This window comes from Burkholderia plantarii (assembly GCF_001411805.1).
Taxonomy (GTDB): Bacteria; Pseudomonadota; Gammaproteobacteria; order Burkholderiales; family Burkholderiaceae; genus Burkholderia; species Burkholderia plantarii.
On sequence record NZ_CP007213.1, the window covers coordinates 1,317,825 to 1,373,757 of the forward strand.

At 69.0% G+C, this 55,933-nt stretch carries 51 protein-coding genes and 1 pseudogene (1 of these 52 running past the window's edge); 14 read left to right on the forward strand and 38 right to left on the reverse strand.

What is annotated here, in order from left to right:
* A protein-coding gene (locus bpln_RS22920) for an NADP-dependent malic enzyme (protein ID WP_055140092.1) crosses the window boundary here: on the forward strand, window positions 1-341 show its end. It extends 1,945 nt beyond the left edge of the window; 341 of the gene's 2,286 nt are visible here — the last part of the coding sequence; the start codon falls outside the window, past its left edge; the stop codon is at window positions 339-341.
* 133 nt (window positions 342-474) lie between these two features.
* On the opposite strand, the gene bpln_RS22925 is transcribed toward bpln_RS22920, so the two are convergent.
* A complete protein-coding gene (locus bpln_RS22925; protein ID WP_055140093.1) occupies window positions 475-1,392 on the reverse strand; it encodes a LysR substrate-binding domain-containing protein in 918 nt (305 codons plus the stop codon).
* Between the two features lie 112 nt (window positions 1,393-1,504).
* Here bpln_RS22925 and bpln_RS22930 point away from each other — a divergent pair, with 112 nt between their 5' ends.
* Window positions 1,505-2,674, forward strand: a complete 1,170-nt coding sequence (locus bpln_RS22930) for a mandelate racemase/muconate lactonizing enzyme family protein (protein ID WP_042627554.1) — start codon at window positions 1,505-1,507, stop codon at window positions 2,672-2,674.
* Window positions 2,675-2,808: 134 nt separating this feature from the next.
* Here bpln_RS22930 and bpln_RS22935 read toward each other — a convergent pair whose 3' ends face one another.
* The gene (locus tag bpln_RS22935; RefSeq protein ID WP_055140094.1) at window positions 2,809-4,164 is read right to left on the reverse strand and encodes a carotenoid oxygenase family protein; all 1,356 of its coding nucleotides are present in this window, start codon (window positions 4,162-4,164) and stop codon (window positions 2,809-2,811) included.
* A 482-nt stretch (window positions 4,165-4,646) separates the two neighbouring features.
* Between bpln_RS22935 and bpln_RS36815 the strand changes: the two genes are divergently transcribed.
* Window positions 4,647-5,195 carry an ABC transporter transmembrane domain-containing protein gene (locus tag bpln_RS36815; protein WP_158512063.1) on the forward strand — a complete coding sequence of 183 codons (549 nt, stop codon included), beginning with the start codon at window positions 4,647-4,649 and terminating at the stop codon, window positions 5,193-5,195.
* Between the two features lie 283 nt (window positions 5,196-5,478).
* Window positions 5,479-5,865: pseudogene (locus bpln_RS37910) on the forward strand (ATP-binding cassette domain-containing protein); the annotation flags it as partial.
* A 167-nt stretch (window positions 5,866-6,032) separates the two neighbouring features.
* On the opposite strand, the gene bpln_RS22950 reads toward bpln_RS37910, so the two are convergent.
* From bpln_RS22950 to bpln_RS38305, 4 genes are all read right to left on the reverse strand, one after another.
* Window positions 6,033-7,094 carry an alkene reductase gene (locus bpln_RS22950; RefSeq protein WP_042627558.1) on the reverse strand — a complete coding sequence of 354 codons (1,062 nt, stop codon included), beginning with the start codon at window positions 7,092-7,094 and terminating at the stop codon, window positions 6,033-6,035.
* A gap of 77 nt (window positions 7,095-7,171) precedes the next feature.
* Complete coding sequence (locus tag bpln_RS22955; protein WP_042627559.1) at window positions 7,172-7,477, reverse strand: ArsR/SmtB family transcription factor; 306 nt, start codon at window positions 7,475-7,477, stop codon at window positions 7,172-7,174.
* Window positions 7,478-7,800: 323 nt separating this feature from the next.
* Window positions 7,801-10,173, reverse strand: coding sequence for a tetratricopeptide repeat protein (locus bpln_RS22960; RefSeq protein ID WP_055140097.1), 2,373 nt, complete (start codon window positions 10,171-10,173; stop codon window positions 7,801-7,803).
* Between the two features lie 833 nt (window positions 10,174-11,006).
* Window positions 11,007-11,144, reverse strand: a complete 138-nt coding sequence (locus bpln_RS38305) for a twin-arginine translocation signal domain-containing protein (RefSeq protein WP_338025999.1) — start codon at window positions 11,142-11,144, stop codon at window positions 11,007-11,009.
* A gap of 79 nt (window positions 11,145-11,223) precedes the next feature.
* Here bpln_RS38305 and bpln_RS35995 point away from each other — a divergent pair, with 79 nt between their 5' ends.
* From bpln_RS35995 to bpln_RS22970, 3 genes are all read left to right on the forward strand, one after another.
* A complete protein-coding gene (locus bpln_RS35995) occupies window positions 11,224-11,499 on the forward strand; it encodes a hypothetical protein (protein WP_148654137.1) in 276 nt (91 codons plus the stop codon).
* A gap of 219 nt (window positions 11,500-11,718) precedes the next feature.
* Window positions 11,719-12,807: a porin gene (locus bpln_RS22965; protein ID WP_055140098.1), complete on the forward strand. Its 1,089-nt coding sequence runs from the start codon at window positions 11,719-11,721 to the stop codon at window positions 12,805-12,807.
* 492 nt (window positions 12,808-13,299) lie between these two features.
* Window positions 13,300-13,629 carry a DUF4148 domain-containing protein gene (locus bpln_RS22970; RefSeq protein WP_055140099.1) on the forward strand — a complete coding sequence of 110 codons (330 nt, stop codon included), beginning with the start codon at window positions 13,300-13,302 and terminating at the stop codon, window positions 13,627-13,629.
* Window positions 13,630-13,934: 305 nt separating this feature from the next.
* Here the strand turns inward: bpln_RS22970 and bpln_RS22975 are convergent, their stop codons facing one another.
* On the reverse strand, window positions 13,935-14,399 hold the full coding sequence (locus bpln_RS22975) for a CBS domain-containing protein (RefSeq protein WP_042627563.1): 465 nt from the start codon (window positions 14,397-14,399) through the stop codon (window positions 13,935-13,937).
* Window positions 14,400-14,550: 151 nt separating this feature from the next.
* Here bpln_RS22975 and ribA point away from each other — a divergent pair, with 151 nt between their 5' ends.
* Complete coding sequence (gene ribA, locus bpln_RS22980) at window positions 14,551-15,207, forward strand: GTP cyclohydrolase II (protein ID WP_171907281.1); 657 nt, start codon at window positions 14,551-14,553, stop codon at window positions 15,205-15,207.
* An 82-nt stretch (window positions 15,208-15,289) separates the two neighbouring features.
* Here the strand turns inward: ribA and bpln_RS22985 are convergent, their stop codons facing one another.
* Together bpln_RS22985 and bpln_RS22990 are read right to left on the reverse strand one after the other, a co-directional pair.
* A complete protein-coding gene (locus bpln_RS22985) occupies window positions 15,290-16,843 on the reverse strand; it encodes a methyl-accepting chemotaxis protein (RefSeq protein WP_042627564.1) in 1,554 nt (517 codons plus the stop codon).
* A gap of 626 nt (window positions 16,844-17,469) precedes the next feature.
* On the reverse strand, window positions 17,470-18,504 hold the full coding sequence (locus bpln_RS22990) for an AraC family transcriptional regulator (RefSeq protein WP_226993765.1): 1,035 nt from the start codon (window positions 18,502-18,504) through the stop codon (window positions 17,470-17,472).
* Between bpln_RS22990 and bpln_RS22995 the strand changes: the two genes are divergently transcribed.
* Window positions 18,458-19,189 (forward strand): SDR family oxidoreductase, encoded by a 732-nt coding sequence (locus bpln_RS22995; RefSeq protein WP_055140100.1) that lies wholly within the window; start codon window positions 18,458-18,460, stop codon window positions 19,187-19,189. The two genes, bpln_RS22990 and bpln_RS22995, sit on opposite strands and share 47 nt — an antisense overlap.
* Window positions 19,190-19,237: 48 nt before the next feature.
* Here bpln_RS22995 and bpln_RS23000 read toward each other — a convergent pair whose 3' ends face one another.
* From bpln_RS23000 to bpln_RS23075, 16 genes are read right to left on the reverse strand one after another with little or no spacing between them, the layout of a single operon-like run.
* A complete protein-coding gene (locus bpln_RS23000) occupies window positions 19,238-20,035 on the reverse strand; it encodes a phosphodiesterase (RefSeq protein ID WP_055140101.1) in 798 nt (265 codons plus the stop codon).
* A gap of 37 nt (window positions 20,036-20,072) precedes the next feature.
* Complete coding sequence (locus bpln_RS23005; RefSeq protein ID WP_055140102.1) at window positions 20,073-20,855, reverse strand: TIGR01458 family HAD-type hydrolase; 783 nt, start codon at window positions 20,853-20,855, stop codon at window positions 20,073-20,075.
* Between the two features lie 49 nt (window positions 20,856-20,904).
* Window positions 20,905-22,545, reverse strand: a complete 1,641-nt coding sequence (locus bpln_RS23010; RefSeq protein ID WP_055140103.1) for an alkaline phosphatase family protein — start codon at window positions 22,543-22,545, stop codon at window positions 20,905-20,907.
* Window positions 22,542-23,126: a dephospho-CoA kinase gene (locus tag bpln_RS23015; RefSeq protein WP_055140104.1), complete on the reverse strand. Its 585-nt coding sequence runs from the start codon at window positions 23,124-23,126 to the stop codon at window positions 22,542-22,544. Before bpln_RS23015 ends, bpln_RS23010 begins: the two co-directional genes overlap by 4 nt.
* Before the next feature lie 15 nt (window positions 23,127-23,141).
* Window positions 23,142-24,200 carry a hypothetical protein gene (locus bpln_RS23020; RefSeq protein ID WP_055140105.1) on the reverse strand — a complete coding sequence of 353 codons (1,059 nt, stop codon included), beginning with the start codon at window positions 24,198-24,200 and terminating at the stop codon, window positions 23,142-23,144.
* 8 nt (window positions 24,201-24,208) lie between these two features.
* Window positions 24,209-25,351, reverse strand: coding sequence for a hypothetical protein (locus tag bpln_RS23025; protein WP_055140106.1), 1,143 nt, complete (start codon window positions 25,349-25,351; stop codon window positions 24,209-24,211).
* Window positions 25,352-25,370: 19 nt separating this feature from the next.
* Complete coding sequence (locus tag bpln_RS23030) at window positions 25,371-26,549, reverse strand: hypothetical protein (RefSeq protein WP_055140107.1); 1,179 nt, start codon at window positions 26,547-26,549, stop codon at window positions 25,371-25,373.
* 15 nt (window positions 26,550-26,564) lie between these two features.
* On the reverse strand, window positions 26,565-28,424 hold the full coding sequence (locus bpln_RS23035; RefSeq protein WP_055140108.1) for a PEP/pyruvate-binding domain-containing protein: 1,860 nt from the start codon (window positions 28,422-28,424) through the stop codon (window positions 26,565-26,567).
* A 38-nt stretch (window positions 28,425-28,462) separates the two neighbouring features.
* The gene (locus tag bpln_RS23040) at window positions 28,463-29,080 is read right to left on the reverse strand and encodes a dCTP deaminase (RefSeq protein WP_042627574.1); all 618 of its coding nucleotides are present in this window, start codon (window positions 29,078-29,080) and stop codon (window positions 28,463-28,465) included.
* Window positions 29,077-29,595 (reverse strand): dCTP deaminase, encoded by a 519-nt coding sequence (locus tag bpln_RS23045; protein ID WP_042627575.1) that lies wholly within the window; start codon window positions 29,593-29,595, stop codon window positions 29,077-29,079. The genes bpln_RS23040 and bpln_RS23045 overlap by 4 nt, the downstream gene beginning before the upstream one ends.
* 18 nt (window positions 29,596-29,613) lie before the next feature.
* A complete protein-coding gene (locus bpln_RS23050; RefSeq protein ID WP_042627576.1) occupies window positions 29,614-30,621 on the reverse strand; it encodes a fatty acid desaturase family protein in 1,008 nt (335 codons plus the stop codon).
* Between the two features lie 34 nt (window positions 30,622-30,655).
* On the reverse strand, window positions 30,656-31,753 hold the full coding sequence (locus bpln_RS23055; RefSeq protein ID WP_208459446.1) for an SDR family oxidoreductase: 1,098 nt from the start codon (window positions 31,751-31,753) through the stop codon (window positions 30,656-30,658).
* Window position 31,754: 1 nt separating this feature from the next.
* Entirely contained in the window at window positions 31,755-32,219 is a 465-nt protein-coding gene (locus bpln_RS23060) for a type II toxin-antitoxin system RatA family toxin (protein WP_042627578.1), read from the reverse strand.
* Between the two features lie 11 nt (window positions 32,220-32,230).
* On the reverse strand, window positions 32,231-33,490 hold the full coding sequence (locus bpln_RS23065) for an aspartate aminotransferase family protein (RefSeq protein ID WP_055140110.1): 1,260 nt from the start codon (window positions 33,488-33,490) through the stop codon (window positions 32,231-32,233).
* Complete coding sequence (locus tag bpln_RS23070; RefSeq protein ID WP_208459445.1) at window positions 33,487-34,044, reverse strand: DUF6031 family protein; 558 nt, start codon at window positions 34,042-34,044, stop codon at window positions 33,487-33,489. Before bpln_RS23070 ends, bpln_RS23065 begins: the two co-directional genes overlap by 4 nt.
* 10 nt (window positions 34,045-34,054) lie before the next feature.
* Window positions 34,055-35,107 (reverse strand): DUF6001 family protein, encoded by a 1,053-nt coding sequence (locus bpln_RS23075; protein ID WP_063891321.1) that lies wholly within the window; start codon window positions 35,105-35,107, stop codon window positions 34,055-34,057.
* A 511-nt stretch (window positions 35,108-35,618) separates the two neighbouring features.
* Here bpln_RS23075 and bpln_RS36000 point away from each other — a divergent pair.
* Genes bpln_RS36000 through bpln_RS23085 form a run of 3 tightly spaced genes read left to right on the forward strand, consistent with a single transcriptional unit; the run spans window position 35,619 to window position 37,293 of the window.
* A complete protein-coding gene (locus bpln_RS36000; protein WP_141755035.1) occupies window positions 35,619-35,819 on the forward strand; it encodes a hypothetical protein in 201 nt (66 codons plus the stop codon).
* Window positions 35,816-36,928, forward strand: a complete 1,113-nt coding sequence (locus bpln_RS23080) for an alanine racemase (protein ID WP_055140112.1) — start codon at window positions 35,816-35,818, stop codon at window positions 36,926-36,928. Before bpln_RS36000 ends, bpln_RS23080 begins: the two co-directional genes overlap by 4 nt.
* Before the next feature lie 32 nt (window positions 36,929-36,960).
* Window positions 36,961-37,293, forward strand: a complete 333-nt coding sequence (locus bpln_RS23085; RefSeq protein ID WP_042627583.1) for a DMT family transporter — start codon at window positions 36,961-36,963, stop codon at window positions 37,291-37,293.
* A 52-nt stretch (window positions 37,294-37,345) separates the two neighbouring features.
* On the opposite strand, the gene urtE is transcribed toward bpln_RS23085, so the two are convergent.
* From urtE to bpln_RS23130, 9 genes are all read right to left on the reverse strand, one after another.
* Window positions 37,346-38,038, reverse strand: coding sequence for an urea ABC transporter ATP-binding subunit UrtE (urtE, locus tag bpln_RS23090; RefSeq protein ID WP_055140113.1), 693 nt, complete (start codon window positions 38,036-38,038; stop codon window positions 37,346-37,348).
* 10 nt (window positions 38,039-38,048) lie between these two features.
* Window positions 38,049-38,879 (reverse strand): urea ABC transporter ATP-binding protein UrtD, encoded by an 831-nt coding sequence (urtD, locus tag bpln_RS23095; protein WP_042624043.1) that lies wholly within the window; start codon window positions 38,877-38,879, stop codon window positions 38,049-38,051.
* Entirely contained in the window at window positions 38,876-40,054 is a 1,179-nt protein-coding gene (urtC, locus tag bpln_RS23100; protein ID WP_055138121.1) for an urea ABC transporter permease subunit UrtC, read from the reverse strand. The genes urtD and urtC overlap by 4 nt, the downstream gene beginning before the upstream one ends.
* A 4-nt stretch (window positions 40,055-40,058) precedes the next feature.
* Complete coding sequence (gene urtB, locus bpln_RS23105; protein ID WP_080937074.1) at window positions 40,059-41,672, reverse strand: urea ABC transporter permease subunit UrtB; 1,614 nt, start codon at window positions 41,670-41,672, stop codon at window positions 40,059-40,061.
* An 87-nt stretch (window positions 41,673-41,759) separates the two neighbouring features.
* Window positions 41,760-43,070 carry an urea ABC transporter substrate-binding protein gene (gene urtA, locus bpln_RS23110; RefSeq protein ID WP_055140114.1) on the reverse strand — a complete coding sequence of 437 codons (1,311 nt, stop codon included), beginning with the start codon at window positions 43,068-43,070 and terminating at the stop codon, window positions 41,760-41,762.
* 199 nt (window positions 43,071-43,269) lie between these two features.
* On the reverse strand, window positions 43,270-43,986 hold the full coding sequence (locus bpln_RS23115; RefSeq protein ID WP_055140115.1) for a GntR family transcriptional regulator: 717 nt from the start codon (window positions 43,984-43,986) through the stop codon (window positions 43,270-43,272).
* Window positions 43,987-44,020: 34 nt separating this feature from the next.
* The gene (gene uca, locus bpln_RS23120; RefSeq protein WP_055140116.1) at window positions 44,021-47,656 is read right to left on the reverse strand and encodes an urea carboxylase; all 3,636 of its coding nucleotides are present in this window, start codon (window positions 47,654-47,656) and stop codon (window positions 44,021-44,023) included.
* A gap of 12 nt (window positions 47,657-47,668) precedes the next feature.
* Window positions 47,669-49,498, reverse strand: coding sequence for an allophanate hydrolase (gene atzF, locus bpln_RS23125; protein WP_055140117.1), 1,830 nt, complete (start codon window positions 49,496-49,498; stop codon window positions 47,669-47,671).
* Window positions 49,499-49,878: 380 nt separating this feature from the next.
* A complete protein-coding gene (locus tag bpln_RS23130; protein WP_042627590.1) occupies window positions 49,879-50,763 on the reverse strand; it encodes a LysR family transcriptional regulator in 885 nt (294 codons plus the stop codon).
* A 131-nt stretch (window positions 50,764-50,894) separates the two neighbouring features.
* On the opposite strand from bpln_RS23130, the gene argC reads away from it, so the two are divergent.
* Window positions 50,895-51,824 carry an N-acetyl-gamma-glutamyl-phosphate reductase gene (argC, locus tag bpln_RS23135; protein ID WP_055140118.1) on the forward strand — a complete coding sequence of 310 codons (930 nt, stop codon included), beginning with the start codon at window positions 50,895-50,897 and terminating at the stop codon, window positions 51,822-51,824.
* A gap of 69 nt (window positions 51,825-51,893) precedes the next feature.
* On the opposite strand, the gene bpln_RS23140 is transcribed toward argC, so the two are convergent.
* Both bpln_RS23140 and bpln_RS23145 read right to left on the reverse strand, forming a co-directional pair.
* Entirely contained in the window at window positions 51,894-52,505 is a 612-nt protein-coding gene (locus tag bpln_RS23140; protein WP_055140119.1) for an acyl-homoserine-lactone synthase, read from the reverse strand.
* Between the two features lie 273 nt (window positions 52,506-52,778).
* Entirely contained in the window at window positions 52,779-53,231 is a 453-nt protein-coding gene (locus bpln_RS23145) for a DUF4902 domain-containing protein (protein WP_042627593.1), read from the reverse strand.
* Between the two features lie 75 nt (window positions 53,232-53,306).
* On the opposite strand from bpln_RS23145, the gene bpln_RS23150 reads away from it, so the two are divergent.
* A complete protein-coding gene (locus tag bpln_RS23150; protein ID WP_042629348.1) occupies window positions 53,307-54,026 on the forward strand; it encodes an autoinducer binding domain-containing protein in 720 nt (239 codons plus the stop codon).
* A gap of 88 nt (window positions 54,027-54,114) precedes the next feature.
* Here bpln_RS23150 and bpln_RS23155 read toward each other — a convergent pair whose 3' ends face one another.
* Together bpln_RS23155 and bpln_RS23160 are read right to left on the reverse strand one after the other, a co-directional pair.
* On the reverse strand, window positions 54,115-54,828 hold the full coding sequence (locus bpln_RS23155) for an MgtC/SapB family protein (RefSeq protein ID WP_042627594.1): 714 nt from the start codon (window positions 54,826-54,828) through the stop codon (window positions 54,115-54,117).
* Between the two features lie 394 nt (window positions 54,829-55,222).
* Complete coding sequence (locus tag bpln_RS23160) at window positions 55,223-55,714, reverse strand: RNA polymerase sigma factor (protein ID WP_055140120.1); 492 nt, start codon at window positions 55,712-55,714, stop codon at window positions 55,223-55,225.
* Window positions 55,715-55,933: the final 219 nt, after the last annotated feature.

Genomic DNA, 55,933 nt, shown 5'->3' on the forward strand with positions numbered 1-55,933 from the left:
GCGCGAAGATGCGCGAGGTGCTCGAACTCGTGAAGGAGCGTGCGCCGGACCTCGAGATCGAGGGCGAGATGCACGGCGACTGCGCGCTCGACGAGACGCTGCGCCAGCGCTTCCTGCCGCATTCGCGGCTCAAGGGCGCGGCCAACCTGCTGGTGTGCCCGAACGTCGACGCCGGCAACATCGCCTACAACCTGCTGAAGACGAGCGCGGGCAGCAACGTGGCGGTGGGGCCGTTCCTGCTCGGCGTGAACGCGCCCGTCAACATCATGACGGCCAGCTCGACGGTGCGCCGCATCATCAACATGACCGCGCTGACGGTGCTGCAGGCCAATCGCGACTGACCATCACGGATTGATCCGCGGTTGATCCGCCGGCCGTTGGCCGGCGCGCGCGATTCACGAGATTCACGACGCCCTCCCGGTTCGCCGGGAGGGCGTCGTCATTGGCGCCGTGGTCCCGGCCGCCGCCGCGCCCTCAGCCGAGCGGCAGCGCCGCCGCGCCGCGCCGGAACCGCTCGACGAGGAAGTCGATGAACGCGCGCGCGCGCGCCGACTGGTTGCGCTTGTTCGCGTAGTAGACGAACAGGTCGGCCGACGGCTGCACGTATTCCGGCAGCACCACGCGCAGCCGCCCGCTCTCCAGGTACCTGGAGAGATCCCACTCCGAGCGCAGCAGGATGCCGTGGCCGTCCAGCGCCCAGCCGAGCACGATGTCGCCGTCGTTGCTCGACAGCATCCCGGTCACCTTGATGCTCTCCGCGTGGCCGTCGCGCATCAGCTTCCAGACGCCGTGCGCGTCGTCGTTCTGGCGATGCAGGATGCAGTGGTGCGCGGCGAGGTCGGTCAGCGCGAGCGGTGTGCCGTGCCGTTCCAGATAGCGCGGCGAGGCGCACAGGAAGCGCCGGTTCGACATCACGCGCCGCGCGTTCAGGCGCCGGTCCGGCAGCTCGCCGAAGCGCACCGCCAGATCGACGCCGCTGTCCACGAGATCGATCGGCCGGTCGGTCAGGTCGAGCTGCACCTCCACGTGCGGATAACGCCGCGCGAACTCGGAGACGAGCGGCGCGATGGTGGTGCGGCCGAAGCCGAGCGTGGCGTTCACGCGCAGCAGCCCGCGCGGCGCCGAGCGGCTCGACGCCACCGCTTCCTCCATCTCGCGCACATCGGCGAGGATCCGCGTCGCGTAGTGCAGGTAGGTTTCCCCCTCGGTGGTCAGGCTGATGCTGCGCGTGGTGCGGTTCACGAGCCGCACGCCGAGCCGCGCCTCCAGCTGCATCAGCCGCTTGGTGGCCGCGGGCGGCGTCAGGTTCATGTCGCGCGCGGCCGCCGACAGGTTGCCGTGGCGCGCGAGCAGCACGAAGAATTCGAGTTGGGAGGCGAGTTCGGTTTTCACTCAAAGTGAATAAAGAAGTGAGTTTCAGTGAATCATAAGGCCTGGGTCCGCGCCTAACCTAGCGTCTCGTGCAGCCGCCGGCCGTCGGCGGGCCAGAACTTCGGACCCCTCCATGAGAATCGTTGAAATCCGCGAACAGACCCTCCCGATCAGCTCCCCGATCCGCAACGCGTACATCGACTTCAGCAAGATGACGCTGAGCCTCGTCGCGGTGATCACGGACGTGATCCGCGACGGCAAGCCCGTCGTGGGCTACGGCTTCAATTCGAACGGACGCTACGGCCAGGGCATGCTGATGCGCGAGCGCTTCATCCCGCGCGTGATGGAGGCCGATCCGGCCTCGCTCGTCGACGACAGCGGCGAGAACCTCGACGCGCACCGCATCTGGGCCACCCTGTTCCAGAACGAGAAGCCGGGCGGCCATGGCGAGCGCTCGGTGGCGATCGGCACGATCGACATGGCCGTGTGGGACGCGGTCGCGAAGATCGCCGGCAAGCCGCTGTTCCAGCTGCTCGCCGAGCGCTACGGCACGGGTACGCCCGACCGCAAGGTGTTCGTCTACGCGGCGGGCGGCTACTACTACCCGGGCCAGGACCACGGCAAGCTCAAGGACGAGATGCGCAGCTACCTCGACCGCGGCTACACGGTGGTCAAGAAGAAGATCGGCGGCGCCTCGCTCGACGAGGACCTGCGCCGCATCGACTCGATCCTGAGCGTGCTCGGCGACGGCCAGCGCCTGGCCGTGGACGCGAACGGCCGCTTCGACCTGGACACCGCGATCCAGTACGCGAAGGCGCTTTCGAAATACGACCTGTTCTGGTACGAGGAAGCGGGCGATCCGCTCGACTACGAACTGCAGGCCACGCTGCGCAATTACTACGACAAGCCGATGGCGACCGGCGAGAACCTGTTCTCGATGCAGGACGCGCGCAACCTGATTCGCCACGGCGGCATGCGTGCCGACCGCGACTGGCTGCAGTTCGACTGCGCGCTCAGCTACGGGCTGGTCGAATACCTGCGCACGCTCGACATGCTGCACCAGCACGGCTGGTCGCGTTCGCGCTGCATCCCGCACGGCGGCCACCAGATGTCGCTGAACATCGCGGCGGGGCTCGGGCTCGGCGGCAACGAATCGTACCCGGACCTGTTCCAGCCGTTCGGCGGCTTCCCCGACGGCGTGAAGGTCGAGAACGGCTACATTACGATGCCGGACCTGCCGGGCATCGGCTTCGAGGGCAAGGCGGACCTGTATCGGGTGATGCGGGAGCTGTCGTCGAACTGAGGTCGAACCGGGCGGATCGGGGCGGCCGGAAGCGGCGGTGTCGATGATGCCGCCGCCGAGGTTCGCTTGATGATCCGATCGATGCGGCCCGGCCGCTCGAGTGCCTGCGGGTGCTCGTGCGGCCGGGCCGTTTCTCATTCATGGCACGGCAGCCACGCGCCGTGGAAGCCGGCCGGAATCCGCACCGGCAGGTGGACGGTGGCCAGCGGCGCGGCGTCGATCGCGGCCGCGTCGAGCACGATCACGTCGCTCGTATCGGTGGCCGCGCGCCAGACGCAGGCCAGCACCCAGCCGTCGTCCTCGTCGCTCCCGGTGGCGCCCGGGCGCGGCACGAACACCGGCTCGCCGTTCTGGTCGCCGGGCGCGATCGCATGGCGCACGATCTCGCCGCGGCGCACGTCGACGCGGACGATGCCGCGCATCTCGTCGAGGCGCGGCTGCTCGGCCGCGTGGAAGAAGCGGTAGACGCGGCCGGTGCGCCGTTCGTCGATGCGCGGCAGTTCCAGCGCGGCGTCCAGCAGCGGCGCCTCCTGGACGGTGCCGCGCGCCAGATCGAACGTGTAGCGCCACGGCTGGCCGGGCGGGTTCGCTTCGAACGCGCCGCCGTCCGGCGCGAGCCGCAGGAACCACGGATAGCGGATCGCATCGAGCACGATCCGCGATGGTGCCGCGCCCATGCCGTCCTCCACGTCGTAGGCGTTGATCACGTGCTGGATGAAGCACGGCGCCACCTCGAACCAGCGCACCGCGCCGCCATGGCGTGGCAGCACGCCGATGCGCGCCGGCCGGCCGTCGTCCCAGCGCAGCGGCATGCGATGGCCGCGCGCGAGCATCGTGAAGTCGTAGACCACGTTCAGGTCCAGCAGCAGGCTGTGCGTCGCGGTGATCGCGAGGTCGTGCATCATCGCGGCGCGCGGCAGCTCGATCTCGAGGTCCACGCGCGTCGCGCCGTCCGGCGCGGCCACCTGATACCGCAGACACGGCGCGGCCCGTTGCGCGCGAAAGCCGATCAGCTCGTCGCTGAACGGATCGCGTTTCGGATGCGCGGTCATGCCGTCGACGAACGCGGGGTGGCGATCGGCCGGGCCGAGCGTCTCCAGCGCGGGCGAGATCGCGAGCGGCATGCCGCCTTCGGCCAGCGCGAGCGTCGTGCCGGCGTGGCGGATCACGTTGACGTTCGGATTCGTGTCGGGCATCGCGTCGACGAGCGCCGGCGCATGATGCTCGGCCCAGCGCCGCGTGCGCAGCCAGCGGTTGCGGTAGGCGGTGGCGCGGCCGTCGGCGAAATCGATCGCGTGCAGCATCGCGGCCTCGGGCCACCACGACAGCAGGTCGTGGCCCGCGAAGCGGCCGGTGAGCGGGTTCGGCCCGTTGCGCACGAGCTGGCCGCGCAGTTCGCGCGGGATCGTGCCGGTGACGCGCAGCGCGGTGTGCCCGGTTTCGGCGGCGACAGGGGCGAGGGCGCCGGCGTTCAGGTCGATGGGGAACATGGTTGGAATAGGGGGATCGAGGCGATTCTTGATTTATATCCGGGTATAAATAAACGGTCAATAATATCCGGATAAAAATATGAAGGCACGGACGGCTTGCCGGTGAGGGCGTGGTGTGAGTTCCCGGGCGTGAAGCGGGCGGGCGCCATCCGCCCGTGGCCGGCGGACCGCCGGCGCGCAGCGCGAAACCATGTCTCGCGTCGATGAGTGTCATCGCCGGCCGCTGCCCGTTGCCGTTTCCACCTCGCGATCGATCACGTCGATATGCGCACTTTGCGACGCGAAACCGCTTCGATATCGTCAGGATGCCGAATCCTGTCGCACCGGCCCGTCTCACGCCTTCCGCCTGGCTCGCTATCCCTCTCCTGCGGTTCCATCCATCGGCAACGACCCTGTCAAATCCGCCGGATCCGTCGTCATCCCGCGTCGTCCAGCGGCGCGCGAGCCGCCGCCGCCGTCCGGCGCCAGGCGCCAGGCGCGTCATGGGCCCGGTGCGCGGCCAGATTCGTTTCGCGATGGCGCCGTCGTCGCTCGCCGCCCTGCCGGGCGTGGGCTTCCTGCTGTCGCCGGCCCGGGCCATCCGGCGCGTCGGCGAGGCGCCCCGGGCCTGGCCGCTCGACGCCGTGCCGGCCGCCTGCCGGTGCCGTGCCGGCGCTTGTTGCGCGCGGCTCGCCAGCTTCGGCCAGTCGCATCGCGCGGCGTTCCGGCTCGAAACCGTCCTGCGTCGCGAGCTGGTCGACCACGTGGCCCGCGTCTCGCTCGGCACGCTGCAGCAGACGGGCGCCGCCGCGCTCGCCGAGGTCGTCCGCGACGACGTGAAGGCGCTGCACGTGTTCGTCGCCGACAGCAGGCCGTTCTACGCACGCGCGCTCGTCGCGCCGCTCGCGATGCTGGCGGCGCTGTCCTGGCTCGACTGGCGTCTCGCGCGCTGCGTGATCGCGATGATCGTGGTGGGGGCGGCGTGCTGTCGTTGGCGATGCGCTGTTCGATCGAGATCGGGCGCGCCTGCAACGCGGCGCGCGAACGCGTGAGCGCGACCGTTGCGAGTTCGTGCGGGCGATGCCGGTGGTGCGGACCTTCGACATCGGCTACGCCACGCTCGGCCTATCGGCAGGCGCTCGACACCTATCTCGAACTGCTGACGGGCTGATACCGCCGCGCCGGCGCTGCTCAATCCGCTGCCGAGCCTGTTCGTACCGGGGTGGCACGGCGCCGTGCCGTGCCTGCGCGGGTCGCTCGACTTCGCGACCTGGATCGGCGCGCTGCTGATCGGGACCGACGCGGGCCAGTGCCTCGATGCCGACCTGCTGGCGGTCGCGCGCGGTGCGCTGCGAGGAATTCGTGGCGCGGCTGCCGCAGGGCTGGCCGACCCGGCTCGGCGAGATCGGCGGGCGCCTGTCAGGCCGCGAGCGGCAGCGCATCTCGATCGCGCGGGCGCCGCTGAAGAACGCGTCGATCGTCTGTCTCGACGAACCGACCGCCGCGCTCGACGTGGAAGGCGAGCTGGCGGTCCAGCAGGCGGTCGGCGTGCCGGTGCGCGAGCGCACCGTGATCGTGATCGCGCACCGGCTGCCGACGAGCGTCGGCGCCGACCGGATTCTCGTCATCGATGGCGGGCGGCTCGTGCAGCAGGGCCGGCACGAGGCGCCGCCGCGTGCCGGAGGGCGTCATCGCGCGATGTGGATGGCGCAGCGGCACGCGTCGGCGCATGCGTCGCGGCTCGGCGGCGGGGCGGTGCAGGGCGGGGGATCGGAGCAACGCGCGGGCGGATGCCGCGACGACAGGGCCATGCCGGCGGCGGCACGGCCACGCCGCCGCCGCGTGCGTGCAGCTGCACGCGCGGCGGGGGCGGCGGGCACGATACCGCGTCAGGCGATGTTTTCGAGCGACGGGTAGTCGGTGTAGCCGGTCGCGCCATCCGCGTAGAACGTCGACGGCACCGGCGCGTTGAGCGTCGCGTCGAGTTCGAAGCGGCGCGGCAGGTCCGGGTTCGCGATGAACAGCTTGCCCCAGGCCACCGCGTCGGCCTCGCCGGCGGCGACCACGGCCTTGCCGGTGTCGAGCGTGAAGCCGTCGTTGGCGATCACGGGGCCGCCGAACTCGGCCTTCAGGCGCGGCGCGAGACGATCGTCGCTGAGCGGCTCGCGCACGCAGAGGAACGCGACCTTGCGGCGGCCCAGTTCGCGCGCGACGTAACCGAAGGTCGCGGCCGGGTCCGAATCGCTGATCGTATGCGCGGTGCCGCGCGGCGACAAATGGACGCCCACCCGTTGCGCGCCCCACACCTCGATCGCGGCGTCGGTGGCTTCGAGCAGGAAGCGCGCGCGGTTCTCGATCGAGCCGCCGTAGGCGTCGGTGCGGTGGTTGGTGCCGTCCTGCAGGAACTGGTCGGGCAGGTAGCCGTTCGCGCCGTGGATTTCCACGCCGTCGAAGCCGGCCAGCTTCGCGTTCTCGGCGCCCTTGCGGTAGGCGGCGATGATGCCGGGGATTTCGTCGAGTTCGAGCGCGCGTGGCGTCACGAACGGGCGTTCCGGGCGCAGCAGGCTCACGTGGCCGCCCGCCGCGATCGCGCTCGGCGCCACCGGCAGGTCGCCGTTGAGGAACACCGGGTCCGAGATGCGGCCGACGTGCCACAGCTGCATGAAGATCCGGCCGCCCGCGTCGTGGACCGCCTTCGTCACGAGCTTCCAGCCCTCGACCTGCTCGTCCGACCAGATGCCGGGCGTGTTCGCGTAGCCGACGCCCTGCGGCGTGACGGCCGTGGCCTCGGTGAGGATCAGGCCGGCTGTGGCGCGCTCCGCGTAGTAATGCGCCATCAGCGCGTTCGGCACGCGGGCTTCGTTGGCGCGGGCGCGCGTGAGCGGCGCCATCACGACGCGGTTGCGCAGCGTCAGATCGCCGATGACGAGCGGATCGAACAGGGTAGGCATGAGGAATTCCTTATCTATCGAAAATGAGGATGCCGGACGAACCGTTCCGCGGACGCGGTCCTGGCTCGGCAACGCCGTTACAGGTTGGTTTGCAACTGATCGAGAAACGCGCGGATCACCGTTTCGTTGCGCCGGAAAAACACCCATTGGCCGAACCGCGAGGATTGCACCAGCCCCGCGCGCTGCAGCGTCGCGAGGTGGGCCGACACGGTCGATTGCGACAGGCCGCAGCGCGCGTCGATCTGGCCCGCGCACACGCCTTCCTGCAACGGCATGTGAACCTGCTCCGGGAAATGCCGGTGCGGCTCCTTGAGCCAGAGCAGGATGTCGCGGCGGACCGGATTGGCCAGCGCCTTGTGAATCGCGTCGATGTCGAGCGTCATGGATGAAAGTCGGTGGAGCAACGGGCTCCGCTTGTATCGTCGTCGAACGAAGCATATATCGGAATATCGCGATATATGAAAATGACCATGGCGGGTGGCTGGGTATCGGTGGTCCGCAGGTGGGGTGGCAGGCGCTTTTCCGCGGCGGGCGGGACGCCGGTCGTGATCGTGTGGCTGCTGTTTCCGTGCTGATGCGGCACCGTGTCGGCGGGATCGTCGTGCCTTGCCGAGCGCTTCCGCCTCGGGTCGTCACCGCATGCGTGGCTTGATCGGTGTTCGCGCTTGGCGAGTGGGATCGCCGCCCCGACGCGCGGTAAGGCACGTCATCCGGCGTTGCGCGCCCCGTCGCACCAATGCCGCCACGCCTCGCGATACGCCGCCTCGATATGCGTCGCGAAGCGCGGGCCGTTCATCAGCGGCGAGGCCGCGAGCCGCTCGCGCAGGCTCGCCCGCATCGCGCCGAGCCGCGGCAGGTCGCCCGCCAGTTCGACGGCGATCTCGACGAAGCGCGCGTCGCTGTCGGCTACCACCTCGCCCAGCCCCAGGTTCGTCGACTGGCTCAGGCCGGCGCGTCCCACCACCGTGTCGCCGATTCGCGTGACGACCGGCACCCCCATCCAGTACGAATCGAGGCTCGTGGTGTGGCCGTTGTACGGAATCGTGTCGAGCCCGATGTCGATCTGGTGATACGTCTGCAGATAGTCGGCGCGCGGCCGGAACGGCGTGAACGCGACCCGCCCGGCCGCGATGCCGTGCCGGGCCAGCTTGTCGAGCAGGCGCGCGCGAGCGGAGCCGTCGGGCGCCATCAGGATCAGCCGGGCGTCCGGCAGCGAGCGCATCACGGCGCCCCATAGCCGGAACGAGGCGTCGCCGAGCTTGCACGGATTGTTCAGGCAGCCGAAGGTCGGATAGCCGTTGGCGAGCGCGGGCAGCGCGTTGACGGCCGGCGTGTCCGCCAGCGGGTCGTAGCACCAGAACGAATCGGGCAGGCGGATCGAGCGCTCGGTGTACCAGGCGTCGGCGCCGGCCGGATCGAGCCACGGGTCGGTCAGCCGGTAGTCGATCGCGTCGATGCCGGTGGTGCCGGGATAGGCCAGCCACGCGATCTGCACCGGCGCCGGGCGCCGCGCGAACAGCAGCGGCCGGCTGTCGGCCATGTGCATGCTCAGGTCGATCAGGATGTCGATCCGGTCGTCGCGAATCGTGCGGGCGAGCCGTTCGTCGTCGAGCCGGCTCACGTCGCGCCAGACGTCGGCGTGGGCGGCGAGGCGCCGGGTCAGGTCGTCGGGCCGCGCGACGCTCGCGTAGCAGAAGACCTCGAAATGCCGGTGATCGTGATGCGCGAGCAGCGGCAGCGTGAACAGCGTCTGGCAGTGGTTGCGGAAGTCCGGCGATACGTAGCCGACGCGCAGCCGGCGCGCAGGCGTCGCGTCGTTCCGATGCGGCTGGCGCGCGGCGCGCAGCGGCGCTTCATGTCGCGCCGACCAGCGGCGGCATTCCTCGAGGATCGGCCCGGGCTGGTCGGCCTGGAACGACAGCGCGTAGACCAGATTGCCGTGCGCGAGGACGTTGTCGGGATCGCTGGCGAGCGCGCGGCGATAGCTGTCGATGCCCTCGTCGAGGCGCCCCTGGTCCTTCAGCACGTTGCCGAGATTGTTGTGCGTGACGGCATGGTGCGGATCGACCGCGAGCGCGCGGCGCAGATGCGCCTCGGCCTCGTCCATCGCGCCGAGCGTGCGCAGCACCACGGCGAGGTTGTTGAGCGCGGCGAGAAAGTCGGGCCGCAGGCCGATCGCGGCGCGAAACGCGTCGGCCGCCTCGTGCAGCTGCCCCGATTCGCGATGGACGACGCCGAGATTGTTGCAGGCATCGGCATGCGCGGGCACCTGCCCGATCGCGCGCCGGTAGTGGACCAGCGCCTCGGGCCGCCGGCCGAGCGCGTGCAGCGCGTTGGCCAGGTTGTAGTCGGCTTCGGGGAAGGCCGGGTCCAGTTCCAGGGCACGCGCGAGCCGGGCCGCGCTGCCCGCGAAGTCGCCGCCGCGATGCAGCGCGACGCCCAGGTTCGCGAGGCCGCATGGCCAGTCGGGCGCGGCCTGTACCGCGGCTTCGAGCAGCGTCACGGCCTCGTCGGTCCGGCCGGCCGCCAGCACCAGCGTGGCGAGATTCGTCAGCGCGTTGGCGTCGCCCGGATGCAGTGCGACGGCCTGCCGGTAGACGGCCTCGGCCGCGGGCGCGTCGCCTTGCTGGCGGTGGCAGTTGCCAAGATTGTTGAGGGCGTCGGCGTGCGCCGGGTCGATGGCCAGCAGCGCGGCGTAGACCTCGACGGCGGCGGCGGTCTCCGCCACGGCCTGCAAGGTCGTGGCCAGCGCGAACAATGCATCGACCGAGCGGGCGTCGAGCGCCAGCGCCCGCTGGTAGGCATCGATCGCCTCGGCGAAGCATTGCGCGGCGGTGAATACGTGCCCGCGCGCGAGGTGGTAGCGGACGTTGTCGGGCGCATGGGCCAGCGCGCGGTCGAGCCAGCCGAGCGCCGTCTCGTGGGCGCCGCGTTGCAGGTTCAGCACGCCGAGACGGAACATCACGTTCGCCTCGTCCACGGCGCCTGTCAGCGCGCGTTCGTACAACTCGCGCGCTTCGTCGAGCCGGCCCGCGCCATGGTGCGCCATCGCGAGTGCCAGCATCTGGTTGCTTTCCATCGTTTGCCTGCCGGGGAAACTGTTGCGTCGACGGCGCCGTCGCGGCGCGGTCCGCCGTTCGATCAAGCGATCCGGGGCGGCAAGCCGCGGCCGCGTCGAGACGGGCGGATTCCGCCGGACCATAGCAAGCCGGATCTCGGCGTTGGTTACCGCCGTTAATACGTGGTCATATCGCGCCCGTCCTGGTGTTGCGGCGTGCGGGCCATGGGCGGCGAGATATTGGCGCGTGACGGCGGCGGGTCGGCCGGCGTCCGGCGGCATGAAAGCGTGGTCGAGGCCGAGTCAGCCGTCGATCCGGGGTCGTCGTCGACACGGCGGTCTGTCTGGAAAATGGCTGCCTGTCGGCTACGGCGCACCGACGAAGCTTTCCGATGGCAGGAAATGCGCGGTAACCCGTAAGTAACATGCGGCCCGGATGAATGGTGGGCAGCGTGGCCGGGCGGCCGGACGTGAGGTGGTTCCGGGGAAACGAAGGGGGCTGCTTCGACAGTCCGGCCCGCCGTCGGTTCCAACACACTATATATATAGTGTGTTGCGCGGCCGGCATCGATCCTCGGTCGGGGCACCGGCCGCAGCCTCGGTCTGGCCGTGCGGGGTTTTCCTGGCTGATTGCCGTCACCTCGCCGCCACCCGCCCGGCACGAGAACCCAGCCCGGGCCTTCCCGCCGCCACGAGCCGGGCACCCAGCCCCGGCCCGGACGTGCGACCACCCAATGCCCCGGCACCCACACGTATCGGCCGCCGCGCCAGTCCCGCTGGCCGTCGGCCCAGACATAGCGGCGTCCACGCGGCGGCGGCGGGCGGCGGTCATGACAACGCGGCGGCGCGCTCGCCTAACGGCGGTGCGGGCTGCCCGCTGGCGAGCGACGCGGCTCCGGCGGCGCGGGCTGCGCGTTCGCGGCGAACGGCAGGCCCCTGGCGCAGGCGGCGCCGGCCATGGCGACGGCTCGAAGGAAATCGCGACGATGCATCGACAGACTCCGGAAGGACCGGGTTCGCCGCCCGACAGGGCAAGCGTTGCCACGTTAGCGCGGCGGTTACGCGAGAAGCATGACAGCCGTTGCAATGGACGTGACGTTTGATGGCGGTCCGTCTCGATGGATGGCGCGTACGCGTGCGCGAAAACGTTTTCTCGCGGCGTCGGTACCGAAAATGCACCAGATTGGGGATAAAAAGGTATTTATTACCGTTTCGGCATTTCTTGCTGATCGCCTGATGTTGTTTCTTTGCAACCGTCAAGACGGTGACATGAAGGAATGCCAGCCGCGAGCGTGCCAAAAAAGCGCCGTCAAGCATCCAAAAAAACAAGTCAAAACAAAGGCTTAACGAAGGCTACCATTTTCATTATTTCTGGTTTCGGAAAAAGTTATTTCTTTATTCGCGCGTGGCGACCCTAGGGTCCACCCCTAAACTCACGATTCCCAGAACGGCCAACCATCCGGGCGCGCCACGAGAGAAGTGAGGTGGCGCTTCCGGGCGGTTGCAGACCGTTTATGAAACAAGGTCGCAAGGCCTGCCTCTTTTTAAATGAAGGGAGCTCCACGAATGAAAAAGACTCTGATCGTTGCAGCCGCTGCAGCATCGTTCGCAACTGTCGCCCACGCGCAAAGCAGCGTCACGCTGTACGGCGTGCTCGACGCGGGCATCACGTACCAAAGCAACGTTGCCGGCAAGTCGCGCTGGTCGGAAGGCACGGGCATCGACCAAAGCCTGTTCGGTCTGCGTGGTTCGGAAGACCTCGGTGGCGGCCTGAAGGCAATCTTCACGTTGGAAAGCGGCTTCAACCTCGGTAACGGCCGCTTCCAGAACAACGGCGGCATGTTCAACCGTCAAGCGTTCGTCGGCCTGTCGAGCCAGTACGGCACCGTCACGCTGGGTCGTCAGTACGATTCCGTGCAGGACTATCTGGCTCCGCTGACGGCAACCGGCTCGTGGGGCGGCACGTACTTCGCCCACGTCGGTAACCTCGACAACCTGAGCACGAACGGCGGCTACGCCACGAACAACTCGATCAAGTTCACGAGCGCGAACTACGCCGGCCTGCAATTCGGCGGCACGTATGCGTTCTCGAACAACACGAACTTCGGCAACAACCGCGCATACAGCGGCGGCGTGTCGTACCAGTTCCAGGGCCTGAAGCTGGCGGGTGCCTACTCGCAGCTGAACAACCCGAACGCAGTCGGGGGCGGCGCAGTTGACGCGAACAACCCGTTCGTGAACCAGGGCCGTGTCCGCACCTACGGTGCAGCCGCTGCCTACGCGTTCGGCCCGGCGGAAGCGGGTGTGGCCTGGACGCAAGCGCGTCTGGACGACACGACGGCTGGCAACAACCTGCGTATCGACAACTACGAAGTCAACGGCAAGTACAACCTGACGCCGGCTCTGGGTCTGGGCATCGCCTACACGTACTCGAACGGCCGCGTCGGCACCGACAACGCCCACTGGCACCAAGTCGGCCTGCAAGCCGACTACGCACTGTCGAAGCGCACCGACGTGTACGCCCAGGCTGTGTACCAGCGTGCAAGCGGCGCGAACGCGTCGATCTACAACGGCGACCTGATCTCGAGCAGCTCGAACCTGTCGTCGTCGCTGAACCAGACGGCAGCAACGGTTGGCCTGCGTCACCGCTTCTAAGCATGACGGCTGCCCCTTGGGGCAGTCAGCAAAAGGCGCCTTCGGGCGCCTTTTTTCGTTTACGTCCCGTGTTTCGGTGTGGCGAGAGCCGATGGCCGGGAAGCCGGCGGCGCGGTTCCTCGCCGGTGCGTCCGAACGGCCCGGTGCGGGGATGGAGACGATGGCCGGCAGTATGAGGTGTCCTGCGTCACGGGCCGTGTCGGGTGGCGGCGGTACGCGTGGCTAGCCGTGGGAGGCGACGGCTCTCGGCAGCCGTCGCGCGTGCAACGGCAAGAGTGATCGGTCAGCCATTTGTCAGTATTGTTACTCGTATGAACAAACTGAACCGACACGGACCCGATTCAAGCCGGGATCGTTGCTATCCGTGCAACGGTGTTTGTCCAAACTAAGGGTTTTCCCTGTGACAATCCGAGCCTAGACTTCAGTCATTCGCTTCAGACAGACATCGATGCCTGAGGTGGACAAAAACCAAAACATCTCGGAGGTAACATCATGAAATCGCTCGTTTATGCTGCTGTCGTCGCTTCGGTCCTCGCCGCTCCGGTCGCTTCGTTCGCCCAGTCGAACCCGCAACCGCTGACGCGCGCGGACGTTCGCGCCGATCTGGTTCAACTCGAACAGCACGGCTACAACCCGGTGGCCAGCGACGCGGAATACCCGCACAACATCCAGGCCGCGGAAGCGCGCGTGCAGCAATCGCAGCAAACGCTCACGCACGCCGACACCAGCGGCTACGGCGTGCAGCCGGTGGCTGGCTCGCAATCGGGCCGTCGCGCGGCGACCGCGCCGAACCCGATCGACAGCGTCTATTTCGGCCACTAAGTCGATCAGCGAGCGGCAGGGCGCCGGCGGTTCGCGGAACCGCCAGGCAGCCCTGCAGCCAGCATGACGACGTGGCGAGGCGCCGCCTCGTCACGAATTCGACAGATCAGGTCTGAGGCCCGGGCGAGAACCGCCGGGCAGGCATCACCTCACAGGACCTCCGTCGCCGCACAACGGCGGCTTTGCCCGGACGCGATGCGTTTGGGCATTTTTTGCGCCCGGTGCGGCGCACGACGGCGGCGCGGCAGCTTGCTCGCGCCGCCTGCGTGGCGAGGCTTGCTTCCGGCCGGCTCGGCGGGTTCAGCCTATTCGGCGCCGGAGTCGATCGGCGTGCCGTGGATGTAGTGTTCGAGCTGGTTGATCATGTACTGCTGATCGGCGATCACGCTCTTCACCAGGTCACCGATCGAGATCACGCCCAACAGCTTGCCACCGTCGAGCACAGGCAGGTGGCGCACGCGGTGCTCGGTCATCAGCGCCATGCACTGGTCGCTGGTCTGCGAGGGTTCGACGTAGCGCACCTTCACGGTCATGATTTCCTCGATGCGCGTCGCCTTCGACGAGCGCTCGAGCAGCACGACCTTGCGCGCGTAATCGCGCTCCGTGACGATGCCGACGATGTCGTTGCCTTCCGTCACGACGAGCGCGCCGACGCTCTTGATGGCCATCAGTTTCAGCGCGTCGTAGACGGAGTCATCCTTGCCGATCGTATACACCGTTCGGCCGGCCTCGGGCTTTGATTTGAGAATATTCGCGACGGTTGTGCTCATACGATCTCCGGAGACCGGGCGCCAGACAAGCCCGAAGGAACCAGTATAGAGACGTTCGCGCACCGCGGAAGCGGTGCAGAACGCATAACGTAGATTAGCGGTAAACTCCGCCTGCGCGCCACTCCGAACATTCCTTAACTCCGAATTCCCGATGTTTTCCATGTCTTCGCATCCCGTATCACCCCCGGCCGACGAGCATCCGGCCGACGAGCCCGTGACGCTCGTCGCGTCGGCATCGCTGCCGACGCGTTATGGCGTGTTCATGTCTCATGCATTTCGTGTCGACGGCAGCCAGGCCGAACATCTGGCACTCGTGGTGGGCGACGTTGCCGGTCAACAGCCGGTGCTGACGCGGCTGCATTCGGAGTGTCTGACGGGCGACGTGTTCGGCTCGTATCGCTGCGATTGCGGCGAACAGCTCGATCTTGCACTGCGCAATATCGTTGCCGAAGGGCGCGGCGTCCTGCTGTACCTGCGCGGCCACGAAGGGCGCGGCATCGGCCTGAGCAACAAGATCCGCGCCTACGCGCTGCAGGAGCAGGGGCGCGACACGGTCGAGGCCAACCGCGATCTCGGCCTGCCCGACGACGCGCGCGAATACGATTCGGCCGCGGCGATCCTGCGGATTCTCGGCGTCACCTCGGTACGGCTGATGAGCAATAACCCGAAGAAATTCGACACGCTGGTCGCGCACGGCATTCCCGTGTGCGAGCGCGTGGCGCTGCCGGTGCCGGTGCGCGACGAGAACGAGCGATATATCCGGACCAAGCAGGTCAAGTTCGGCCACTACTTCGACGAGAACGAGTGATGGATGCAAGGGCCTCTTCGGAGGCCCTTGTCGTATCGGCGGGACGAATGCGCATGACCCGGCGGGGTGGCATACCGGAGCCTCAGGCCGGCAGCGAAAACACGGAAATGGCCACGGCAAGCTGGTTGGTCTGCGTTTTCAGCACGTCGGCCGACGCGCTGGCCTCTTCGACCAGCGCCGCATTCTGCTGCGTCGTCTGATCCATGTTGGCCACGGCGATGTTCACCTGTTCGATGCCCGAGCTTTGTTCGATCGACGCCGTGCTGATCTCGCCCATGATGGCGGTGACGCGGCGCACCGCATGCACGATCTCCCGCATCGTGTCGCCCGCGCGGCCGACGTGCTGCGAGCCGCCCTCTATTTTCTGGGCCGATTCCTCGATCAGGTTCTTGATTTCTCGCGCGGCGGCCGCGCAGCGCTGCGCGAGGCTGCGGACCTCGCCCGCCACCACCGCGAAGCCCCGGCCGCCTTCACCGGCGCGGGCGGCTTCGACCGCCGCGTTCAGCGCGAGGATGTTGGTCTGGAACGCGATGCCCTCGATCACGCCGATGATGTCGCCGATCTGGTCCGACGACTGGGAAATGCCGCGCATCGTCTCGACCACCTGATTGACCACTTCACCGCCGCGCGCCGCCGTTTCCGACGCGTCGAGCGCCAGCTTGCTGGCCTGCTTCGCGTTGTCGGCGTTCTGCTTCACGGTCGCGGTGATCTGTTCCATGCTCGACGCCGTTTCGCCGAGCGCGGTGGCCTGCTGCTCGGTCCGGCGCGACAGATCGGCGTTGCCGGCGGCAATCTCGTTGGATACCGAGGCAATCAGCGTGGCACCGCTGCGAATCTGCATGATGGAATGCGCCAGCCGTTGCTGCATGCGCTGCATGGCAGCAAGCAGGCTGGTTTGATCGCCTTTGTGCGTGATCACCGACACGTCGAGATCGCCGTCGGCGATGCGCGAGGCGATCTGCGCGGCATAGGCCGGTTCACCCCCCAACTCGCGCAGGATGCTGCGGGCGACCGCGCCGACGATCAGCGTCACGCCGAAACACAGAATCAGCGTGGCGCCGACGAATCTCGCCAGGGTTGCATAAAACGCGGTGTCGATATCGTCGATGAACACACCGGTGATGATCGTCAAATCCCACGGCTTGAACAGGCGCACGAAATTGATTTTCGGCGCCATTTTGTTGGTTACCGGCTTCAGGAACTGCAGGTCAACGAAACCTTCCCCCTGTTTCTCGGCCAGATCCGCGCCGTCCTGAAACACGTGGCGGCCTTGCGGATCGGTGAAGCCGCTCATGTCCTTGCCCTCGAGTTCGGGCCGCAAGCCGTGCATGACCACTTTCGCGTGGGCATCCGTAATGACGAGATAGCCGCCGGAGCCGTTGTAGCGCATGGCGCGCAGATCCGCCATGGCATTGCGCCGTGCGTCGTCAGGCGACATCGTGCCCGCCGCCGCCAGGCCGTTATATCGATCGAGGATGGTGTACGCGATGCTCACGACACTTTGGAGTTCCGTCTGGCGATCGGCGATCATGGTGTCGCGCGTCTTGAACGCGCCCCACAAGCCGATTGCCACGAGCCCGATGCACATCGCGGCAATCGCGAGCCAAAGGCGCGCCTTCAATCGAAAACGTTCCATTACCCTGTCTCCTCCTCTTTATCGTTCGATAAGACGTAACGTTGCTGCGGTGCGCACAGTCATTCGCTTGGTATTAACGGCATCGGTGGAAATAAATTGAATCGATTGTAAATCGTTTGACGGCGTGGAACGCGTTGTGTGACGCGGGGGCATCGGGAATGTTGCTGGATGGATGATTATATTATCTGGTTACTTAATAACGATCGTCATTTTGATTTTATGTCGCTGCGATCAAAATGATGGAGTTTCCTTCGGCGGCGCCTGCGAATTAATTAATGATTTTGAATAACGATTGGGATGTTTCGCGCCGCCGGCGCAGTCCGGATAAGAGGCGCTTGATCAGGATCGTGCGAGCGCCCATGCAAGCATGAAAATAACACCGTGTTTCTCGTGTCGAATCACCATCCGCGGGTTGCTCCACCCGTTGGACTTCCCGTTCAACGTGATCGAGAGGCAGGGAACGATGGCGGGTTCCGCTGTCGCGAGCATCGGCTTTGGCTGGTGATATCGGCCGGAAACGGATGAATGCGCGCATCCGCTTTCCGCCGGTCCGGTCGAGCGCGCAACCGCTGCCGTCATGTGCCGGGGCGCGCGATCGTCAGACGCCTGTTTGCGCGGCGACCTCGTTAACCCGACGGCTTGCCGTCGCCACGCGGCGTAGTCGCGAACGCGCGGCGATAGGCATGCGCGAACGCGCTTTGCGACGTATAGCCGACCGTGAGCGCGACTCGCGCGACGTTGTCCTCGCCGTTGGCGAGCATGGCGCGCGCCCGCGCAAGTCGCCAGGACCTGACGTAATCGAGCGGCGGCTTACCCACCGTCCGCGTGAAGAGAGACGCGAACGCCGACCGCGACATGCCGGCCGCCGCCGCAAGGCGCGCGACCGTCCAGGGCTCCGCGATGTCATTATGGATAAGGGCAAGGGCGCGACCCAGCCGCGGCTCGGCCAGCGCGTCGAGCCAGCCGGCAGGGACCGGGCCGACGGTGCGTGCGCGGATCGCCTCGATCATCAGAATTTCTGCAAGCCGGGTAGTCACCGTCTCCGATCCAATCGCATCGCGCGTGATTTCGGCATCGAGCGATTTGAGTACGGCGGCAACGCTTGCCGCCGCCCCGAGGGAGTGCGGGACGACCGCAAACACCGGGAGCATATCGAGCAGGAATCCGGCATTGTCTCGCGCCAGCGTGATGCCTCCGCCCAGCATGACCGTGTCGTCGCCATGCAGGCGCAGCTCGTGCAACGCCATCCCTTCGTAGTACTGCATGCCATCGACGGGCGGCACGCCGGGGCGGCTGGAGACGGTATAGGACGTACGCCCGATCAGGCAGACATCGCCGGCATCAAGAAACTCTCCAGTGCGGCCGGGAAGTTCGATCCAGCAGGCTCCCTTCAGGACGGCGACGAATTTCAGGCGCTCCCGCTCGGGAAACGCGAGCGCCCAGTCCCCCGCAGCTTCGAGCCGCGTCGGGCGCGTGGCCCGCGCGTCGAGCAGTGCAAGCACGTCGGAAAGCGGATCGCGCGAGGATTTGGACGATTGCGACAAAATCATGGTGGCGTGAGCATAGACCATCTTTTGATGTCGATGTTTAATTTCGACATCAAAGGAGAAGGACATGAACGACACGAAGGTTATTGCGATCACCGGCGCGAGCAGCGGCATCGGGCGCGCCACCGCGCGCTTGCTGGCAAGGCACGGGCACGCGGTCGTGCTCGGCGCCCGGCGCGAGGCCGCATTGGCGGATCTGGGCGCGGAGCTTGACGACGCCGGGGGACGGGCAAGCTACTGCGTGACCGACGTGACACGTCGCGCCGATCTCGAGGCATTGGTGGCTCACGCCGTTGCCCGCTTCGGGCGCCTTGACGTGATGGTGAACAACGCAGGCATCGGCCCGATCTCGCGCTTTGACGCGCTGCGCGTGGCCGATTGGGATGCCATGATCGACGTGAATCTGCGCGGCACGCTATACGGCATCGCGGCCGCGCTGCCCGTGTTCGCGAGGCAGGGCAGCGGCCACGTGATCAACGTGATATCGACAGCCGGGCTGAAGATTCTGCCGACCATGGGTGTGTATGCCGCGACCAAAAACGCCGTGCGCACCGCGACCGAGGCGCTACGACAGGAAGCCGGGCCCAACCTCCGTGTTACCGAGGTGTCTCCGGGCGCAATCGACACCGACTTCGGAGAGTCGATGACCGATCGCGAAGCGAAGGCCGCGGTCGAGCGTCGTTTGAAAGCGATCGCGATTTCGCCGGATGCGATCGCGCGCGGTATCCTTTTTGCCATCGAGCAGCCGCCTGAAGTGGATGTCGGCAGCATCGTCATCCGGCCGACCGCGCAGGACTGAAACCGGGGCGGGCCGGTTCGGGGAGCCGCCTCATCCCCCTCCGGCGGATCAGGCAAACGGATAAGGTCCTTCAAACCGCCCCACATGGCTCAAGTGGCAGATCGAAGGCTTCCCGGGCGTCCAGTAATGAAGCAAGAACGCCGGCGGCTCGAGATACGAAGCCGGCTGCGCGTCGGGCAGCGTACGCAGCGCGATCTGCGTGACGGTACTGGGGCAGGTCACCACCGGCACGTTGCCCACGCGCGTCTGCATCGAGCGATGCACGTGTCCGGCCACCACGCGCTCGACGTGCGAATGCGCCGCCAGCGTCGCCGTAAAACGATCGATATCACGCAACCCGTAAATGTCCAGATACGGAATCCCCGTGTCGAACGGCGGATGATGCATGGCCACCATGGTCGGCCGGTCGCGGCAAGCCCGCAATTGCGCATCGAGCCAGTCGAGCGCGTGCGAATCCAGCCCGCCGTGATGCCATCCCGGCACCGACGTATCGAGCGCGATGATCCGCACCGCGCCGACGTCGATGGCGTAATGCAGCGGCCCCTGCGGCGGCAGATACGCGTGATCGGCAAACGCGCGACGCAGGTTGTCGCGATGGTCGTGGTTGCCGGGCATGACGGCGAACGGGATCGCCAGCGGCGCGAGCAGGCGTCGCAACATGGCGTATTCCTCCGGCTTGCCCTCGTCGGTCAGATCACCCGTCACGAGCACGAGATCGGGGCGCGGCACCAGCGCGTTGAGGCTCGCGATCGCCCGTTCCAGCATGGCGTTCGAATCGACGGCGTCCTGATACAGCACGCCCTCGGGCCGGACATGAACATCGGAGATTTGCGCAATGATCGTCATTTACGGGTTCCGTGACGGACAGGACAGGGAGGCGGGTTCAAACGCGACGCGCGCCGGATCGATCGAGCCACGCGGGCAAATCGGCGATGCTGTCGAGCACGCTGTCGATCGACCCGGCATGCTGGTCGAGCCACTCGGGGCGATGCTTGCCGGTCCTCACGTGCAGCGCGTGGGCACCGATCGCGCGCGCGCCGGCCATGTCGGTGGCGATATCGTCGCCGATCACGACGGCGCGCTGCGCGCTGGCGCCGAGTTCGCGCAGCGCGGCCTCGAAGAACACGCGCGACGGCTTGCCGGTCACGACGGCCTGCGTCCCGGCGGCGGCCTCCAGCCCGACCACGAACGCGCCGCAGTCGAGCCGCTCGCCGTCCACGTCGAACCAGAACAGGTTCTTCTGCAGCGCGATCAGCGAGGCGCCGCCGCGCAGCATGCGGAACGCCCGGTTCAGCGTCGCGTAGTCGAACGCGTCGCCGATGTCGCCGATCACGACGAAGTCGGGCTGCACGTCGTCGATGGCGACCGCCTCGAACGCGGCCCGCGCGCTGTCGGGAACGATCAGGTGGCAGCGCTTGCCGGGCTGGGCCAGCAGATGGCCGACGCAGGCGGTGGTGGCGGTCAGGATCTCGCCGGCCTCGACCTCGATGCCGGCCTCGCCCAGTTGCGCGGCAAGCTCGCGCGGCGTCTTCGCGGTGATGTTGGTGAGCAGGCGGATGCCGAGCCCGGCATCGCGCGCGGCCCGCAAGGCGGCGGCCGCGCCGGGCAGCGCCGCGCCGCGATGCAGCAGCGTGCCGTCGATGTCACAGAGAAGCGTATCAATCATTGCCGGAATTCCTTCGTTGTCTGAGCTGCGTTTATCGAAGCGGCGTCTGTCAGGGGCTCGGCATGTCGTCCCGGCAGACGAGGGGAACGATGTCGGGCAGGTTCAGCGCGGGCTGGTCGGGAAGGCCGATCGGCTCGCCGCCGGCATCGACGAGGATGCCTTGCAGCCACGGATCGCGCGACCAGACGGCGTGGTCGCCGCCCTTGCGGCTCGGCTGCACGAAAGGCATCGCGCGCGCGAAGCGCAGCCGCGTGCCGGCGGGCGCCTGCCAGTAGCATCGCATCAGCCAGCCCTCGATGCCGGGCGGCTCGCCGGACACGGCGGCCGGCCCTTCGAAATGATGCCAGCCGGCGCGCATCGATTCGGGCAGCGCGGCGCGCCATGCCTCGATCAGCGTCCCGGGATCGAAGCCGCATGCCGCGAGGCGGCCGGGATGCAGCATCACGAGGCCGTTCTCGGCGGGGTGGAGCAGCGCGGCGGAGCGCGCGAGGTCGGGCTGGCCGGCGTCGTCGCGGATCAGCACGCCGGCCTGCTCGAACCACGCGTTCGGGAACAGGTCGTGGTGGACGGGCGCCATGCCGTGATCGGAATGCGCGATGCAGCGCAGCGGCTCGGGCGAGGCGGCGAGGCAGGCGTCGATCAGCTCGTCGATCCAGCCGAGCGCGATGTCGAACAGGGCCTCGCCGAGCGGCGCCCACGGCTGGTCGGGCCGGCACGGCGCCAGGTACTTGAGCAGATGGTGCGAGAGCAGATCGATGGCGGGATCGTAGCCGATCACGCAATCGGCATCGGCGGCGCGCACGGCCGCGACGACGTCGGCCGCGAAGCTGTCATGCACGACGCGCATCAGCGCGACGAGCGCGTGCTCGGCCGCGCCGGTGCCGCCTTCGTCGAGGCGCCGGCCGAGCCGCCCGCTGCCGTAGAGGCGGCCCGGATCGCCGGTGGCGAACGCGGCGCCGCCCTGCATCGCGCGCGATCCCGCCGGCGCGCCCTGCACGTCGATGGCGCGGTAGCCGAAGCTGATCAGGGTCGGCTCGCCGTCGATCCGCATCGCGTGCAGTGCAATGGCCCGGAACGCGTTGCCGTGCGGTACGTGCGCGGCGAGCGGCAGCGCGAGGCCATGGTTGATCGCCAGATGGCGGGGCGGCGCGGCCGAGCGCGGATCGTGCAGCGTGATGCCGTCGTCGCGGGCCTCGACGCGCAGGTCGATGTCGAGCGCGGGAATCGACAGGCGGCCGCCGTCGCGCACGGTGTCGGGCGCCACCGAGAAGCTGCCGCCGTACACGTCGGTGCGGCCCACCAGCGCCGCGCCGAGCCGCCCGGGCTGCACGAACGGCACGGCGCACAGCCGGAAGCGCGTCGAGCCGGCGGCCCAGCGGTCCCAGACCATCGGGATCTCGCGCGGCCATGCGCTGAATCCATCCGCGACGGCGAGCGGATCGCCGGGCGCGGGCGCCGGCAGCAGGTAGCCGGTCAGGCCGTGCCGGGCGACGTCGGTGCCGCTGAAGATCGAGAACAGCGAAGGCGGCGTCTGGCAGTTCGGCGAGAGCGGCTGCAACGGTATCGCGCGCCCGCCGAGCAGGCAGCGCGTCAGGGTCGAGTCGGGCCGCCGCGCGGCCAGCATCCGGACCAGCCGCCACGACAGCCCGTCGATCAGCAGCCACACGAGCCGCGAGCGCGCCGCGCTCATGCGGCGGCCCGCGCGGCGGTGTCGAGCAGGCAGCCGGCGAGCGCGTCGACGTGGCCGCGCAGCACCGCGAGCGTGCCGTTGTTGGGCACGACGTAGTCGGCGCGAATCCGGCTCATCTGCTGGTCGAGCGGGCTGTTCTCGACGATCGACAGGTCGCGGCGGCCGTGCAGCCGCATCGCGCGCAGCGCCGGCGAGGTGGCGATCTTGACGATCGCGAACCCCTGCTGGCGCAGATAGGGCCAGTCGGTGGCATCGTCGCGCAGATCGTCGTTGATGACGATGTCGGCCTCGCAGCGATCGAGGCGCCGCGCGAAGTTCTTCACGAGGCTCTGCCGGTCGATGCGGCGCAGCTCGGTGGCGATCTGCTCCAGCAGGCGCTGGTCCTGGGCGCCGTCGTGGACGTCACGGCACGCGGCGTCGTAGAACGCGCGTTGCAGCGCGTAAAGCGGCGTGGCGAGCTTCAGTACCTCGACGCGCCTGCCGGCTGCCTCGAACGCCTGCCCGAGCAGGGCGGCGGTCGTGCTCTTGCCCGAGCCGCTCGGCGCGACGAGCGCGATGCGAAGGCCTGACTGGATCGACATCGTGGCTCTCCCGGGCTAGCTGAGGACGGACAGGCGCGGCAGGCCGAGACGCGACTCCCAGCGCACGCCGGCGAGTGCCCCGGCGAGCGCGGCGGGGATCGTGTCGCTGAAGTCCACGCTCGCCACGGCGGCGGGCAGGCCGTGCCAGGTCGAGGTGATGAAGCGATGCGGCCATTCGAACAGGCCCGGGGCACGCAGCGCGAGCGCGATCTGGTCGGACCCGAGCGCATCGATCCGGAACGGCCCGGGCGCGCTCACCTCGGGCAGGCAGACCGAGCCGAGCCAGCCGCTGCCGGCGTCGCTCGATGCGAGCGCCCGGCGCATCGCCTCGGGCGGGCAGAGGCGCTTGTCGGTATCGGCGACGGCCGGATCGGCGGCGACGGCGGCGAGCCCCAGCTGTTCGGCGAGCTCGGGATGCGAGCGCAGCGTGCCGACGCCGACGTGCGGATAGTCGGGCCAGCCGCGCGCGCGCACGCGGCCGTCCACGACGTCGAGCAGGAGCTTGTCGCCCGAGAAGTAGAGATACTCGCCGGAGGCCACCAGGTCGAGCATGGTGGTGGTCTTGCCGGCGCCCTTCACGCCGCCGATGGCGACGATCTCGCCCGCGCGCGTGGCCACCGCGGAGGCATGCATGATGGCGGTGCCCTTCCATTGCTCGACCAGCAGGCCGTAGTAGCGCACGAGTTCGATCAGGTGGATGAACGCGTTCGCGGCGCCGTAGAAGTCGACCTGGCGGCGTGCCGGCTCGATCCGGTAGCCGACCCGCAGCTCGGGATCCCAGGCGAGCAGGACGCCCGCCTCGCGCGCGAGGAACACGCGCAGCGTGAAGCCGGGCGCGGTGGTCTCGCGGATGGTGGCGGGCGTGGTGCAGCGCGTGATCCACGCCGCCTCGAAGGCGTCGGGCTCGTGCAGCGCGAGCCGCAGGTCGATCTCGGGCACGGCCGCGCCGTGCGGGGCGGGCTCGCTGAAGTATGGCGCGAGGAATTGCGTGAGCCGCGTCACCAGCGCCGGATCGGCGCGGTGCGGCGAGAGTTCGAGCGTATAGCGTTGGTTGGACAGCAGCACGGTTCGCATGGATGGCCTCACGGGATGGATCGGTCGGCGCCGGCGGCCTGCAGGAACGCAAGCATCGGCCGGGCCGGTTCGGCAACGAGATGCCGGGAATGCAGGAAGCGATGCACGATCGCGGAGAGCTCCGCGAGCTCGTCGGCGATCGTGGCGGGATCGGCTTCGCCGCGCGTCTTCTGGAAGCGCAGGCTGCCGCGCGAGGTGCGCGCGGGGGGCGCGTGGTCAGCCTCGTTCGCGTGGCTCGCCACGCAGGTCTCGAACACGACGCTGAAGATATGCCCGCTGCGCGTCGACTCGCATTCGGTGGAGAACGCGACGCGGCGGTAGCCGCCGATCGCCTGCAGCGGCCGGTCCACGACGCTCGCGAGCGACTCCGCGAACGGCGCCTCGATGCGCGCCTCGACGCGGCTCGCGGGCTGCCGCGCATCGGGCGCGGCCCGGAACACCTGGGCGAGCGACAGCTCGAATTCCTCCTTGCGCTTGCGGCTCCAGTGCTCGACCCAGACCTCGCCGGCGGGGATCTCGCGGCAGGCGGTGACGTCGTGGTCGAGCAGGCGGAACTCGTCGCCGCTCTGCGCGATGAACGGCGCGGCGCGGCCCGAATCGAGCGCGCCGTACCAGGCCTCGCCGAGCGCGCGCGGCGCGTCGAGGCCCGCGAACTCGAAGCGCTCCTCGAAGACGGTGTCGCTGAAGGCGTAGCGGCACTCCCAGTTGTTGACGGCGAGCCGGTTCGCGCGGAAGGCCCGCAGCAAAGCGTCGGGAAGCGCGCCGCGGCCGGCCGGCTGCGCGATCGCGTGAGGCGGGCGCACGAAGGTGGCGCGATGCGTGTCGAGGCGCGTGAGCAGGTGGGTGATCTCGACTCGCGCGTCCGACAGCACGGCGATCGCGAGCGGGATGCGCTGCCCGTGCAGGTTGAGGCAATCGAGGCTTGCCTCGGGCGGCGCGGCGGCTTCGATGTCCCCCGCGTTTCCGTTGCCGCGCCAGCGCGCCAGCACGCGCCGGGCGCCGCGCAGGTCGGCGACCGAGGTGGCCGCGCCGTGCATCATGCCGCCGGGCTCGATCGCGAGCAGCGGCGGGTCACCGTCGTCGAACGGCGTGTCGTGGCGAAACTTCCAGCTGCCCAGCAGGATGACTGGGGTGGCGGTCATGAACGTCATGTCGAGGCTCCCGGGGCGCTCACGCGGCGAGCGCGCTCACTTCGCGCGCGAAGTCGAGTTTCGAATAGAGGTCGTGCTGGAAGCCCGGCTCGTGTCGTTCGAGGAACTGCTCGACCACGCCGGAGATCCGTTCGAAATCGCGCTCGATCTCGCGCAGCGGCTTGAAGGTCCGGCTACGGCAATACTCGACCTCGATCTGGGCGAAGCCGGCCCGCCCGTCGAGGCTCAGGCAGACGTCGAAATACACGCCGAAGCCGTTGCCGGTGGCGAGCGATTCGAGGTTCACGTCGATCCGGGTCCGGCGGAACGGCTGCAGGCGCCGCACCGTGGCCGGCGTCATGGCGCGCGCGTGCTCGCCGATCGACGCGAACGCGATCGCCTGGTTGGTGGTGAAGTCCTCGCGGCGCAGCTCGGCGTTCTCGACGAACCATTTGCGCTTGACCGCCATCAGGCCGTCGGCCTGCGGGATGAACGAGATGTAGCCGGCTTCGGCCGGGTCGCCGATCACGTCGAAGATGTGCGATTCGTAGTCCATGGTCTGGAAATCGCGGTCGATCTCCAGCACCAGATCGCCGAGGCGACCCTCGCCGACGGCGGCATGGAACGCCGTCGCCAGGCGCCACATGTCCGGGATGCGCCGCGAGGTGAACTTGCGTTCGAGTTCCATCTCCGGATGCCAGCGCGTGTACCAGCAGTCGTCGCCGAGCAGCGCGCGAACCGCCGCGGCGGCCTCGCCGGCGCGTTGCGCGGCGGCGCTCGCCTGCGCCCAGGCCAGCGGGTCGAACGGCGGCAGGTCGAGCAGGTGCAGGAACAGCGCGCCGGCCTCCCCCTCGTGGATGTAACGGTACACGCCGACTTGCGCGTCGCGCCGGACCAGCGCGAATTCCACGCATGGCAGCGCGCCGGCCAGCGCCGGGTCCAACTCGCCGAGTCGCGTGCGCGAGGCCTGCGTGCGGCGCCGCTGGGCGGCGTTGAAGATCTGGAAGTCGAACCCGGCGGGATGCTGCGCCACTTCGCGGCGGTTCGCGGTCGTGAGGCTCAGCAGCTGCAGCGTGCCGCTCGGGATGAACAGGCCGTTGTCGCCGTGCCGCGCGAGCGGCGCGGCGAGTTCGGCGATCGCGACGAGCGCGGCCGGCGCCGTGGAAACGGGCGCGTTCGCGTCGAACAGCAGCAGGCTGAGATCGGCGGGCGTGGTCATGGCGATCGGCTCCGCTCAGGCGGCCTGCGCGGCGGCGAAGCTCACGCGCGCGCCCGACAGGCCAAGGTGGTAGAGGCGGGCCGATTCGACGGCCGGCACGCCGTGCTCGCGCAGCAGGATCGACAGGTGGCACAGCATCGAGGCCTGCTCGAACACGAAGCCGCGCGCATGCGGGATCAGCGCGGCCAGCGCCGCGTAGGGCCGCGGCGATACGACGATCGCCTGTCCGCCATGCTTGCGCAGGTCGGCTTCGAGCCGCGCCAGCGCCGGGCCGAGCGATTCGGCGCTGGGGATCGCGTTGATGGACACCGTGGCCGACACGCTGACGTCCTCCAGATGGCTGTCGGTGCCGACCACCACCGGCAGGCCGGCGGCGAAACCGGGGGAGATGATGCGCAGCTCGTCGTCCTCGTCGAGGACGGCGAGCGTGGCGAGCGGCGAGAAGTCGATCAGGTGCAGGCCTCGTTGCGTGCGCACCCATTCGAGCTGGATCGGACCGAACCGGTCGACCGCCTCGTGGGTGATGGCGAACAGGCGCTGCGCGTCGTCGACGCCGGGCGTCGCGCCGCCCGACAACGTGGCGGTCGAGGTGGTGGCGATGCCGCGATTGATCGCGAGCAGCCCGTCGGCCGACCATTCGCAGACCACCGAACCGTCCTCGCAAGCCTGGGTGATCAGGCCGCTGTCGCCGGCCACGAATTCCCGCACCACGAAGTTGCTGGCCGATTCGCCGAGCAGTTCGTCGAGCCGCCCCGGCAGGGCCTCGCGCGGCAGGATCTGCTGGCGCACGGCATCGGAGAAATCGAGCACGACGGTGGGCAGCGTGAACCGCGCGAGCCAGGCGTCGCGCCGCTCGCGCGCGCTCGCGAAGCCGGCGCGATTGGCGCGGACCAGCATCGCGTTGCCGGCCGGCACGCCGTGCAGCGCGGCGAAGTCCGCGAGCGGCTTGCGCTTGGAGCGGAAATACTGGGCGAACGCGGGCAGCGGGCGGAAGCCGGTCAGCGCGTCGTCGTCGGAGGCGTAGAGCGGCACCCACTCGAAGCACGGCCCCGCGTCGACGGCGCCGGCCACGGTGGTGATCGGGCGCGCCTGCAGCAGCCACAGGCGTTCGCCGTCGGCGGCCCATTCGATGTCGGCCGGCGCGCCGATCGCGTCGGCCGCCGCGCGCGCGAGCGCGGCCACGTCGCGCAGCAGCGGGTGGTGCGCCTCGAGGCCGGCCGCGTGAAGCTGGCCGTCCTCTGTGAGCCGGGCCGCGCGGCCCTTCTCGGCACCGGACACCATCGCGTCGCCGAGCGATTCGACCAGTTCGATCCAGGTCTGCGGCTTCCCGGTCACGGGGTCGGCGCTGAACGCGACGCCGGCCACGCGCGCCTCGACCATGCGCTGCAGGATCACGGTCATGCCGATCCGCATGCCGGCGTTGCCGGCGCGCACGCGCTCGACGATCGCCGCGCGCGAGACGCCCGAGCGCCAGACCTCGAGGATCGCGGCCTTCAGCGCGTCGAGGCCCCGCACGTCGAGCCGGGTCGAGAAGATGCCGGCGAAGCTGTGGTGCGCGCCGTCCTCCACGCTGGCCGAGGAACGCACGGCGAGCCGCGCGTCGCCCGCGAGCCCGGCCTCGTCGAGGCGCCGCCGCAGGTGGAGGTCGGCGTGCTCGTTCCAATCGAGTTCGGCGAGCGCCTCGATGCGCGCGATGTGCTGGTCGAGGAACGCCGCCGCGGTCACCTGCACGGTGCGCAGCAGCTCCGCGATGGCGGCCGCGCGCTCGTCGTAGTCGCGCCAGAGCATCCGGAAGTCGGCGTCGGACAGCGCGGTCAGGGTGGGCACCGGCAGGTGCCGGCCGAGCGCGTTCAAGGTGTCGTATTTGCTGGTCATGAGGCTGGCAGGATCAGGTGAAGGGGCGCCGGCGCGGCTCAGGCCGGCAGGCCGGTGGCGGCGTGTACGACGTGTGCCGCCTCGTCGGGCTCGAGTTCGGGCGCCGGGGCCGGCGAGACCGGAGAGGCCGGTGCGGCCTGCCGGTAATCGAGGAAGATCCGCGACGCGAACGCCTCGGTCGCGCCCTGGTACTTGCCCGTGTAGAGCTTGATCTCGCCCTGCACGCGCCAGAACATCATCTGCCCGATGTTCATGCCGGCGTAGACGCGAATCCGGTTCAGCGCGAACAGCTGGATGGTCCAGCGCCCGACGAAGCCGATGTCGCCGAGCGGCGCCGACAGGTTGATGAACATGCCGAGCCGCGCGATCGACGAGCGCGCCGCGTAGGTCGGCACGAAGCGCGTGCTGCCCATCGTCTCGACGGTCGCGGCCAGGTACAGCTTGCGCGGCTCCAGCTCGTAGCCCTGCGGGCCGATCACGATCTCTCGCGTCGGGGCCTCCTCGCGCACGTCGATCACGCCGTCCTCGTACACCTTCATGCGTTCGTGCAGGCGGAAGTTGTAGCTGTTGGGATTCACGTTGTCCGGCAGGAACGGATGGATGACGATGTCGCCCGCCTGCACGCGCTGTTCGATCTCGGTACCGGTCAATATCATTTGCGATCCTGAATGATTTTCGATGCAACGACGTTATCGGAACCCCGATAGCGCCCCGTGTAGGGCGTGGGCACGCCCAGGTTGGACCAGAAGCACACCTTCGCGACCTTGGTGCCGGCATAGACGCGCACCGGCTGGGTGACGACGATTTCGAGCGTCCAGCAGATCACCGCGCCGGTATGGCCGAGCGGGGCGCTGGTTTGAATGAACATGCCGCACAACGCGGTCGAGAGGTTCGCGTACAGCTCGCTGGCGAAATCCACGCCGCCGATCCGCTCGGCGGTGGCGCCGAGATAGAAGCTGTTCGGCTGCAGCACGAAGCCCTCGTCGGGGATCGTGTGCTCGACCACGTCGAGCGGGTCGTGCGGATCGATGCGCGAATCGCGGTATTCGAGCAGGGTGGGGCCGAGATGGCAGCCATACGAATTGACTTCGAGATGGCGCGCGTCGAACGGCTCGATCACCAGGCTTCCGGTGTCGAGCATGCGATGGATTTCGGGGCCGGTCAGGATCATGGCGGGACGCGCTCCGTGTCAGGGGAAACGGCGGACGACGGGCGGCGCCGGGTACAGCTCCGCCAGCATCGATGCCCGGCCCAGCAGGTAGCCGTGCGTGCGGCGCGCGGCGGCGGAGTCGGGGAACTGCGCGGCCAGCCGTGCCTGCAGCGCGCGCAGCCGGTAGCTGGGCACCTGCGGGAACAGATGGTGTTCCCAGTGGCAGTTGATGTTGCACGGCGCGAACAGCATCCGTTCGAGCGGCCCCGGCGCGACGCTGCGCGCATCGTTCTGCACCGGCCGCGCGGCGAGTCCGGCATGCTCCGACAGGCTGCGGATGCGCAGGATCGGCGGCAGGAAGAACACCATCGGCGCGAGCCAGTACAGCACGATGCCGAGCCACGCGTGGGCGAGCGTGGCGAGGCCGGCCACCGCCACCGCGAATGCCACGAAGCCGCGCCGCTCGATCCGGCTGGTCCGGTCGTGCCGGCCGAACAGGCCGAACACGCCGAAGCTGTCCATGCTGCGCAGCGACTGGAGCGTGGACAGGCCCGTCACGTCGCGCAGCAGCGCGCGCCACAGATGCGCGCGGCTGGGCGGCGCGAACGCGTCGGCGTAGTCGGGATCGTCCGGCGTGTTCAGATGGCGGTGATGGGCCAGGTGATGCGCGCGGTAGCGCGAGGTGCTGATGGTGAGCGGAAACGTCAGCAGCAGGCTGGCGAGCAGGTCGTTGCGGCGCTTGTCGCGGCTCAGCAGGTAGTGCGACGCGTCGTGCATCAGCACCAGCAGCGCGTGCTGGCGCGTGGCGATGACGATCAGCGCGAGCACCGTGACGGGGATCGAGCCGGCCTGCTCGGCGATCGCGATCGCGGCGCCGGTGACGATCCACTGCCAGGCGATCTGCCGCGCGCAGTGCAGCGGCGCGAGCGCCTTCAGGTCGGCGGCGAGATGCGCGCCAGCGGCCGCGAGCGTGCCGCGCCGCGCGGGGCGGGCGGCGGCTGCTGCTGCTGCGGCGTCCGGCGAGGATGCCGGGGACGGCTGGTTCATCGAGGATTCTCCCGTGAATGCATGGCGGCCGTGCTCAGGCCACGCCGGCGGCGAGCTGGCGTTTCAGGCCTGCCTGCGCGTCGGGCGCGTGCGCGAGCCAGTAATCGACGGCGAGCGGCAGGAACCGTTCGCCGTCCGGCGCGGCGCGGGTCGTGTTCAGCGGCGCGCGCACCGTCTCGCTCTCCGCATAGACGCCGTAGATCTGCAGCAGCCGCTCGAAGTAGCGAAAGTCGCCCGTCGAAATGCCCTCGGGGCGCCAGGTCGAGAGCGAGCGCTTGAGGAACGCCCACTGCCGCATGCGCAGGATCGGCACCGGCGCGAGCGCGGGCAGGCCGGCGGCGCGGCGCGCGAGGTCGAGGCGCGACTCGATGAGCCGCACGATCCGCTCGTAGGACAGCCGCGCGTCGCCGGCCGCGGCGACCACGTCGGACGGCGCGGCGCCGGCCGCGCAGCGCAGCGTCAGCTGCACGAGTTCGCTCGCCACCCAGTCGATCGGCACGATGTCCATCAGGCCGTCGCGGTTGCCGACCAGGAACGGCGGCGCCAGCGAGGCGATGAAGCGGATCAGCGGATACAGGCCGTGGAAGCGGCCGATCGCGCCGTCGACGCTGTCGCCGACCACCAGGCTGCAACTGAATGCCGAGATCGGCATGGTCGCCTCGAAGCGCTCGCGCAGCGCCCGTTCGCCGGCCGCCTTGCTTTCCTCGTAGCCGTTGCGATAGACCCAGTCGTGCAGGCGCGTGAACGCGGTCGAGACGTAGACGAAGTGGGGCTCGCGCGCGACGCGCTCGACGAAGCCGGCGAAGCGCAGCGTGCCTTCCACGTTCATTTCGCGCATCTCGTCGAAGGACTTGTGCCAGGCGACGTCCGCCGCCAGATGCACCGCCACCGCGCGCCCGACCGGTGCCAGCGAATCGGCGGCCTCGCGCATCGAGGCCGCGTCGAGCAGGTCGCCCTGCACGAAGCGCACCGCGCCGCGCCGTGCCGGTGGCCAGGCGGCCTCGCAGGCGCGCGCCGCGGCCGCGGAGCGGACCAGCACGAGCGCGCGGCCGTCCGGGTGCGCGTGCAGCCAGTCGGCCACGAAGCGTTGGCCGAGCGCGCCGCTCGCGCCCGTCACGATCAGCGTTGCCATCTCAGCGCTGCGCATCGAGGGCCGCCGCGTGCCGCGCGTGGAGACGGTCGCGGATGCCGGCCAGCATCTGCTGGCTGTTGGCGCGGATCGCGCGCTCGCCGATCGGATGCAGCACGTCGGCCAGCGACGGGATGCCGATGTCGAACGTGACGCTCAGGTCCACGTGCAGGCCGTCGTCGCGCTCGACCAGCACCCACTCGCCGTACCAGGTTTCGAGGTCGCCGTCGGTCTGGTGGAATTCGATCCGTTCGTGCTCGACCAGCCGGTCGGCCTCGGTCCAGGTCAGTTCGCTGCCGTTGAGCAGCACGCGCCAGGTGCTGTGCATCTCGCCGCCGGCCGCGGGCGGCACCTGGACCTCGAGCACGTCCGGCATGAAGTCGGGATAGCGCGCGAAATCGGCGAGGATCGGCCACACGTCGGCGCGCTCGAAGCGGCCGAGGAACACGCTGTTGAGAACTTGGGGCATGGGTCGCTCCTTCAGGAATGGGTCAGGCGAACGGCGGCCTCGACGGCATCGCAAAAGCGCTGCAGGCCGGCCGCCAGTTCGTCGGGGGCGGTGAGCGCGCTCGGATACACGCGCAGCACGTTGGTCGCGCTCAGGCAGAACGCGATCAGCACGTCGCGGTGGGCCGCCTCGATCAGCGTCTGCGCAACCGGGCGGCTGGAGTCGAATTCGACGCCGAGCATCAGCCCGCGGCCGCGGATCTCGACCACGGCGGGGCAGGCGGCCAGCCGCTCGCGCAGGATCCCGAGCGCGAGCGTGCCGAGCTGCTCGACGCGGGCGAGGAACGCGTCGTTTGCGACCACCGACAGCACGGCCTGGACCACGGCGCCGGCCAGCGCGCTGCCCGCATACGACGAGGCATGCACCACCGGGTCACGGGCCGGCGCGCCGAACCGGCTCGTGTCGTAGACGGCCGCGGCCACCGGGAACACGCCGCCGCCGAGCGTCTTGCCGAACACCACGATGTCGGCCGGCGAGCCGCAGCACAGCACGCCGGCGCGGCCGAGGCCCGACTGGATCTCGTCGTGGATCACGAGCGTGTCGTGGCGCCGGCACAGTGCCGCCAGCGCGTCGAGGAAGCCGGCGTCCACCGGGCGGATGCCGCCTTCGCCCTGCACCGGCTCGCAGATCGCGGCCGCGATGTCGCCGTTCGCGAGCGCGGCTTCGGCCGCGTCGAGATCGCCCGCGTCGACGAACACGGCATCCTCGCCGTGCATCAGCGCCTCGTGGCCGCGATAGCCGTAGCTGATCGCCAGCGCGCCGGCGGTGCGGCCGTGATAGGCATGGGTGAGGGCGAGGATCCTGCGCCGGCCGGTCTGCATGCGCGCGAGCTTCAGCGCGGCCTCGATCGCCTCCGAGCCGCTGTTCGCGAACAGCACGCCGTTGCCGGGGCGGCCCACGCCGGCCACCAGCGCCTCGCCAGCGCGGATCGCCTGCTCGTTGGCGAGGATGCGGCTCGACAGGCCGATCCGGCCGAGCTGTGCGCCGAGCGCCTCGACCACGGCCGGGTGGCGATGGCCGAGCAGATGCAGCCCGAACGAGCCGAAATCGAGCCAGCGGCGCCCGGTGTCGTCGGTGATCCAGGCGCCGTCGGCCGAGTGCTCGGCCGCGGTCAGGCCGGCCATGCGCAGCATCAGTCCCTGCTCGCGGCCGAACAGCGCGCCGTAGCGCTCGGTGAACGAGGTCTTGCGCGCGAGCGCGGCGGCGCGCGACAGATCGGCGTGGCCGTTCATAGCGACCTCATCAGCGGGGCGAGGAACGACGCGTCCTGGCCGGTGAGCCGGCACAGCTTGTCCCAGGCGCGCAGCGTGCGCAGTACCTGGCCTTGCGTACCGGGCAGCAGCGGGTTGAACAGCTCGCCCGGGAAGGCCGCGAGCGCGGCGCGCAGCGTGTCGATCAGCGCCGCCGCGTCGTGGCCGTCGTGGGCTGCGCCGCCGCCGAGCCGGCGCACGGCCTCGGCGCCCGGCAGCATCGCGACTTCGGAGAGGCCGTATTCGGCGCACAGCGCGAACCCGTGCAGCTCGTCCGGCGCGATGGCGCCGGACAGGCGGTAGTCGATGTCGAGCAGCAGCTCGGCGATCTTGATGCGCAGCACGTCAACGACATCGGGCGTGTCGGCGGCGCCTTCCAGGTCTTCGATGTAGGCCTGCAGTTCGGTCATCAGCAGCCAGGCGACCGAGGCGAGCGTTTCGGCGAGGGTCGCGCCGGGGCGGAGCTGGCCGGCGGCCAGTTTCGGAAACCAGCGGATCGGCGGGGAGGCGGGGGGCATGGCAGTCATGGCAGTCATGGCGATCCACTCAGGAAAGGGAGTCCGTCAGCGAAAAACCGATCACGCCGGCGCGCGCGCCCGCCAGCAGATGTCGGGCCAGCTCGGGCGACACCGCGGCCAGATCGCGGGCCTGCGCCGTCAGCGACGCGGGCGTCTCGACGCCGGGCAGCAGGGCGGCGCGGCCGTCCTGCCGCAACACCACGTGGCTGCCGGGGAGGAACGGCGCGCGCTCCGGCTGGCGCAGCTTCGGTCGCAGCGTCGCGTAGGCCTCCTCGAAGCCGAAATCGGCGTCGGCAAGCTCGACCAGCGCGACGAGCCGCGCCGCGTCGGCTTCGGTAAGGCCGGTCGTGCAGGCCGGAAGCGTGTCGCGCCACAGCGCGTCGATGGCCTCGATGGCGGCGGCGTCGTCGCCGGCCAGCAGCGAGCCGGACGCGCGGCGCCAGCGCAGCCGCGTCCACTTCTTGTTCGATACGGTCCAGCCGCGCCGGGACAGCATGGCGTTCATCAGATGCAGCAGCGCGTTGGCGGCGTAGGCGCCGGCGCCGCGCGTCTCGCCGCAGCGCAGCGCGAGCAGCGCGAAGCCGGCGGACTGGCGGAACGCATCGAAGGCGGCCACCGCCCACATGCCGCCGAGCGCCGTGTGCCAGCCCAGGTACGGCACGCCGCGATCGGTCGCCACGCCGCTCACGATCCGCTCCAGATACTTGCGCGACACGGCCTGCGTGGCGTCCCAGCGCCGGTAGGCCAGCAAGGTGTCGAGCGGGCCGGCCGCGCGGTAATCGGCGAGCGCGCGCATCGCGGTCTCGACGTCGCCGGTCGCGAACGCCACGGTTTCGAGGTGCTGGCCGTCGTGATGGATCTGCGAGGCCATCGCGCCGCGATCATCGTCGGCCGCGGTAATGCAGATCAGGTCGATGTCACTGGCGGCATTGGCCACGCCATGCACCGGCGAACTGGTGACCAGCGTGCATTTCACGTCGTCGTATTGCAGTTTCGCGACGGATTCCAATGAAGCGAATGACAGGTTTCGCGAATCGAGAAATGCCTCGGCATTCCCGGAATGAAAAGCGCAATAGTCCATGACCTGAATCTCGTCGAGTCAATAGATTAACCGCGGCCAAACGCGAAATCGCGGGCCGGATTGCTGAATGCCAATATGAACGAATGCGCAGCGGCTACGCGCTATTCGGTCGAGGCGGATGTCGGAGGAGGATGGTGCGCAGCGAGGAACGGCCGGAATGCGCCGGGGCAATGGCCAAAAGCACGGCAAAAATTATTTTTGCTCATTTTCGATCTCTCAAGGTTCAGCCGGTGCGATGGATCGTGTCTGGCATCGTCCGTCGCAATCGAAATCATTGAGAGCAAAGCGTGTGCCAGGAAAAGGCGGGGAGCCTTGCATGCCGGGCCGGAAGAGGCCGCATGGCAGCGAGCGCGACCCGTCGATACGGGCCGCGCATTGCCACAAATTGTTAAATATTCATGTAGTTAGGATAACTTCTTGCCTGGTTGAAGGATCGTTTCGAGAGGTCGTGCCGGACATCGGTCATTCACGCCGGATTCGCTAATTACCGATTCTGACGGATGGTAATGTCATGAAGCGTGGCACCAAGCATGTGCGGTATTGCACGCTTTATTGGCAGTCAATTCATTTTTGCACCCAACTTGGGATTCCATCATGTGTACAAGAATTCCATATTGGATTTGATTCAATGGCGGTTTGCGGGAATTTGGAAAATGGCATGAAGCTTGCTGATGAAAACATTCCAATTCCAATTCCTGGGCCAGCGCGATGAATCTCGGAAAATACTTCAGCACGGATGCTCCCGATACGTTCTATACGATCGATCGGGACTGGATCACCCGCAATGCCCGGCTCTTCGGCGAGCAGTTCGCCGGCCGGGTCCTCTACGCGGTCAAGGCGAATCCGCTGCCGGAGGTGCTCGACGCGCTCGCGCGCGGCGGCGTCACGCACTTCGACGTCGCGTCGCTCGAGGAAGTCTCGCAGGTCGCGCGGGCCATACCCGGCGCGACGCAATACCTGATGAATCCCGTCAAGTCGCGCCACGCGATCGACGTGGCCTATCGCAACCACGGCGTGCGCGCGTTCGTGGTGGACAGCGAGACCGAGCTGCGCAAGGTGCGCGACGTGCTGCCGTCGTCCGATGCCGACATCATGATGTACGTCCGCTACGCGCCATCCGAATCGGGAGCGGTGTTCGACCTGCGCGGGAAGTTCGGCGCGGCCGTGGGCGACGCGGCGGCGCTGGTCGAGACGATCGGCGCCTCGACGCGCTGGGGCGTCGGGCTGTCGTTCCATGTCGGCTCGCAGGCCGTCGAATCGGCGCCGTATCTGACGGCGCTGCAGGACGCCGAGCGCATCGTCGGCGGCGTGGGCACGCGCGTGCGCAGCCTCGACGTCGGCGGTGGTTTCCCCGGCGTCTACCTGAACAGCAGCAGCGATACGGCGGCGCTGCTCGCGTCGATCAACACGCGGATCGAGGCGTCGCCGGCGCTGCGCCAGCTCGACCTGATCTGCGAGGCGGGACGCGGGCTCGTGTACGGCGGCATGTCCCTGTTCGCGCGCGTGCTGCTGCGGCGCGACGCGGACGTGTTCTGCGGCGCCGGGATCTTCGGTGGATTGTTGTCCGCGCAACAATGGCTGCAGTTTCCGCTGCGCGTATGGCGCCATGGCGAACCGTACGAGGGCGGCGAACAGGCCGCGTTCCAGCTGTTCGGCCCGACTTGCGACAGCATGGACCGGCTCGCGTTTCCGTACTCGCTGCCGGCCGACGTCAACGAGGGCGACTGGCTGGAGTTCCAGTCGGTCGGGGCGTATTCGGTGTCGGTGCGGGCGCCGTTCAACGGCTTCTATGCCGACGAGATCGTCGACGTGAGCCGCTGAGCGTTCACCCGCCAACCGAACGGAGTCCTGTCATGTCCGCGTATTTCGTCCTGGTGCTCGGCATCGTCGCCGAGGCCATGGCCACCCTGGCGCTCAAGGAGAGCGACGGTTTCGCCAAGCCCTGGCCGCTCGTGCTGGTGGTGATCGGCTACGGGGTGGCGATCACCTGCCTCGCCAATGCGCAGAAGGGCCTGCCCATGTCGCTGATCTCGTCGGCGTGGTCGGGCCTCGGCATCACGCTGGTGACGATCGTCGCCGCGTTCCGGTATCAGCAGATGCCGAATCTCGCCTCGGTCGGCGGGATCGCCATGATCATCGTGGGGATCACGATCGTGAACCTGTTCGGCACCGTGCGTGGCCATTGAGCGGGACGCGCCCCGCCCTCGGCGTCGTGCCGTGGGCGGGGCGCGTATCGGCTCACACCGCGATCAACTCGCGCACGCCGTTCTGTTCCATCTCGCTGCCCGCGCCGCCCGCCACGATCTCGCCGCGGCTCATCACCCAGTAATGGTCGGTGATCGAGCGCGCGAAATCGTAGTACTGCTCCACCAGCAGCACCGTCATCCCCGTCTCGTCAACGAGCTGCCGCAGCGTGCGGCCGATGTCCTGGATGATCGACGGCTGGATGCCCTCGGTCGGCTCGTCGAGGATCAGCAACTGCGGCTCGCTCATCAGCGCGCGGCCGATCGCCAGCTGCTGCTGCTGGCCGCCCGACAGGTCGCCGCCGCGCCGCGCGCGCATGTCCTTGAGCACCGGAAACAGTTCGTAGATCCGCTCCGGCACCTTCGACGGCGCCTTGCGGCTGGCCGCGCCCACCAGCAGGTTTTCCTCCACCGTCAGGCGCGGAAAGATATCGCGGCCCTGCGGTACGTAGGCGAGGCCGGCGGCCACGCGTGCGTGCGGCGCGAGCGCGTCGAGCGCGCGGCCCTGCCACGCGATGGTGCCGCGCCTGGCCGCCACCACCCCCATCAGGCAGCGCAGCAGCGTGGTCTTGCCCACGCCGTTGCGCCCGAGCAGCACGGTCAGCTTGCCGGCCTCGGCGCTCAGGTTCACGTCGCGCAGGATGTGACTGCCGCCGTAGTACTGGTTCAGCGATTCGATCTTCAGCATGGTGTGTCCTTCAGCGTCCGAGGTACGACTCGATCACGGCCTCGTCGCGCTTGACCTGATCGAGCGTGCCTTGCGCGAGCACCGCGCCTTCGGCCATCACGGTCACGCGGCCGGTCTCGCCCGCGAGCGCCGCGACGAACTCCATGTCGTGCTCCACCACCATCATCGAGCAGGTGCCGCGCAGCGTGTTGAGCAACTGCGCGAGTTCCATCGTCTCGTGGTCGGTCATGCCGGCGGCCGGTTCGTCGAGCAGCAGCAGCGCGGGCTGCTGCATCAGCAGCATGCCGATCTCGAGCCGCTGCTTCTGGCCGTGCGAGAGTTCACCCGCGAGCCGATAGGCGCTGTCCTCGAGCTTGATCAGTTCGAGCGTTTCCTCGATGCGGGCCTGCGCCGCGCGATCGAGCCGCGCGCGCAGCGAGGCGAGCCAGCCCTTGTCGGCCTTCATCGCCAGTTCGAGGTTCTCCCACACCGGGTGCGCCTCGAACACGGTCGGCTTCTGGAACTTGCGGCCGATGCCGATGCGCGCGATTTCGGGCTCGTTCATCCGCGCGAGGTCGATGGTCTGGCCGAGGAACACCTTGCCCGAGTCGGGCCGGGTCTTGCCGGTGATCACGTCCATCATGGTGGTCTTGCCGGCGCCGTTCGGGCCGATCACGCAGCGCAGCTCGCCCGCGTCGATCGCCAGCGACAGCTTCCTGAGCGCGCGAAAGCCGTCGAAGCTGACCTCGATGTCCTCCAGATAGAGGATCGTGCCGTGCGAGGTGTCGATCGTGCCCGGCTCGACCACGCGCCCCATCGAGGCCACGCCGCTCACGGTCAGGGTCGTGTCGTGGTCGCTCATCGGCTCGCTCCGCGTTTCAGCAGGGCCTCGACCAGCCCGACGATGCCGCGCGGCATCAGCAGCGGCACCAGCACGAAGATCAGGCCGAGGAAGAACAGCCAGTATTCGGCGAAGTAGGCGGTGAAGAAGCTCTTGGCGCCGTTCACGGCGAACGCGCCGAGGATCGGCCCGATCAGCGTGCCGCGCCCGCCCACGGCCACCCAGATCGCCATCTCGATCGAGTTGCCGGGCGACATCTCGCCGGGATTGATGATGCCGACCTGCGGCACGTAGAGGGCGCCGGCGATGCCGCACAGCACGGCCGACACGGTCCACACGAACAGCTTGTAGGCGAGCGGGCTGTAGCCGAGAAACATCAGGCGCGTTTCGCCGTCGCGCACGGCGGTCACCACGCGGCCGAGCTTCGAGGTGACGATCGCGCGCGCGGCGACGAACGCGAGCACCAGCGTGGCGAACGTCAGCAGCAGCAACACCGTGCGCGTGCCGGGCGTGGTGATGCCGAAGCCGGCGATGCGCTTGAAGTCGGTGAAGCCGTTGTTGCCGCCGAAGCCGGTCTCGTTGCGGTAGAACAGCAGCATCGCGGCGAACGTCATGGCCTGCGTGATGATCGACAGGTACACGCCCTTCACGCGCGAGCGGAACGTGAAGAAGCCGAACACCCAGGCGACCGCGGCGGGCGCGAGCACCACCAGCGCGAGCGCGACGCCCAGATGATCGGAGCCGCTCCAGTACCACGGCAGCTGCTTCCAGTTCAGGAACACCATGAAGTCGGGCAGGTTGCTGCCGTACACGCCGTCGTGGCCGATCTCGCGCATCAGGTACATGCCGATCGCGTAGCCGCCGAGCGCGAAGAACAGGCCGTGGCCGAGGCTGAGGATCCCGCAGTAGCCCCAGACGAGGTCGAGCGCGAGCGCGCCGATCGCGTAGCACATGAACTTGCCGGCGATCGTCATCGCGTAGGCCGAGAGGTGGAACGCGCTCGTCTCGGGCGCGACCAGCGCGGCGAGCGGCACGCCGATGCCGATCGCGAGGCACAGCGCGACGAGCGCGAGCCAGGCGCGGCGCGAGAGCAGCGGCGCGCGCGGCGGCAGGCCGAGCGCGAAGCCGGGCGCGCCGGCGGGCGAGGGCGTGGGCACCGTGGCCGGCGTCAGGGAGGAAGAGGTGATCGAGGTCATCGCGTCAAGCCTCCGCGCTGCGGCCCTTCAGGGCGAACATGCCCTGCGGGCGTTTCTGGATGAACAGCACGATCATCACGAGCACGGCGATCTTGGCGAGCACGGCGCCCCAGAACGGCTCGATCGCCTTGCTGACGAGGCCCAGGCCGAAGCCGCCCACCACCGTGCCGGCGATCTGGCCGACGCCGCCGAGCACCACCGCCATGAACGAATCGATGATGTAGTTCTGGCCGAGGTCGGGCCCGACGTTGCCGATCTGCGAGAGCGCGCAGCCGCCGAGCCCGGCGATGCCGGCGCCGAACGCGAACGCGTAGGAATCGACGCGCGCCGTTTTCACGCCGACGCAGGCGGCCATCCGGCGGTTCTGCGTGACCGCGCGCACGAACAGGCCGAGCCGCGTCCTGGTCAGCACGCCCCAGGCGACGGCCACCACCGCGAGCGAGAACGCGAGGATCACGATCCGGTTGTACGGCAGGATCAGGTTCTGCATCACCGTCACGCCGCCGCTCATCCAGGCGGGGTTGGCCACCTGCACGTTCTGCGCGCCGAAGATCATGCGGGTGGCCTGGATCAGGATCAGGCTCACGCCGAAGGTGGCGAGCAGCGTTTCGAGCGGGCGGCCGTAGAGATGGCGCAGCACGGTGCGCTCGAGCACGATGCCGACCAGGGCCGCGGCCGCGAACGAGGCCGGCACGGCCACCAGCGGATACCAGTCGAAGGCGCCCGGCGCGTAGCGCTGGAACAGCGTCTGCACCACGTAGGTGGCGTAGGCGCCGATCATCAGGAATTCGCCGTGCGCCATGTTGATCACGCCGATCAGGCCGTAGGTGATGGCCAGGCCCAGCGCGGCGAGCAGCAGCACGCTGCCAAGCGAGAGCCCCGCGAACAGCGTGCTGGCGATCTCGCCGCGCTCCTGCAGCGCATGCAGCGCGTCGAGCCCCTGCCGGGCGGCCTCGCGCACGCGTGCGTCGGGTTCGGCGTAGGCGCCGTTGGCCTGCTTCGCCACCAGCGGGCGCAGCTGCTCGATCATGTCGAGGTCGTGGCGCGCGGCCACCAGCTGCACCGCCTCGAGGCGCCTGGCCGGATCGGCGTCGTGCAGCGCGGCGATCGCCCACAGCGCGTCGAGCCGGCGCTTGAGCGTCGGGTCGGTTTCCTTCGCGCGGGCACGGTCGATCAGCGGTTTTTCCGAGGCGTCGGGATTCTTCAGCAGCGCATCGACGGCGGCCGTGCGCGTGGCGAGATCGGGCGAGGCGAGGTCGAGGCCGGACAGCGCGCTGGCGACCTTGCTGCGCAGCAGGTTGTTGAGCGTGACGGGCTGGGCGTCGCCGGGCGGCACCACGGCGCCCGAGAGCGCGTCGCGGGTGCTGCCGTCGTCGGCCTGCAGCAGCAGCGCGCCGCTGTCGGTGGCGAGCGCGGTGCCGTCGGCGAGCGCGTGCAGCAGCGCGACCGACGGCGCGTCGCCGGCCGCGGCGAGGTGATCGATGGCGGCGAGTTTCGCGTCGAAGTCGTCGCCGGCCAGCGCGGCCGTGTCGGCGGCCTGAAGCGCGAAGGCGGCGGGGCTGCCGAGGGCGCATGCCGCGCAAACCAGCAGCACGCGCGTGAAGGAGCGCAGGGTCATGGGAGGGATCCGTCGAGCGAGGACATCGCGGGACCGGCGGCGCGCGGCATGGACATGAAGCGCGCCGCCGGTCCCGGGGGCGGTGCTTTACGCGAGCGCGGCGGCGCGGCGGCGGCGCAGGAAATCGCCGATCGAGCTGACCACGTCGGGCTTGCCGGCGTTACCCGGGATGTACGGGCTCCACGGCTGCGCGCGGATCGTGGTCTTGGTGCGCCAGACCACGTTGAACTGCCCGTCGGCGCGGATCTCGCCGATCATGACCGGCTTGTGCAGATGGTGGTTGCCGTCCATCTCCAGCACGAAGCCCGACGGCGCGTTGAACTTCTGGCCGACCATCGCCGTGCGCACCTTGTCGACGTCAACGCTTTTGGCTTTCTCGACGGCCTGCTTCCACATGTGGATACCGACATAGGTGGCCTCCATCGGGTCGTTGGTGACGCGCTTGGCGCCGCCGGGCAGGTTGTTCTTCTTCACCCAGTCCGCGAACATCGCCTTGAACCTGGTGTTCTCGGGGTTGCGCAGCGACATGAAGTAGTTCCAGGCGGCGAGGTTGCCGACCAGCGGCTTGGTGTCGATGCCGCGCAGTTCCTCCTCGCCGACCGAGAACGCCACCACCGGCACGTCGGTGGCCTTGAGGCCCTGGTTGCCGAGTTCCTTGTAGAACGGCACGTTGGAGTCGCCGTTGATGGTGGAGATCACGCAGGTCTTGCCGCCCTGCGAGAAGGTGCGGATGTTCGAGACGATGGTCTGGTAGTCGCTGTGGCCGAAGGGGGTGTAGACCTCCTGGATGTCGGCGTCCTGCACGCCCTTGGACTTCAGGAACGCGCGCAGGATCTTGTTGGTGGTGCGGGGGTAGACGTAGTCGGTGCCGAGCAGGAAGAAGCGCTTGGCGGCGCCGCCCTCGGCGCTCATCAGGTATTCGGTGGCGGGGATCGCCTGCTGGTTCGGCGCGGCGCCGGTGTAGAACACGTTGCGCGACATTTCCTCGCCTTCGTACTGGACGGGGTAGAACAGCAGGCCGTTGAGTTCCTCGAACACGGGCAGCACGGACTTGCGCGACACCGAGGTCCAGCAGCCGAACACGACGGCGACCTTGTCCTGGGTGAGGAGGCCGCGGGCCTTCTCGGCGAACAGCGGCCAGTTCGAGGCGGGATCGACCACCACGGGTTCGAGCTTGCGCCCCATCACGCCGCCGGCCTGGTTGATCTGCGCGATGGTCATCAGCGCGGTGTCCTTCAGCGAGGTCTCGGAGATCGCCATGGTGCCCGACAGCGAATGCAGGATGCCGACCTTGATCGGACCTTTGTCGCTGCCCTCGGCAAATGCCGACGGCACCCTGGCCGCCATCCCCGCCATCCCGACTGCCGATGCGACCTTCAAGAACTCGCGCTTCTTCATGGATTGTCCCTCGTGGTGGAAAGTTGTATCTGGTCTTGGATACAAGACGTGATGCAAGAAGCAGCTTTCGTGCCACGAAGGGAAATTCGAGCGCGGGCGCGGAAATAAAAAAATAAACGGGGCCGCCGGGACCCGTTCCGATGCCGCTTCGGTGCGCGCCTACTTCAAATTGGTGCGGCGCGCCCGTTTGCGGTGAGCGTCACGCTTCCTCTCTCGCGTTGTAGCGCTCGCGCGCCGTCTGCATCATGTAGAGCGTGATGCGCTTCACCTCCGCCTGGCTCTCGGCGATGTGCGAGCGGATCATCTTCTGCGCGGCGGCGCCGTCGCCGGCCGTGATCGCGTCGAGGATCGCCGCGTGTTCCTGGTAGGTGGCGGCGATTCGCGGCGCCTTGGTGAAATCGAGCCGGCGGATGATGCGGATGCGCTCGGTGACGTCGGCATGCATGCGTGACAGCTCGCGGTTGCCGACCGCGGCGACGATGCCGGCATGGAAGCCTTCGTCGAACGCGGCGACCTTCACGCCGTCCTGCTCGCGCTTGCGCGCCGACACGCACCAGATCGCCCGCAGCGGATCGAGCTGGCCCACCAGTCCCTCGTCGACGATGCGCGCGATCGCGTTGGTCTCCATCATCACGCGGATTTCGTAGAGGTCTTCGAAGTACTTGAAATCGAACGCGCGAACCTGCCAGCCGCTCTTGAAGTAGACGTCGACATAGCCCTCGCGCTGCAGCCAGAACAGCGCCTGGCGAACCGGCGTGCGGCTCACCTGCATGCGCGACGCGATATCGCCTTCGCTGAACTTGTCGCCGGGCAGCAGGCGAAAGTCGAAGATGTCGGCCTTCAACTGCGTGTAGATCTGCACGGCCAGATTGTTCGCGTGCTTGGCCGGTCCGTCCGGCGCGCGGTTGTCCACCATGTCTGGTTCCTGGGCGATTGCAGAAGGGAAAAGTTTACTCGAGCGATACCAGCGGGGCACCCGCGTGGACCATCATACCCGGCCGGCAGTGAAAGTCCTTGATCGTGCCGTCGCGCGGCGCAACGATCGGGAATTCCATCTTCATCGCCTCCAGGATCATCAAGGTGTCGCCGGCCGATACCGTATCGCCGGGCGCGGCCGTCAGCTTCCAGACGCTGCCGCTGATGTCGGCCTGAATTGCATTGGCGCTGGCGTCGGTGTCGGCGCCGGCGCCGGCCTCATGGCCGCCCTCGCGACCGGCGGCGGCCGGCGCGTCGTCGGCGGCTTCGGCGCTGCGCGCCCAGTGGGCGAGCTCGGCGTCGAACGCCTGCCGCTGCGCCGCGCGAAACGTCCGCAGTTCCGGCTCGATGCGCTGCAGGAACGCGTTGTACGCGCCGAGATCGAAAACTTCCTCCTCGATGCGCACCGGCTCGCGGCCCTCGCGGAAATCGGCGCGCAGCGCGTCGAGTTCGCGCTCGGTGACGGGATAGAAGCGGATCTGGTCGAAGAAGCGCAGCAGCCACGGCTTGCCGTCGGTGAACATGCGGTTCTTCGGGAACCTGTTCCAGATCGGCAGCGTGCGCCCCACGAGCTGGTAGCCGCCAGGCGAATCCATGCCGTAGACGCACATGTAGACGCCGCCGATGCCGACCGTGCCTTCGGCGGTATAGGTGCGCGCCGGATTGTATTTCGAGGTCAGCAGGCGGTCGCGCGGATCGACCGGCACGGCGCACGGCGCGCCCAGATAGACGTCGCCGAGGCCGAGCACCATGTAGCTGGCGCGATAGAGGCTGTCGCGCAGCGCGTCGGCCGAGTCGAGGCCGTTGATGCGCTGGATGAAGCCGGTATTGCTGGGCAGCCAGGGCGCCGTGTCGCGTACCGATTGCCGGTAGCGCGCCACCGCGTCGAGCGTGGCCGAATCCTCGTAGGCCATCGGCAGATGAACGATGCGGCTTCGCACCCGCATCGTACCGACGTCGCGCAGCGTGGCGTCGGCCCGCGCCAGGATCGCCACCAGTTCGCGCTGCGCCAGCACGCGGCTGTCGTAGCGCACCTGCAGCGAGCGCACGCCCGGCGCGAGTTCGTGAATGCCGGCCGGCGCCTCGGCCCGCAACGCTTCCATCAGCGCATGCACGCGGAACCGCAGGTTCAGGTCGAGCACGTTCTCGCCGTACTCGACGAGCACGTACTTGTCGCCGGCCTGGCGGAACACGGTCTTGGGACGTTCGGCGCCGGCCGCGGCCTCGAACAGGATCGGCGAGCCGCGCGCGCCGGCGAGGCCGGGCACGATGGCCGGCGCGATCGCCGGTTCGTCGCCACCGCTGCGCACGATCGCGTCCTGGTGCTGCTCGAGCGCGAGCGCCTCGTCGAACGACATCTCGCGGAAACGGATGCGGTCGCCGGGCTTCACCTGGCCCACTTTCCACAGTTCCGCCCTGGCGATCGTGACCGGGCAGACGAAGCCGCCGAGGCTCGGGCCGTCGCGCGTGAGGATCACCGGCATGTCGCCCGTGAAGTTGATGCTGCCGATCGCGTATTCGCAATCGTGGATGTTGGACGGATGCAGGCCCGCCTCGCCGCCGTCCGAGCGGGTCCAGCGCGGCTTCGGCCCGTTCAGCCGGATGCCGAGCCGGTTCGAGTTGTAATGCACCTCCCACTCGCTGGCGAAGAACGTGTCGATCGATTCGGCCGTGAAGAAGTCGGGCGCGCCGTGCGGGCCGTGCAGCACGCCGATCTCCCAGCTGCCGCCGTAGGTGGGAACGTGTTCGGCCGGCAGCGCGCGGGGCGCATGAATCGCGGCGAGATCCGCCGTCGCCGGCAGGCCGGGATCGGCGATCGGCAGCACGTCCGTGGGGCGCAGCGTGCGGCCCGCGTGGCCGCCGAACTGCCCGAGCGCGAAGGTGGCGCGGCTGCCCAGATAGACCGGCACGTCGAAGCCGTGGCGAACCGCGAGATAGGTGCGGCAGCCGCTGATGGCCTTGCCGATGCGCAGCAGCTGACCCGCGCGCACCGTGACGGGCGCCCAGAACGCGACCGGCAGCCCGTCGAGCGTGGCCGGCGTCGGCGCGCCGGTCAGTGCGATGATCGCGTCGCCGTGGAATTTCAGGGTCGGCCCGTGTACGGTGGTTTCGATGCCGGCCGCATGCTCCGGATTGCCGACGATGCGGTTCGCGAGCCGGAACGCCCAGTCGTCCATCGGCCCGGACGGCGGCACGCCGACGTCCCAGTAGCCGGTTCGGCCGGGATAGTCCTGGATCGTCGTATAGGTGCCCGCCTCGAGGACCTCGACCGCGGCGGGGCGGTAGTCGAACGCGTCCAGATGGCGCGTCGACACCTCGCCTGCGCGAAAGCCCTCGCTGGCGACGATCCTGCGCAGATAGTCGAGATTGGTGGCGATGCCCGACAGGCGCGTGGCGTCGAGCGCGCGCGCCATCGCGGCAATCGCCGCGGCGCGGTCCTCGCCATGCACGATCAGCTTGGCGAGCATCGGATCGTAATGGGGGCCGACCTCGGTGCCGGTCTCGACCCAGCCGTCCACGCGCACGTCGTCCGGAAACGAGACTTCGGTGAGCGTGCCCGGGCTCGGCGCGAAGTTGCGCAGCGGGTTTTCCGCGTAGAGCCTCACCTCGATCGCGGCGCCTCGCGGCGTGGCGGCGTGATCGAGCGCGGGCGGCTCGCCCGCCGCGGTGCGGACCATCCATTCGACCAGATCGATGCCGGTGACGCTCTCGGTGATCGCGTGTTCGACCTGCAGGCGCGCGTTGACCTCGAGGAAGTAGAACGCCTGCCGGGCGGCGTCGTAGATGAACTCGACCGTGCCGGCCGAGCGGTAGGCCACCGAGCGGCCCAGGTTTTCGGCCGCGGCCAGCAATGCCTCGCGCACGCGCGCGGGCAGGTTCGGGGCCGGGGTTTCCTCGACCACCTTCTGGTTGCGCCGCTGCAGCGAGCAGTCGCGCTCGCCGAGCGCCACCACCTTGCCGCGGCCGTCGCCGAAGATCTGCACCTCGATGTGCCGCGCGCGATCGACGAAGCGCTCCACGAACACGCCGCCGTTCGCGAAGAACGCCTGCCCGAGCTGCCGTACCGAGTCGAACGCGACGAGCAGCTCCGCTTCGTCGTTGCAGCGGGTCAGGCCGATGCCGCCGCCGCCCGCCGTGCTTTTCAGCATCACCGGGTAGCCGACGGCCGCCGCGGCCTCGCGAGCGCCGCGCGCGTCGGCCAGCAGCCCCGAGCCGGGCGCGAGCGGCAAGCCCGCCTGCGCGGCCAGCTCGCGGGCCGCGTGCTTCAGGCCGAACTGTTCGATCTGGCGCGGCGTCGGGCCGATGAACGCGATGCCCTCGGCCTCGCAGCGCGCCGCGAAGCCGGCGTGCTCGGACAGGAAGCCGTAGCCGGGGATGATGGCCTGCGCGCCCGTCTGCTTCGCCGCGGCGAGGATCGACTCGATGCGCAGATAGCTCTCGGCGGCCGTGTCGCCGCCCAGCGGGACCGCCACGTCGGCCGCGCTCACGTGCAGGCTGTTGCGGTCCGCGTCGGAATGGACCGCCACGGAACGGATGCCCATGCGCTTCAGCGTGCGTGCGATACGGCAGGCGATTTCGCCGCGATTGGCGATCAGGACGGTATCGAACATGATGCGTCGGCCTCAGAAACGTGACGCGGCTTGCGCGCCGGACTGGCTGGCGAGATAGCTGGCCCAGCCGCCGAACTCGGTGATGTCGCGGGCATCGGCGAGCGCGTGCGGCTCGCAGATGAAGCCCTTCACCTGGCGCCCGTCCGCGAGCGTCAGCGTGCCGATGCCGAGCGGCGTGGGAATCCCGGCGACGAAGCTGCCGAAGCCGGCGATCGACAGATCCCAGAGTTCGACCTTGATCGAGGCGCCGCTGCGCGAGCGCGCGAGGCCCGGCTTCGGCGGCGTGGTGCCGGCGAGCGCGTAGAGGCGGTAGTCGGGCGAGGTGGTGGTGGCCTCGACGAAGCGCGCGTGGCGCGAGGTCAGCTCGTGGTTGAGCGGCATCCCGCGCAGGTGCGCGCCCACCACCGCGACGCGCACCATGCCGGTGTCCGGCACGGCGGCGGGCCGGGGGGCAGCGGTGGCGGCGACGATCGGCAGGCCGGTGGCGCCCCGCGTCAGGCCGGTGTCCTGGTGCCACGCCTGCGCGAAGCCGGCCAGCGCGCGCTCGCGCCACGCGTCGCCGATCAGCGTGATGCCGGACGGCAGGCCGTCCTCGCGCAGGTTGGCCGGTACCGAGATCGCGCTCAGGTCGAGCAGGTTGACGAAGTTGGTGTACTTGCCGAGGTTGCTGTTGAGCTGGACCGGATCGGCGAGCAGGTCCGCGATCCGGTAATGGGTCGGGGCGGTGGGCACCACCAGCGCGTCGCACTGCGCCAGCATCGCGCCGGCCTCGCGCTTCAGGTCGGCGAGCCGGTAGATGCCGTCGAACGCGTCGGCGGCGGAGAAGTCGCGCGCCTTGAAGATGATGTCGCGCACGACCTCGTGGATCTGCGCCTCGTGGTCCCTCGCGAATTCACGGATCGCCGCGTAGCGTTCGGCGATCCACGGGCCGTGATAGAGCAGCGCCGTGACGCGGTCGAACACCGAGAAATCGATCGGCACGCAGGTCGCGCCGCGCGCCCGCAGCCGCGCGATGGCCGCGTGGAAGGCGCGTTCGGCGAGCGCGTCGCCGAAGAATTCCGGCTCGGCGGGAATCCCGAAGCGCGGCGCGGCCGGCAACTGCCAGGCGTGCGCGTCGGCCGGCGCCGTGCGCGACAGGCCGTCGTGGACGTCGGGCGCCGCGGTGAGGTCGTACACGCGCAGCGCGTCGTCCACCGTGGTGGCGAACACCGACACGCAATCGAGCGTGCGGCAGGCCGGGACCACGCCGGCGTTGCTGAGCGCGCCGCGCGTCGGCTTGAGGCCGACGATGTTGTTGAGCCCGGCCGGCACGCGGCCGGAGCCGGCCGTATCGGTGCCGAGCGAAAACGGCACGAGGCCGCGCGCCACCACCGTGGCCGAGCCCGAGCTCGATCCTCCCGAAACGTATGCCGGATCGAACGCGTTGGGCGGGATGCCGTAGGGCGAGCGCACGCCGACCAGGCCGGCCGCGAACTGGTCGAGGTTGGTCTTGCCGATCGCGATCGCGCCGGCCGCCATCAGCCGCTCGACCACCGTGGCGTGCGCGCCGGGCCGGTAGGCGAACGCCGGGCAGCCCGCCGTGGTCTCGAAGCCGGCGACGTCGATGTTGTCCTTGGCGGCGAACGGCACGCCGTATAGCGGCAGGCGGCCGATGTCGCCGCCCGCGTCGGCCAGCAGGCCGTCGAGGCGTTGAAGCTGCTGTGCCAGCACCTCCGGTGCCGCGCGCGAGATCCAGGCCGCGTCGTCGTCGCGCAGCGTGGCCAGCAGAGCGCCGAGCAGCTCGGCGGGCCGGGCGCCATCGCGGTAAGCGGCGAGCCAATCCGAAATCGTCCAGCCGCGCATCTCGTATCCTCTCTTGTGTACAAGTTATGGGAAGAGCTATCAAGACTCGTGCCATGTGCGGGGTGTCGGCGATGGCCTTGCCGGCCGAGGCGACGCGGCGGCAAGGCATCAACGGAGGCGCCGGCGATGCACGCGACTGGCGCGGCATGCCGACCGGGATTGGTGCGGATGGTTCGGGTTGGTGCGTGGCGCGGCGGCTCGCGGGCCGGGTGGTGGGTCGTCGAGGCGCGACGGAGCCGGTGCCGGGCTCCGGACGAGTCACGCGGGCATGGCGCTTCGCCGGCGCCGGCCGGGACGGATGCCAGTCGCGTCAGTCGATCGACATCGTCGCAGGTGTGCGCCGAACGTCAGGACGGGACGAACGCTCGCTGTCCCGCCGCTCAATCCGCCCGCAGCGCCCACAGCGCGTCCAGCACATGCCGCGTCGCCAGCTCGGCCGCGCCGGTACGGTGTGCGATGCCGAGTTCGCGCCACAGCGCCGGGCGCAGCTGGCGCATCGCGATGCGCGCGTCGGGCAGCGGCGCGCCGGCCTCGTGTGGCAGCAGCGTCGCTCCGTAGCCGGCCGCCACCAGGCTCTTGATCGCGTCGTTGTAGTTCAGCTCGATGCGCGGCGCCGGCTGATGGCCGCCGGCCGCGAACCATTCGGCGGTCTGCCGCGACAGGCGCGTGGTGGCGTCGTTGAGGATCAGCGGCCGCGCGGCGAGCCAGGCCGGGCTCACGCTGGGCGGCACGGTCCAGTCGGCGGGCAGGAACGCCACCACCGGATCGCGTCGCCACGGCGCGATCGTCAGCCCGGCCACGGCGGCCTGCGGCAGCGCCACCAGCCCGATGTCGAGCGCGCCGTGCGTGAGCCGCTCGAGCGTGTCGCGCGAGGTCAGCACGGCGATCTGCACGTCGATGTCGGGATGGTCGCGGCGCAGCTGCGCGAGCACCTGCGGCAGCAAATGCGCGAACGCGCCGGTGGACGCGCCCAGCCGCACCCGTCCGGCCAGCCCCTGCACCTGCCGCTCCACGTCGTCGAGCGTGGCCTCGACGTCGGCGAGCAGCCGTCGCGCGCGCTCGATCAGCACCTCGCCGATCGCCGACGGCCGCACGTTGCCGCGCGTGCGCGACAGCAGGGGTGCGCCGATCCGTGCCTCGAGTTCCGAGACATGCAGGCTCACGGTGGGTGGCGCCAGATGCAGCGATTGTGCGGCGGCGGCGAACGATCCGAGATCCGCGATCGCGATTAGCGTGCGCAGGCGATCAAGACTGATTTCGCGCATCGAGGAATTTTTTCGTTCAGAAAAAATGAAGCTCATGTTGATGAAATTCAACTTTTATAAGTTTAGCGTGCGGGCGATGATCGCGCATCCCGTCGATCGGACGGCGGGCGATATCTCGGAGCGTGACGAACATGAGCGAACCCATCGTATTCATTGACGGCGATCAGGGCACGACCGGCCTGCAGATCCACGAACGGCTGCGCGGCCGGACCGATCTGCGGCTCGCGACGCTGGCCGCGGACGAGCGCAAGGACCCCGCGCGGCGCGCGGAGGCGATCAACGCGTGCGACGTCGCGATCCTCTGCCTGCCCGACGCGGCCGCGCGCGAGGCGGTCGGCTTCATCCGCAATCCCGCGGTGCGCGTGATCGACGCCAGTTCGGCGCACCGCACCGATCCGGCCTGGGTCTACGGCTTTCCGGAAATGACGCAGGGACAGCCGGCGCGGATCGCCGACGCGCGCCGCGTGACCAATCCGGGCTGCTACCCGACCGGCGCGATCGGGCTGTTGCGCCCGCTGATCGAGCACGGGTTGCTGCCGGCGGACTATCCGGTTGCGATCCACGCGGTGTCCGGTTATTCGGGCGGCGGCCGCGCGGCGGTGGAGGCCCACGAGGCGCCCGACGGCGCGGCGCCGGCGTTTCGCCTCTACGGGCTCGGCCTCGCGCACAAGCATCCGCCCGAGATCCGCGCGCATGCCGGGCTCGCGCACCGGCCGCTGTTCGTGCCGGCCTATGGCGGGTATCGGCAGGGCATCGTGCTGAGCGTGCCGCTCGAGACGCGGCTGCTGCCGGCCGGCGTCGACGGCGCGCGGCTGCATGCGTGCCTCGCGCACCATTACGAGGGGGCGCGTCATGCGCGCATGCTGCCGCTCGCGGCGAGCCGCGAGATCGCGCAACTGGACCCGCAGGCGCTGAACGGCACCAACGACATCGAGTTCGGCGTGTTCGTCAACGACGAATACGGCCAGGTGCTGCTGACCGCGGTGTTCGACAATCTCGGCAAGGGCGCGTCCGGCGCGGCCGTGCAGAATCTCGACCTGATGCTGCCGGCGCTGCGCTGATCGCATCACGAACGTCGCGAACCGGGCGCGAGCGCGGCGGGTGGCCAGCCCGGCGCCGCCCGTGCAACCTCAGGCCGCCTCGGGTTGCGACGCGCAGAGCGCCGGGTCGAGGTCGAGCGCGGCCAGCGTCTGCGCGTCGATGTCGATCCAGCACGCCACCACCATGCGCCCGTCGATCGACTCCGGTGCCCCAGCCCGGTGGGCATGCACGCCGATCCGGCGGAACAGCCGCTCGATGCTGCAGAACGTGACCCCGATCAGCTGGCGCGCCCCGCGCCGTGCCGCGCACTCCACCGCCGCGGCCAGCATCGGCCGGACCGACCACGCCAGGCTGCTCGCCTCGGCGCCTTCCTCGGGGGTCGCGGCGAAGCGCGACAGCTCCCACACGTCGGTCGAGCGCGGGGCCGGATTGTCCTCGGCCAGCAGGTGCGGGAACACTTCCTGCAACAGGTAGGGGCGGGTGGTCGGCAGCAGCCGCGCGCAGCCGCAAATTTCCCCGTTCGCATCGCGTCCCAGCACGTACACCGTATCGTCGCGATCATATTGATCGCGCTCGAATTTTTCGTCTTCCGACGGCAGCTTCCAGCCGAGCTGCTCGACGAACACGCGGTAACGATAGGAGCCCAGATCGGCGGCGATATGGGAGGGAAGGCGGCCTGCCTCGTGAACGGAAGTCTGCATGGTGTCCTCGTGGTAATTCCGTTTGGAATGGGCGCATTACAACGTGCGCCCCGAGGACAGGTAACTGTTAATCCTGACAGGGATTCGGTCCCGATTCCTAGCAACCTTGACAGGGCAAAAACGGCACGCAAAGGTTTGCGCGACCTCTGTGATTCAATTACGAGATTGCAATCCCGGGCCGGTTGAACCGACAATGCCGAAGACACGGTCTGCTTAAACGCCGCCGCCGTTTAATGAGTGGGGGCCGGATCGAGTGCGGAGGCCTGCGCGAAGTCAGTGCGACCAGCGCTTGTCGGCCACGATCGGTTGCGGCGGGGGGCCGCTCGCCAGCGCCCGGGTCACCGCGATCGCCCAGTCGAGCGTGGCGAGCCGGCAGGCGAGCGCGCTGGCGGTGGCATGCATGCCGATGTCGGTGCCGAAGCGGTCGACGCCCATCAGGTTGCTGCGCACGTCGTCCCAGGCGATCCGGAAGCAGCCCGAGTCGGGTTCGAGATACCAGTCCCAGCCGACGGTCAGGTGTGCGAATCCGGGCGAGGCCGGGCGCTGCCATTCGGTGAAGCCGGCAAGGTCGGGAACGAGGCCGTCGCCGCGCAGTTCGTCGGCGAGTCCGGGGTCGAGCCCCGAAGCGATATGCACGAGTTCGAGCCCTGCGAACGCGTGCAGGGGCAGGCGCACGTACCCGTCCGGGGACGGCGAGCAGTAGGGATGAAGCAGGGGCGGAGTCATGCGCGGCAATGTATCAAGCCCGTGTGCCTGATGTAACCTAGCAAGAATGACAGCGTGGGAGCTGTTGGAGAGATGATGGAACTACGCTGGCAGGATGCCTACCACCAGTTCAACGCGGCGGAAAACGAGCAGCAGCTCTTTCAGCAGATTTCCGCGTACTCGAAGCGGCTCGGCTTCGAGTACTGCTGTTATGGAATCCGCGTACCGCAGCCGGGATCGCAGCCCGTGGTCGAGATCTTCGACACCTATCCGCCGGGCTGGATGGCGCACTATCAGGCGCGCAACTACATCGAGATCGATCCGACCGTGCGCGACGGCGCCGCGAGCCCGAACATGATCATCTGGCCCGACGTCGACACGGCGGAGGAGCCCTCGCTATGGCGCGACGCGCGCGACTTCGGCATGTCGGTGGGCGTCGCGCAGTCGAGCTGGGCCGCGCGCGGCGTGTTCGGATTGCTGACCATCGCGCGGCGCTCGGACCGCCTCACGCCGGCCGAAATCAACAGCCTGACGCTGCAGGCCAACTGGCTCGCCAATCTCTCGCATTCGCTGATGGGCAAGTTCCTCGTGCCGAAGCTGTCGCCGGCCGCGAGCATCACGCTGACCAGGCGCGAACGCGAGGTGCTGAGCTGGACCAGCGAAGGCCGCACGGCCAGCGAGATCGGCGATCTGCTCAACATCTCCGAGCGCACCGTGACGTTCCACGTCAACAACATCCTCGCCAAGCTCGGCGCGACCAACAAGGTGCAGGCGGTCGTGAAGGCGATCGGCATGGGGTTGATCCAGACGCCGTAGGCGGCCCGGTTCGATCCGGTTCATCCGGTTGGCGACGACGCGCCGGCGCGGGCTTCACGGCCCGGCCGGCGCGTTTTTCATGGGCCTGTCATTCCATCAGCGGCTCGGCTTCCTTCGCCGTCCAGCTCACGCTGGAGATGCTCTTCTCCATGCTCATCCGGCTCGCGATCTGCTCGAGCTTAGGCTGGTCCTTCGGATGCAGCTTCAGCGTGGCGGTGACCTTGATCCGCTCGGGCGGCGCGTCGCCCTCGACGTCCTCGCTCGTCAGGCTCTGGAATGACAGCGGTTTCGCGTACATCGAGTTCGACAGCAGCGTGCGCACGTGGACTTCCTCCGAGGCGAGGCAGATCACGGTGATCTGGTATTCGCGCACCAGGTCGGCGTTCGACACGGGCGTGGCGTTGATCGCGTGGCTCAGCGAGCGCAGCAGCGTGTTGACGAGCAGCACGACCGCGGTGCCGGCCAGCGCCGGCAAATAGTGGCCGCTGCCCGACAGCACGCCGACCGCCGCCGAGCACCAGAGCGTGGCCGCCGTGTTGATGCCCTGGATCGCGCCTTTCTCGCGCATGATCACGCCGCCGCCCAGGAAGCCGACGCCCGACACCACGTAGGCGGCGATCTGCGTGACGCCGGTCACGCCGTTGCCGGTCAGCACGCCGAGCGTGACGAACAGGCACGCGCCGCAGGTGACGAGCGTGATGGTGCGCAGGCCGGCGGTGCGCTGGCGCATCTGGCGCTCGATGCCGATCGCGACGCCGCAGCAGAACGCGGTCAGGAGGCGGAGGAGGAATTCGACGGTCATGGGTTGTGGGATGCCTGGCAAGGGGCGCCGCGTGGCGCGCGATCGTGGCCGCGTACCCGGTGCGCGCGCGGCGCGCGATCCGCTACGATAGCGCGTACCCGGCAACCGGAATATGAAAATGCAGAGGGCGCACGCCGCGTGAACGAACGCGGCGGCGGGCACGGCGCGGGCCGGCCCCGGCAGGCGGCGGACGTTCAGGCGCAGCGGTGCGCGAGCCTGTCGCGACAACTGTCCACGGAGAAGCCTTTGGGGAAATGGATCGCCGCGATTCTAGCAGGCCCGGCGGCGGGGCGGTGCGTGCCGCCGACCTGCCGCCGCCGCGCCGGTTGCGGTGGCGCAGCGGCCCCGCCAAATGGCTTCGCCGATACCGGCGGGGTGTCCGGAGGATGGGGCGTCAGGAGCCGGGCCGTGGGCCGGCGCCGGGGTGGGAGACGCACGCGCCGATCGCCAGACGCGCCTGCAACAGGTCGCGCTTCACGCGATCCACCGGCACGCCGAGGATTTCCGCGGCTTCCGCATACGAGAAACCTTCGAGCGTGACCAGCATGAACGCGAGCCGCGGCGGCCCCACCAGGCAGGTGACGGCATCGACCACGTCCGCATGCTCCGGCGCGTGGTCGCGCGACGCGGCAGGGGCGGACGGCGCCCGGCCGCGCGCCGGCGTCTGGCTGCGTGCCTGGTCGAGCCAGACGCGGCAGACCACCGAGAAGAACCAGCCCGGCAGCGAGGTGCGCGGCCCGAGCCGGGCCGGCGCCGCGAATACGCGCGGACAGGCGAGGCGCAGCAGGGCTTCGGCATCGCCGGGATTGCCGGCCACCCGCAGCGAAAAAATCCACAGCCGCGGCAGCAGATCCCGCAATGCATGTGAAATGTGTTCACGGCTCATGAGTCGTTCCGGTGTCGTTTCCGGGGGCGGGGCGAGCAACTGGCGAGACACGACACTTGGGATACCTATGTATTCGGGGATGGCGATCCGGTCGGCGTATCCGGCCGGGGTGAGGCATCAGGGGTGGCCTGAGGTCGGGAGCGCGGCCCGGTTCGCGCGGAGGGAGGCGGGCGTGCCGCCGCGGCCGGCGGGCCGCTTCGTACCGTGCCGGCGCGGTGG

Bases quoted from the DNA above. Each gene is read 5' to 3' on its own strand.
- bpln_RS22930 (WP_042627554.1), top strand. From the start codon at position 1,505: ATGAGAATCGTTGAAATCCGCGAACAGACCCTCCCGATCAGCTCCCCG.
- bpln_RS22935 (WP_055140094.1), bottom strand. From the start codon at position 4,164: ATGTTCCCCATCGACCTGAACGCCGGCGCCCTCGCCCCTGTCGCCGCC.
- bpln_RS36815 (WP_158512063.1), top strand. From the start codon at position 4,647: ATGGGCCCGGTGCGCGGCCAGATTCGTTTCGCGATGGCGCCGTCGTCG.
- bpln_RS22950 (WP_042627558.1), bottom strand. From the start codon at position 7,094: ATGCCTACCCTGTTCGATCCGCTCGTCATCGGCGATCTGACGCTGCGC.
- bpln_RS22955 (WP_042627559.1), bottom strand. From the start codon at position 7,477: ATGACGCTCGACATCGACGCGATTCACAAGGCGCTGGCCAATCCGGTC.
- bpln_RS22960 (WP_055140097.1), bottom strand. From the start codon at position 10,173: ATGGAAAGCAACCAGATGCTGGCACTCGCGATGGCGCACCATGGCGCG.
- bpln_RS38305 (WP_338025999.1), bottom strand. From the start codon at position 11,144: ATGCATCGTCGCGATTTCCTTCGAGCCGTCGCCATGGCCGGCGCCGCC.
- bpln_RS35995 (WP_148654137.1), top strand. From the start codon at position 11,224: ATGACAGCCGTTGCAATGGACGTGACGTTTGATGGCGGTCCGTCTCGA.
- bpln_RS22965 (WP_055140098.1), top strand. From the start codon at position 11,719: ATGAAAAAGACTCTGATCGTTGCAGCCGCTGCAGCATCGTTCGCAACT.
- bpln_RS22970 (WP_055140099.1), top strand. From the start codon at position 13,300: ATGAAATCGCTCGTTTATGCTGCTGTCGTCGCTTCGGTCCTCGCCGCT.
- bpln_RS22975 (WP_042627563.1), bottom strand. From the start codon at position 14,399: ATGAGCACAACCGTCGCGAATATTCTCAAATCAAAGCCCGAGGCCGGC.
- ribA (WP_171907281.1), top strand. From the start codon at position 14,551: ATGTTTTCCATGTCTTCGCATCCCGTATCACCCCCGGCCGACGAGCAT.
- bpln_RS22985 (WP_042627564.1), bottom strand. From the start codon at position 16,843: ATGGAACGTTTTCGATTGAAGGCGCGCCTTTGGCTCGCGATTGCCGCG.
- bpln_RS22995 (WP_055140100.1), top strand. From the start codon at position 18,458: ATGAACGACACGAAGGTTATTGCGATCACCGGCGCGAGCAGCGGCATC.
- bpln_RS22990 (WP_226993765.1), bottom strand. From the start codon at position 18,504: ATGCCGCTGCTCGCGCCGGTGATCGCAATAACCTTCGTGTCGTTCATG.
- bpln_RS23000 (WP_055140101.1), bottom strand. From the start codon at position 20,035: ATGACGATCATTGCGCAAATCTCCGATGTTCATGTCCGGCCCGAGGGC.
- bpln_RS23005 (WP_055140102.1), bottom strand. From the start codon at position 20,855: ATGATTGATACGCTTCTCTGTGACATCGACGGCACGCTGCTGCATCGC.
- bpln_RS23010 (WP_055140103.1), bottom strand. From the start codon at position 22,545: ATGAGCGCGGCGCGCTCGCGGCTCGTGTGGCTGCTGATCGACGGGCTG.
- bpln_RS23015 (WP_055140104.1), bottom strand. From the start codon at position 23,126: ATGTCGATCCAGTCAGGCCTTCGCATCGCGCTCGTCGCGCCGAGCGGC.
- bpln_RS23020 (WP_055140105.1), bottom strand. From the start codon at position 24,200: ATGCGAACCGTGCTGCTGTCCAACCAACGCTATACGCTCGAACTCTCG.
- bpln_RS23025 (WP_055140106.1), bottom strand. From the start codon at position 25,351: ATGACGTTCATGACCGCCACCCCAGTCATCCTGCTGGGCAGCTGGAAG.
- bpln_RS23030 (WP_055140107.1), bottom strand. From the start codon at position 26,549: ATGACCACGCCCGCCGATCTCAGCCTGCTGCTGTTCGACGCGAACGCG.
- bpln_RS23035 (WP_055140108.1), bottom strand. From the start codon at position 28,424: ATGACCAGCAAATACGACACCTTGAACGCGCTCGGCCGGCACCTGCCG.
- bpln_RS23040 (WP_042627574.1), bottom strand. From the start codon at position 29,080: ATGATATTGACCGGTACCGAGATCGAACAGCGCGTGCAGGCGGGCGAC.
- bpln_RS23045 (WP_042627575.1), bottom strand. From the start codon at position 29,595: ATGATCCTGACCGGCCCCGAAATCCATCGCATGCTCGACACCGGAAGC.
- bpln_RS23050 (WP_042627576.1), bottom strand. From the start codon at position 30,621: ATGAACCAGCCGTCCCCGGCATCCTCGCCGGACGCCGCAGCAGCAGCA.
- bpln_RS23055 (WP_208459446.1), bottom strand. From the start codon at position 31,753: ATGGCAACGCTGATCGTGACGGGCGCGAGCGGCGCGCTCGGCCAACGC.
- bpln_RS23060 (WP_042627578.1), bottom strand. From the start codon at position 32,219: ATGCCCCAAGTTCTCAACAGCGTGTTCCTCGGCCGCTTCGAGCGCGCC.
- bpln_RS23065 (WP_055140110.1), bottom strand. From the start codon at position 33,490: ATGAACGGCCACGCCGATCTGTCGCGCGCCGCCGCGCTCGCGCGCAAG.
- bpln_RS23070 (WP_208459445.1), bottom strand. From the start codon at position 34,044: ATGACTGCCATGACTGCCATGCCCCCCGCCTCCCCGCCGATCCGCTGG.
- bpln_RS23075 (WP_063891321.1), bottom strand. From the start codon at position 35,107: ATGGACTATTGCGCTTTTCATTCCGGGAATGCCGAGGCATTTCTCGAT.
- bpln_RS36000 (WP_141755035.1), top strand. From the start codon at position 35,619: ATGAAGCGTGGCACCAAGCATGTGCGGTATTGCACGCTTTATTGGCAG.
- bpln_RS23080 (WP_055140112.1), top strand. From the start codon at position 35,816: ATGAATCTCGGAAAATACTTCAGCACGGATGCTCCCGATACGTTCTAT.
- bpln_RS23085 (WP_042627583.1), top strand. From the start codon at position 36,961: ATGTCCGCGTATTTCGTCCTGGTGCTCGGCATCGTCGCCGAGGCCATG.
- urtE (WP_055140113.1), bottom strand. From the start codon at position 38,038: ATGCTGAAGATCGAATCGCTGAACCAGTACTACGGCGGCAGTCACATC.
- urtD (WP_042624043.1), bottom strand. From the start codon at position 38,879: ATGAGCGACCACGACACGACCCTGACCGTGAGCGGCGTGGCCTCGATG.
- urtC (WP_055138121.1), bottom strand. From the start codon at position 40,054: ATGACCTCGATCACCTCTTCCTCCCTGACGCCGGCCACGGTGCCCACG.
- urtB (WP_080937074.1), bottom strand. From the start codon at position 41,672: ATGACCCTGCGCTCCTTCACGCGCGTGCTGCTGGTTTGCGCGGCATGC.
- urtA (WP_055140114.1), bottom strand. From the start codon at position 43,070: ATGAAGAAGCGCGAGTTCTTGAAGGTCGCATCGGCAGTCGGGATGGCG.
- bpln_RS23115 (WP_055140115.1), bottom strand. From the start codon at position 43,986: ATGGTGGACAACCGCGCGCCGGACGGACCGGCCAAGCACGCGAACAAT.
- uca (WP_055140116.1), bottom strand. From the start codon at position 47,656: ATGTTCGATACCGTCCTGATCGCCAATCGCGGCGAAATCGCCTGCCGT.
- atzF (WP_055140117.1), bottom strand. From the start codon at position 49,498: ATGCGCGGCTGGACGATTTCGGATTGGCTCGCCGCTTACCGCGATGGC.
- bpln_RS23130 (WP_042627590.1), bottom strand. From the start codon at position 50,763: ATGCGCGAAATCAGTCTTGATCGCCTGCGCACGCTAATCGCGATCGCG.
- argC (WP_055140118.1), top strand. From the start codon at position 50,895: ATGAGCGAACCCATCGTATTCATTGACGGCGATCAGGGCACGACCGGC.
- bpln_RS23140 (WP_055140119.1), bottom strand. From the start codon at position 52,505: ATGCAGACTTCCGTTCACGAGGCAGGCCGCCTTCCCTCCCATATCGCC.
- bpln_RS23145 (WP_042627593.1), bottom strand. From the start codon at position 53,231: ATGACTCCGCCCCTGCTTCATCCCTACTGCTCGCCGTCCCCGGACGGG.
- bpln_RS23150 (WP_042629348.1), top strand. From the start codon at position 53,307: ATGGAACTACGCTGGCAGGATGCCTACCACCAGTTCAACGCGGCGGAA.
- bpln_RS23155 (WP_042627594.1), bottom strand. From the start codon at position 54,828: ATGACCGTCGAATTCCTCCTCCGCCTCCTGACCGCGTTCTGCTGCGGC.
- bpln_RS23160 (WP_055140120.1), bottom strand. From the start codon at position 55,714: ATGAGCCGTGAACACATTTCACATGCATTGCGGGATCTGCTGCCGCGG.